This is a genomic window from Streptomyces cinereospinus (genome assembly GCF_042430725.1).
GTDB classification, from domain to species: Bacteria; Actinomycetota; Actinomycetes; order Streptomycetales; family Streptomycetaceae; genus Streptomyces; species Streptomyces cinereospinus.
On record NZ_JBHMCY010000033.1, the window covers coordinates 1 to 56,073 of the forward strand.

The 56,073-nt window shown below is 74.0% G+C and carries 53 protein-coding genes (1 of these 53 only partly in view); 23 read left to right on the plus strand and 30 right to left on the minus strand.

The annotated features are described in order from the left end of the window. Together ACFF45_RS18475 and ACFF45_RS18480 are read right to left on the minus strand one after the other, a co-directional pair. Positions 1-533: maltotransferase domain-containing protein (locus tag ACFF45_RS18475; RefSeq protein ID WP_381347291.1), on the minus strand; the 533-nt coding region annotated here is incomplete at its 3' end. 68 nt (positions 534-601) lie between these two features. Beyond that, on the minus strand, positions 602-898 hold the full coding sequence (locus ACFF45_RS18480) for a DUF5133 domain-containing protein (protein ID WP_381347293.1): 297 nt from the start codon (positions 896-898) through the stop codon (positions 602-604). Positions 899-1,197: 299 nt separating this feature from the next. On the opposite strand from ACFF45_RS18480, the gene ACFF45_RS18485 reads away from it, so the two are divergent. Continuing rightward, positions 1,198-1,710, plus strand: coding sequence for a pep a2 (locus tag ACFF45_RS18485; RefSeq protein WP_381347295.1), 513 nt, complete (start codon positions 1,198-1,200; stop codon positions 1,708-1,710). A gap of 41 nt (positions 1,711-1,751) precedes the next feature. Then, a complete protein-coding gene (gene glgX / locus ACFF45_RS18490) occupies positions 1,752-3,869 on the plus strand; it encodes a glycogen debranching protein GlgX (RefSeq protein ID WP_381347424.1) in 2,118 nt (705 codons plus the stop codon). A gap of 80 nt (positions 3,870-3,949) precedes the next feature. Here glgX and ACFF45_RS18495 read toward each other — a convergent pair whose 3' ends face one another. Continuing rightward, positions 3,950-4,756 carry a VOC family protein gene (locus ACFF45_RS18495; protein WP_381347426.1) on the minus strand — a complete coding sequence of 269 codons (807 nt, stop codon included), beginning with the start codon at positions 4,754-4,756 and terminating at the stop codon, positions 3,950-3,952. A 124-nt stretch (positions 4,757-4,880) separates the two neighbouring features. On the opposite strand from ACFF45_RS18495, the gene ACFF45_RS18500 reads away from it, so the two are divergent. Next, positions 4,881-5,024, plus strand: a complete 144-nt coding sequence (locus ACFF45_RS18500; RefSeq protein ID WP_381347297.1) for a hypothetical protein — start codon at positions 4,881-4,883, stop codon at positions 5,022-5,024. Beyond that, complete coding sequence (locus ACFF45_RS18505; protein ID WP_381347299.1) at positions 5,021-5,212, plus strand: hypothetical protein; 192 nt, start codon at positions 5,021-5,023, stop codon at positions 5,210-5,212. Before ACFF45_RS18500 ends, ACFF45_RS18505 begins: the two co-directional genes overlap by 4 nt. Here ACFF45_RS18505 and ACFF45_RS18510 read toward each other — a convergent pair. Next, complete coding sequence (locus ACFF45_RS18510; RefSeq protein WP_381347300.1) at positions 5,203-6,018, minus strand: SigB/SigF/SigG family RNA polymerase sigma factor; 816 nt, start codon at positions 6,016-6,018, stop codon at positions 5,203-5,205. The genes ACFF45_RS18505 and ACFF45_RS18510 overlap by 10 nt on opposite strands. 407 nt (positions 6,019-6,425) lie before the next feature. Here ACFF45_RS18510 and ACFF45_RS18515 point away from each other — a divergent pair, with 407 nt between their 5' ends. Beyond that, the gene (locus ACFF45_RS18515) at positions 6,426-6,947 is read left to right on the plus strand and encodes a hypothetical protein (RefSeq protein WP_381347302.1); all 522 of its coding nucleotides are present in this window, start codon (positions 6,426-6,428) and stop codon (positions 6,945-6,947) included. 6 nt (positions 6,948-6,953) lie between these two features. Here the strand turns inward: ACFF45_RS18515 and hemC are convergent, their stop codons facing one another. The 4 genes from hemC to ACFF45_RS18535 all read right to left on the minus strand — a co-directional run bounded on the left by hemC (position 6,954) and on the right by ACFF45_RS18535 (position 10,604). Then, the gene (hemC, locus tag ACFF45_RS18520) at positions 6,954-7,886 is read right to left on the minus strand and encodes a hydroxymethylbilane synthase (RefSeq protein ID WP_381347304.1); all 933 of its coding nucleotides are present in this window, start codon (positions 7,884-7,886) and stop codon (positions 6,954-6,956) included. A 50-nt stretch (positions 7,887-7,936) separates the two neighbouring features. Beyond that, entirely contained in the window at positions 7,937-8,713 is a 777-nt protein-coding gene (locus ACFF45_RS18525) for an NPP1 family protein (RefSeq protein WP_381347306.1), read from the minus strand. Between the two features lie 144 nt (positions 8,714-8,857). Continuing rightward, positions 8,858-9,841 carry an ATP-dependent DNA ligase gene (locus ACFF45_RS18530; RefSeq protein ID WP_381347308.1) on the minus strand — a complete coding sequence of 328 codons (984 nt, stop codon included), beginning with the start codon at positions 9,839-9,841 and terminating at the stop codon, positions 8,858-8,860. Positions 9,842-9,914: 73 nt separating this feature from the next. Then, entirely contained in the window at positions 9,915-10,604 is a 690-nt protein-coding gene (locus ACFF45_RS18535) for a response regulator (protein ID WP_381347310.1), read from the minus strand. Positions 10,605-10,948: 344 nt separating this feature from the next. Between ACFF45_RS18535 and ACFF45_RS18540 the strand changes: the two genes are divergently transcribed. Both ACFF45_RS18540 and ACFF45_RS18545 read left to right on the plus strand, forming a co-directional pair. Next, positions 10,949-11,473, plus strand: a complete 525-nt coding sequence (locus tag ACFF45_RS18540; RefSeq protein WP_381347312.1) for a MarR family winged helix-turn-helix transcriptional regulator — start codon at positions 10,949-10,951, stop codon at positions 11,471-11,473. A gap of 117 nt (positions 11,474-11,590) precedes the next feature. After that, positions 11,591-12,073, plus strand: a complete 483-nt coding sequence (locus ACFF45_RS18545; RefSeq protein ID WP_381347314.1) for a peroxiredoxin — start codon at positions 11,591-11,593, stop codon at positions 12,071-12,073. A gap of 68 nt (positions 12,074-12,141) precedes the next feature. Here the strand turns inward: ACFF45_RS18545 and ACFF45_RS18550 are convergent, their stop codons facing one another. Then, positions 12,142-12,972, minus strand: a complete 831-nt coding sequence (locus ACFF45_RS18550; protein ID WP_381347316.1) for an aldo/keto reductase — start codon at positions 12,970-12,972, stop codon at positions 12,142-12,144. Between the two features lie 282 nt (positions 12,973-13,254). Between ACFF45_RS18550 and ACFF45_RS18555 the strand changes: the two genes are divergently transcribed. Beyond that, positions 13,255-14,223 carry a TauD/TfdA dioxygenase family protein gene (locus tag ACFF45_RS18555; protein WP_381347318.1) on the plus strand — a complete coding sequence of 323 codons (969 nt, stop codon included), beginning with the start codon at positions 13,255-13,257 and terminating at the stop codon, positions 14,221-14,223. Positions 14,224-14,705: 482 nt separating this feature from the next. Here ACFF45_RS18555 and ACFF45_RS18560 read toward each other — a convergent pair whose 3' ends face one another. The 3 genes from ACFF45_RS18560 to ACFF45_RS18570 all read right to left on the minus strand — a co-directional run bounded on the left by ACFF45_RS18560 (position 14,706) and on the right by ACFF45_RS18570 (position 17,761). Further along, a complete protein-coding gene (locus ACFF45_RS18560; RefSeq protein WP_381347320.1) occupies positions 14,706-15,905 on the minus strand; it encodes a glycoside hydrolase family 64 protein in 1,200 nt (399 codons plus the stop codon). Between the two features lie 190 nt (positions 15,906-16,095). Further along, entirely contained in the window at positions 16,096-16,851 is a 756-nt protein-coding gene (locus tag ACFF45_RS18565) for a dienelactone hydrolase family protein (protein ID WP_381347322.1), read from the minus strand. A 289-nt stretch (positions 16,852-17,140) separates the two neighbouring features. Then, entirely contained in the window at positions 17,141-17,761 is a 621-nt protein-coding gene (locus ACFF45_RS18570) for an L-threonylcarbamoyladenylate synthase (protein WP_381347324.1), read from the minus strand. A gap of 459 nt (positions 17,762-18,220) precedes the next feature. On the opposite strand from ACFF45_RS18570, the gene ACFF45_RS18575 reads away from it, so the two are divergent. From ACFF45_RS18575 to ACFF45_RS18585, 3 genes are all read left to right on the plus strand, one after another. Next, on the plus strand, positions 18,221-19,078 hold the full coding sequence (locus ACFF45_RS18575; RefSeq protein ID WP_381347326.1) for an SDR family oxidoreductase: 858 nt from the start codon (positions 18,221-18,223) through the stop codon (positions 19,076-19,078). Positions 19,079-20,200: 1,122 nt separating this feature from the next. Beyond that, complete coding sequence (locus tag ACFF45_RS18580) at positions 20,201-21,724, plus strand: helix-turn-helix domain-containing protein (protein WP_381347328.1); 1,524 nt, start codon at positions 20,201-20,203, stop codon at positions 21,722-21,724. 504 nt (positions 21,725-22,228) lie between these two features. Beyond that, a complete protein-coding gene (locus ACFF45_RS18585) occupies positions 22,229-22,465 on the plus strand; it encodes a hypothetical protein (protein WP_381347330.1) in 237 nt (78 codons plus the stop codon). Positions 22,466-22,989: 524 nt separating this feature from the next. On the opposite strand, the gene ACFF45_RS18590 is transcribed toward ACFF45_RS18585, so the two are convergent. Then, on the minus strand, positions 22,990-25,506 hold the full coding sequence (locus ACFF45_RS18590; RefSeq protein WP_381347332.1) for a SpoIIE family protein phosphatase: 2,517 nt from the start codon (positions 25,504-25,506) through the stop codon (positions 22,990-22,992). Between the two features lie 203 nt (positions 25,507-25,709). After that, positions 25,710-26,378 (minus strand): lipoprotein, encoded by a 669-nt coding sequence (locus ACFF45_RS18595; RefSeq protein ID WP_381347334.1) that lies wholly within the window; start codon positions 26,376-26,378, stop codon positions 25,710-25,712. A 396-nt stretch (positions 26,379-26,774) separates the two neighbouring features. Between ACFF45_RS18595 and ACFF45_RS18600 the strand changes: the two genes are divergently transcribed. The 3 genes from ACFF45_RS18600 to ACFF45_RS18610 all read left to right on the plus strand — a co-directional run bounded on the left by ACFF45_RS18600 (position 26,775) and on the right by ACFF45_RS18610 (position 29,547). Further along, a complete protein-coding gene (locus ACFF45_RS18600) occupies positions 26,775-27,410 on the plus strand; it encodes a class I SAM-dependent methyltransferase (RefSeq protein WP_381347336.1) in 636 nt (211 codons plus the stop codon). A gap of 197 nt (positions 27,411-27,607) precedes the next feature. Then, positions 27,608-29,140: an FAD-dependent oxidoreductase gene (locus ACFF45_RS18605; RefSeq protein ID WP_381347337.1), complete on the plus strand. Its 1,533-nt coding sequence runs from the start codon at positions 27,608-27,610 to the stop codon at positions 29,138-29,140. Between the two features lie 233 nt (positions 29,141-29,373). Continuing rightward, positions 29,374-29,547 (plus strand): CsbD family protein, encoded by a 174-nt coding sequence (locus ACFF45_RS18610; RefSeq protein WP_381347339.1) that lies wholly within the window; start codon positions 29,374-29,376, stop codon positions 29,545-29,547. A gap of 216 nt (positions 29,548-29,763) precedes the next feature. Here ACFF45_RS18610 and ACFF45_RS18615 read toward each other — a convergent pair whose 3' ends face one another. Beyond that, entirely contained in the window at positions 29,764-31,320 is a 1,557-nt protein-coding gene (locus ACFF45_RS18615; RefSeq protein ID WP_381347341.1) for an APC family permease, read from the minus strand. Positions 31,321-31,569: 249 nt separating this feature from the next. Then, positions 31,570-33,846 carry a catalase gene (locus ACFF45_RS18620; RefSeq protein WP_381347343.1) on the minus strand — a complete coding sequence of 759 codons (2,277 nt, stop codon included), beginning with the start codon at positions 33,844-33,846 and terminating at the stop codon, positions 31,570-31,572. A gap of 151 nt (positions 33,847-33,997) precedes the next feature. On the opposite strand from ACFF45_RS18620, the gene ACFF45_RS18625 reads away from it, so the two are divergent. Beyond that, the gene (locus tag ACFF45_RS18625; RefSeq protein WP_381347345.1) at positions 33,998-35,149 is read left to right on the plus strand and encodes an FUSC family protein; all 1,152 of its coding nucleotides are present in this window, start codon (positions 33,998-34,000) and stop codon (positions 35,147-35,149) included. Between the two features lie 104 nt (positions 35,150-35,253). Here the strand turns inward: ACFF45_RS18625 and ACFF45_RS18630 are convergent, their stop codons facing one another. The 5 genes from ACFF45_RS18630 to ACFF45_RS18650 all read right to left on the minus strand — a co-directional run bounded on the left by ACFF45_RS18630 (position 35,254) and on the right by ACFF45_RS18650 (position 38,899). Beyond that, complete coding sequence (locus tag ACFF45_RS18630; protein ID WP_381347347.1) at positions 35,254-36,627, minus strand: carbohydrate-binding protein; 1,374 nt, start codon at positions 36,625-36,627, stop codon at positions 35,254-35,256. Positions 36,628-36,785: 158 nt separating this feature from the next. After that, positions 36,786-37,523: a metallophosphoesterase family protein gene (locus ACFF45_RS18635; protein WP_381347349.1), complete on the minus strand. Its 738-nt coding sequence runs from the start codon at positions 37,521-37,523 to the stop codon at positions 36,786-36,788. Further along, a complete protein-coding gene (locus ACFF45_RS18640) occupies positions 37,520-37,807 on the minus strand; it encodes a BON domain-containing protein (RefSeq protein ID WP_381347351.1) in 288 nt (95 codons plus the stop codon). Before ACFF45_RS18640 ends, ACFF45_RS18635 begins: the two co-directional genes overlap by 4 nt. Continuing rightward, positions 37,804-38,484, minus strand: coding sequence for a nucleotidyltransferase family protein (locus tag ACFF45_RS18645; RefSeq protein WP_381347353.1), 681 nt, complete (start codon positions 38,482-38,484; stop codon positions 37,804-37,806). Before ACFF45_RS18645 ends, ACFF45_RS18640 begins: the two co-directional genes overlap by 4 nt. A gap of 100 nt (positions 38,485-38,584) precedes the next feature. After that, on the minus strand, positions 38,585-38,899 hold the full coding sequence (locus tag ACFF45_RS18650) for a hypothetical protein (protein ID WP_381347355.1): 315 nt from the start codon (positions 38,897-38,899) through the stop codon (positions 38,585-38,587). A 452-nt stretch (positions 38,900-39,351) separates the two neighbouring features. On the opposite strand from ACFF45_RS18650, the gene ACFF45_RS18655 reads away from it, so the two are divergent. Further along, a complete protein-coding gene (locus ACFF45_RS18655) occupies positions 39,352-39,582 on the plus strand; it encodes a hypervirulence associated TUDOR domain-containing protein (protein ID WP_381347357.1) in 231 nt (76 codons plus the stop codon). Positions 39,583-39,642: 60 nt separating this feature from the next. Next, complete coding sequence (locus ACFF45_RS18660; RefSeq protein ID WP_381347427.1) at positions 39,643-39,921, plus strand: DUF3140 domain-containing protein; 279 nt, start codon at positions 39,643-39,645, stop codon at positions 39,919-39,921. On the opposite strand, the gene ACFF45_RS18665 is transcribed toward ACFF45_RS18660, so the two are convergent. Next, on the minus strand, positions 39,890-40,702 hold the full coding sequence (locus ACFF45_RS18665; RefSeq protein WP_381347358.1) for a hypothetical protein: 813 nt from the start codon (positions 40,700-40,702) through the stop codon (positions 39,890-39,892). The genes ACFF45_RS18660 and ACFF45_RS18665 overlap by 32 nt on opposite strands. A gap of 131 nt (positions 40,703-40,833) precedes the next feature. Here ACFF45_RS18665 and ACFF45_RS18670 point away from each other — a divergent pair, with 131 nt between their 5' ends. After that, on the plus strand, positions 40,834-41,859 hold the full coding sequence (locus ACFF45_RS18670; protein WP_381347360.1) for an alcohol dehydrogenase: 1,026 nt from the start codon (positions 40,834-40,836) through the stop codon (positions 41,857-41,859). 238 nt (positions 41,860-42,097) lie between these two features. Next, positions 42,098-43,774: a hypothetical protein gene (locus tag ACFF45_RS18675; RefSeq protein ID WP_381347362.1), complete on the plus strand. Its 1,677-nt coding sequence runs from the start codon at positions 42,098-42,100 to the stop codon at positions 43,772-43,774. Between the two features lie 105 nt (positions 43,775-43,879). On the opposite strand, the gene ACFF45_RS18680 is transcribed toward ACFF45_RS18675, so the two are convergent. Both ACFF45_RS18680 and ACFF45_RS18685 read right to left on the minus strand, forming a co-directional pair. Continuing rightward, positions 43,880-44,986, minus strand: coding sequence for an ABC transporter substrate-binding protein (locus ACFF45_RS18680; protein ID WP_381347364.1), 1,107 nt, complete (start codon positions 44,984-44,986; stop codon positions 43,880-43,882). A 290-nt stretch (positions 44,987-45,276) separates the two neighbouring features. Continuing rightward, positions 45,277-45,378, minus strand: a complete 102-nt coding sequence (locus tag ACFF45_RS18685) for a putative leader peptide (protein WP_381347366.1) — start codon at positions 45,376-45,378, stop codon at positions 45,277-45,279. A gap of 532 nt (positions 45,379-45,910) precedes the next feature. Here ACFF45_RS18685 and ACFF45_RS18690 point away from each other — a divergent pair. After that, positions 45,911-46,882, plus strand: coding sequence for an LLM class oxidoreductase (locus tag ACFF45_RS18690; RefSeq protein WP_381347368.1), 972 nt, complete (start codon positions 45,911-45,913; stop codon positions 46,880-46,882). A 56-nt stretch (positions 46,883-46,938) separates the two neighbouring features. Next, entirely contained in the window at positions 46,939-48,228 is a 1,290-nt protein-coding gene (locus ACFF45_RS18695) for a sulfite oxidase (RefSeq protein ID WP_381347370.1), read from the plus strand. Positions 48,229-48,313: 85 nt separating this feature from the next. On the opposite strand, the gene ACFF45_RS18700 is transcribed toward ACFF45_RS18695, so the two are convergent. From ACFF45_RS18700 to ACFF45_RS18710, 3 genes are all read right to left on the minus strand, one after another. Next, positions 48,314-49,441, minus strand: coding sequence for an AI-2E family transporter (locus ACFF45_RS18700; RefSeq protein WP_381347372.1), 1,128 nt, complete (start codon positions 49,439-49,441; stop codon positions 48,314-48,316). A gap of 79 nt (positions 49,442-49,520) precedes the next feature. Next, positions 49,521-50,159, minus strand: a complete 639-nt coding sequence (locus ACFF45_RS18705; RefSeq protein WP_381347374.1) for a helix-turn-helix transcriptional regulator — start codon at positions 50,157-50,159, stop codon at positions 49,521-49,523. Between the two features lie 387 nt (positions 50,160-50,546). Next, positions 50,547-51,578: a saccharopine dehydrogenase family protein gene (locus ACFF45_RS18710; protein ID WP_381347376.1), complete on the minus strand. Its 1,032-nt coding sequence runs from the start codon at positions 51,576-51,578 to the stop codon at positions 50,547-50,549. Positions 51,579-51,689: 111 nt separating this feature from the next. Between ACFF45_RS18710 and ACFF45_RS18715 the strand changes: the two genes are divergently transcribed. Beyond that, positions 51,690-52,673: a helix-turn-helix domain-containing protein gene (locus tag ACFF45_RS18715; protein ID WP_381347378.1), complete on the plus strand. Its 984-nt coding sequence runs from the start codon at positions 51,690-51,692 to the stop codon at positions 52,671-52,673. A gap of 208 nt (positions 52,674-52,881) precedes the next feature. Here ACFF45_RS18715 and ACFF45_RS18720 read toward each other — a convergent pair whose 3' ends face one another. After that, complete coding sequence (locus tag ACFF45_RS18720; protein WP_381347380.1) at positions 52,882-53,244, minus strand: ANTAR domain-containing protein; 363 nt, start codon at positions 53,242-53,244, stop codon at positions 52,882-52,884. 134 nt (positions 53,245-53,378) lie between these two features. On the opposite strand from ACFF45_RS18720, the gene ACFF45_RS18725 reads away from it, so the two are divergent. After that, positions 53,379-54,338: a helix-turn-helix transcriptional regulator gene (locus ACFF45_RS18725; protein WP_381347429.1), complete on the plus strand. Its 960-nt coding sequence runs from the start codon at positions 53,379-53,381 to the stop codon at positions 54,336-54,338. Positions 54,339-54,457: 119 nt separating this feature from the next. Here the strand turns inward: ACFF45_RS18725 and ACFF45_RS18730 are convergent, their stop codons facing one another. Together ACFF45_RS18730 and ACFF45_RS18735 are read right to left on the minus strand one after the other, a co-directional pair. After that, a complete protein-coding gene (locus ACFF45_RS18730) occupies positions 54,458-55,609 on the minus strand; it encodes a glutathione-independent formaldehyde dehydrogenase (RefSeq protein ID WP_381347382.1) in 1,152 nt (383 codons plus the stop codon). Between the two features lie 167 nt (positions 55,610-55,776). Continuing rightward, positions 55,777-56,073 carry the 3' portion of a flavin reductase family protein gene (locus ACFF45_RS18735; protein ID WP_381347384.1) on the minus strand. Its footprint extends 195 nt past the window's final position, so the window shows 297 of its 492 coding nt (coding positions 196-492); its start codon lies beyond the right edge, outside the window; it ends in the stop codon at positions 55,777-55,779.

The window sequence follows — 56,073 nt, forward strand, 5'->3', positions numbered from 1 at the left end:
GGGAACCGCCCGAGCACCGCGTCCACCTCCGGCGTCAGCGCCGCCGCGAGGCGGGTGGCGACCGGCAGCGTGTCGTCCCGCAGGGTCCGCGCGGCGTCCAGCACGACCGAGCGGGCCGCCCGCTCGGGGACGTCGGCGGCGGCCCGCTCGTACAGTGCGGCGCCCTCCTCCAGGACCAGGCCGGTGTCGAGGCCGGCGGGCACCTTGATGCCGGCGACGCGGCGCCAGGTGGTGACCGGGTCGCTCCACGCCTCGACGGAGTACGTCCACAGACCCACGGCGTCCGGTGTGACCTCGGCGCCCCAGCGGTCGGTGCCGGGGGCGAGTTCGCGCATCGGCGTCCAGGGACCGGGCCGGCCCTCGGGATCCCGCAGGACGACGTTGGCGGCGACCGCGTCATGGCCCTCGCGGAACACGGTGGCCGTGACCTGGAACGTCTCTCCGGGGACGGCCTTCGCCGGGCGCCTGCCGCGATCCACCGCCGGATGGACGTCCCGGACCGGAATGCGGCCGATGGCCTCAGTCGTACTCATGGGTCTCACCTCCGTCGTACTCGGAGCCGGGCCCCGCGGCCCGGCTCGGGATCCTGCACCTGCGGAAGTTAACGCCCCGCCCGGCTGTGCCGGCCCGCCGAAGCCTGACGGCGGGGGACGCGGTCCGGGCGCGGACGGCAGGTCTCGTGCCGCAGGCAGGGGGTCGGCGTGGTGCGCAGATAGCGCTCGGCCGCGCCGGCGGCCTCGCGTGCGCAGCGCTTGCCCATCAGCACGCAGAGGGTGTAACCGGAGTCCTCGAAGCCGGATCGCACCGCGCTGTCGGCGGGGGCGGCGAGCATCGCGCGTTCCCAGGCCCGGTACCGCCGCAGTTGCCGGGTGACTTCGGCTCTGGCGGGTAGCAGCATGGCGCCGTTCACCTTCCGGGCGCTCGATGGGCACGTTCCCGACGGTCGGGCCGGCGGCCACGCCCGCGAGGGGGCACGGATCCGTTACGGCGATCGAGGCCTTCACTCATGGTGCACGCGCGGCGACCCAGCGTCTTGTTGGACCTTCAATCACTTCACCCGTTCGCTCGTGTTGCACGAATGGACCAGCGCCCGCAGTGTTGAGGTGACTCAGAAGCGATCGTCACTCACGCTTCGTGTTCGGGGGCCCGGCCCGCTAGGGCGAGGGAGCGAGAGCCTCGCCGGTGAGGAGCCACACGATGAAGACCGCAGTGCCCTGCTACTACCACCTCGATGTGGAAGTCAGCCCGGAACGCGTCGGACAGGTCAGCCGCATCCTGGCGGCCCACCTGACCTACTGGGACCTCGAACCGCTGGTCAAGCCCGTCTGCCGCAGCGCCGAGCTGCTGCTGGAGGCCATCGACGAGCACGCGACGGACAAGCACACGTCGATCGAGATGTGGTGGAACGGCCAGCACCTGATCACCGCCGTCGGCGACAACGACCAGGACCTCCGCCCCGACCAGGACCTGCGGGCGTGCCTGGAGCACATCGCCGCCGTCAGCGACGGCTGGGGCTGCTGCGCCACCGACACCGGCAGCAAGGTCATCTGGTTCTCGCAGCGGGCCCGCGCCGGCCAGCGCGTCCCGCTGGTGCCCAAGGCCCCCGCGCCCAGCCTGCGCGAGGTGCTCCAGGTGCCCCGCACGACCCCGGTCACCACCCTTGCCACCCCGGCGGACCCGCCGGGCGGCGCCCTGGAGGACGCGCGGTGACGACGCAGCCGAAGAAGCCGGACCGGAAGGACGGGGTGCCCGTGTGGAGCGGGCACCCCTATCCCTTGGGCGCCTCGTACGACGGCACGGGCACCAACTTCGCGCTCTTCAGCGAGGTCGCCGAACGCGTCGAACTCGTCCTGGTCGACGACCGGGAGCGCCACCGCACCGTCCCCCTGACCGAGGTCGACGGCTTCGTCTGGCACGCCTATCTGCCCGGTGTGGGGCCCGGCCAGCGCTACGGCTACCGGGTGCACGGCCCCTGGCACCCGGCCGGCGGCCAGCGCTGCAACCCCGCCAAGCTGCTGCTCGACCCGTACGCCACCGCCGTGGACGGGCAGATCGACAACCATCCCTCGCTCTACGAGCGCTCGGCGTCCGGGCCCGACCCGGCCGACAGCGCCGGGCACACCATGCTGGGCGTGGTGACCGACCCGGCGTTCGACTGGGGCGACGACCGCCCGCTCAGGCGGCCGTACGCCGACACGGTGATCTACGAGGCGCACGTCCGCGGGCTCAGCCGCACCCACCCGGACGTGCCGCCCGGCCTGCGCGGCACCTACGCCGGACTCGCCCACCCGGCGGTCGTCGAGCACCTCGCCTCGCTGGGGGTCACCGCGGTGGAGCTGATGCCGGTGCACCAGTTCGTGCAGGACGGCCACCTCCAGGACCGTGGCCTGTCCAACTACTGGGGCTACAACACGATCGGCTTCTTCGCGCCGCACAACGCCTACGCCGCGCACGGCACCCGGGGGCAGCAGGTCGCCGAGTTCAAGTCGATGGTCAGGGCGCTGCACGCGGCCGGGCTCGAAGTCATCCTCGACGTGGTCTACAACCACACCGCCGAGGGCAACGAGAAGGGACCCACGCTCTCCTTCCGGGGCATCGACAACTCCTCGTACTACCGCCTGGTGGACGGCGACTGGCGGCACTACTACGACACCACCGGCACCGGCAACAGCCTGCTCATGCGGCACCCCTACGTACTCCAGCTGATCATGGACTCGCTGCGGTACTGGGTCACCGAGATGCACGTCGACGGCTTCCGCTTCGACCTGGCGGCCACGCTGGCGCGGCAGTTCCACGAGGTGGACCGGCTGTCGGCGTTCTTCGACCTGATCCAGCAGGACCCCGTCATCAGCAGGGTCAAGCTGATCGCCGAGCCGTGGGACGTGGGGGAGGGCGGCTACCAGGTGGGCAACTTCCCGCCGCTGTGGTCGGAGTGGAACGGCAAGTACCGGGACGCGGTACGGGACTTCTGGCGCGGTGAGGAACACACGCTCGGCGAGTTCGCGTCCCGGCTGACCGGCTCGTCCGACCTGTACCAGCACAGCCGGCGCCGGCCCCGGGCCAGCGTCAACTTCGTCACCGCGCACGACGGCTTCACCCTGCGCGACCTGGTCAGCTACAACGACAAGCACAACGAGGCCAACGGCGAGGGCAACGCCGACGGCGAGAGCGTCAACCGGTCCTGGAACTGCGGCGCCGAGGGCGACACCGCCGACCCGGCGGTGCTCGCGCTGCGCGCCCGCCAGCAGCGCAACTTCCTCGCCACCCTGCTGCTGTCCCAGGGCATCCCGATGCTGTGCCACGGCGACGAGCTCGGCCGCACCCAGGGCGGCAACAACAACGCCTACTGCCAGGACAACGAGGTCTCCTGGATCGACTGGCGGCTGACCGGCGACCAGCGCGACCTGCGCGACTTCACCCGGTACGTCATCGCGCTGCGCGCCACCCACCCGGTCCTGCGCCGCCGGCGCTTCTTCCGCGGCGAGACGGTCACGCACGCCGGGCAGCCGCTGCCCGACCTGGTGTGGCTGCAACCGGACGCGACCGAGATGTCCGAGGAGGACTGGGAGCGCTCCGACGCGCACTCCATGGGCGTCTTCCTCAACGGCGACGCCATCGCCGAACCCGACGCCCACGGCCGCCGCGTGACCGACGACTCCTTCCTGCTGCTCCTCAACAGTTACTGGCAACCGGTGGGCTTCCGGCTGCCGGACAGCGCCTACGGCGAACGGTGGACCACCCTCATCGACACCGCCGACCCGCAGGGCCCGCCGGACGAGACGGAGCACAAGGCCGGGACCGGCCTCACGGTCGAGGCGCGCAGCCTGGTGCTGCTGTCACGGCCGTCGCGGAACGCGCCCCCCGGGTAGCACGACGCGGCACGGACGCGCGAACGGCGGTGAGGGATCCTCACCGCCGTCGCGCGCCGGCCTCCCGGCCGGGGCGGGTCCTACGGCTCGCGGCTCGTGGTCACCGTGAACTGCGCCCCGTCGTTGTCGCGCAGCACCGCCTCGCCGGCGTCCTGGCGCAGCACGCTGCCGCCGTGGTGTTCCGCCGCCCGGGCGCAGGCCGCCACGTCGGCGACCGCGAAGTGGATCTGCCAGTGCGGCCGGATGGTGGGGTCGGGGGCCGACCCCAGGGCGCCGGACTCGATCCGGGCCACCACGTCGCCTCCGCTGCGCAGGACCACCTCTTCGGCTTCGTAGGTGACCTCGCAGCAGCCGGGGCCCGCCGAGGCCCACTGGAGCACCTCCCCGTAGAAGATCGCGGCGTCGAAGGCGTCCCGGGTGTGCAGCCGGATGAAGGCCGGCGCGGCGCGGCGCCAGGTCTCCCAGTCGGTGAGCAGCTCCCCCTCCCAGATGCCGAAGGTGGCCCCGTCGCGGTCGGCGAGCAGCGCGGCCCGGCCGGGCGGCAGCGAGATCGGGCCGACCGCCGCCGTGCCGCCGCGCTCCTGCGCCCGGCCCGCCGCCTCGTCCGCGCTGCGCACGGCGAAGTACGGCGTCCAGGCGACCGCCATGTGCCACATGGCGGCGACCGCGGCGATGCCGGCGACCGGCGCGCCGTCCGCCAGGGCGATCCGGAAGTGGTCGCCGAGTTTGGCCTTGCGCCACTCCCAGCCCAGTACGGCGGTGTAGAACGCCTCGGTGGCCCGCAGGTCGCGGCTGGTCAGGCTCACCCAGCAGGGCGTGCCGAAGGCGGTGCGGGTGGAGGCGAGGTCCGTCGGCCCGGTCGTGGGTGTCGTGTCGTGTTGCTGCATGGCAGTCGTCCTGGTCTCGTCGACCGGCAGCCACCGGTTCGACACCAGTGTCCAACCGGAACCGGTCATGGCGCCTGCCGAGTACCCCGGTGGCACGCGTCAGTCGCGGTGGCAGGATGCAAGGGTGGCACGGGTACCGCATGATCCGGCGGGCGACACGGACCGGCTGCGGGCGCTGGAGGACGAGACCGCCCGGCTCAAGGAGGCTGTCAGCGCGCATGCCGTGGTCGACCGGGCCATCGGCATGGTGGTGGCGCTGGGGGGGTGACACCCGCCCAGGGGTGGGCGGTGCTGGAAGAGGTCTCCCAGCACACCGACCTCACGGTGCGCGCGGTCGCGGAGCCGATCCTGCTCCGGGGCCGCGACCGGCGGCTGCCCCCGGAGATCCGTGCCGAACCGGAGGGCGCCCCGGACCGGTACGGTCCGAGGCGGATCCCCGGGACAGCTCAGGACTGAGGAGCACCGCCGTCCTCCGGCGGGCCGGCGACCAGTTCCTCCCGCAGCCGGGCGAAGCAGGCGCTCAGCAGCCGGGAGACGTGCATCTGCGAGATGCCCAGCTGCTGCGCGATGCAGCTCTGCGTCATGCCCCGGAAGAAGCGCAGGTAGAGGATGGTCCGCTCGCGCTCGGGCAGGGCCTGCAGACAGGGGGCGACGGCCACCCGGTCGACCACCACGTCGTAGCGCGGGTCGAGCCCGCCGATCGCGTCCGCCAGGGCGTACCCGTCGGTCCCGGGCATCTCGGCCTCCAGGGACAGCGCGGTGAAGCACTCCAGAGCCTCCATCCCGGTGCGCACCTCGCTCTCGGTCAGCTCCGCGTACGCGGCGATCTCGGCGACGGTGGGCGGCCGCCCGGGGGTCGTCTGCGCGAGCTCCTTCGCCGCGCGCCGCACCCGGTTGCGCAGGTCCTGGACCCGCCGCGGGACGTGCAGCGTCCACATGTGGTCGCGGAAGTGCCGCTTGATCTCGCCGGTGACCGTCGGCACGGCGTACGCCTCGAAGGCGCGGCCGCGTGCGGGGTCGTAGTGGTCCACGGCCTTGACCAGGCCGAGGGCGGCCACCTGGTAGAGGTCCTCCAGGGCTTCGCCGCGGCCCCGGAACCGTACGGCGATGCGCTCGGCCATGGGCAGCCAGACCCGTACCAGCTCGTCGCGCAGGGCTTTGCGCTCGGGGCCGTCGGGCAGCCGCCGCAGGCGTGCGAAGTCCGCGGCCGTGTCGGGGGCGTCGTCGTGGGGGTGCTGCTTCGTTCTGCTGGCGGTACGCATGATGCGCGCCTCCCTCAGCAGGCGCCGGGTGGACAGACCCCGCGGGCCGGGTGGCGCGCCTGGACGGCTCGGGAGGAGTCGTGCGGGGACGGCGGGCCGGTACCCACGGACGTGCCTCCTGTCCGAAGCACTGAAAAAGGATTTCCCTGTGTAAAAGCATACAAAACACTTCTCGGGTCGGCCGCAGCTCTCCCCGGGGGTCGGGACCTTCCGTCGTCGCCTCCGGCGCGGCCGGCCCCGGACGTGATGTGCGGCACGCCCGTGTCCGGGCCGGCGGGGATTCTCCCTGCGCACGGCTTGATCACCGATCAAGTCCCGGAAATCCCTGGCCACAGCCCATTCCGCCCATTTGACAGTGCGCTGAGCCCACGGATAGGAAGCAGCTTCGAGAGGGCGAGAGGTGGAGCGTGTACGAGCCGAACGTGGTCGGGGACTGGCAGGAGTACGACGAGCATGCCGGTCTGCGGGTCCGCGTCCACCGTCTTGAGCGGGCCGAGCCGCCGCGCGGACGCGACGACGCCGCCGAGGGGCTGGCGTACTTCCGGCTCCGGGTGACCGTCGAGAACCGCGGCGACCGCCGCTTCGGCATCCACCTGGAGGACGGCCAGATCGACGTGCGCATCGGCCCCGACGGGGAGGGCGCGTTCCTGGACTGGCGCAACTCGCAGTTCATCGAGGGCTACGACGTCTATCCGCTGCGCCGGGCCACCGCCGTGCTGTACGCGGCGGGGCCGGAGGCGGCCCTGGCGCAGGTGGACGTCCAGATCCAGCTGCGGGTGGACGACGACTGGGCCGAGCGCCGGCTGTGGGCGGGCGGCATCGGACTGCACGAGGGCACGCCCTGCGCGCCCGCCGGACCGGGCCGGGAGAGCCTGGCCCACCAGGTGAGCAACTTCCTGCGCGACCAGGCGGAGGAGGGCACCGCCTGACGCCGGTCAGTGCGGGATGCCGTCGATGATCTCCCGGGCGCCCTGCCGCAGCAGCGCCACGGCGACCGAGGTGCCCAGGGTGGCCGCGTCGAGCCGCCCCGCCCACTCGTGGGCGTTCAGGCGGGTCTTGCCGTCGGGGGTGAACACGCAGGCCCGCAGGGAGAGCTCGCCGTGATCGACGCGCGCGAACCCGGCGATCGGGCTGTTGCAGTGCCCCTGGAGTACGTGCAGGAACATCCGCTCCGCGGTCGCCTCCCGGTGCGTGTCCGGGTCGCCCAGGGCGCTGACGGCGTCGATGAGGTCGGTGTCGCCCTCGCGGCACTGCAGGGCGAGGATGCCCGCGCCGATCGGCGGCATCATCACCTCGGGGGAGAGGACCTCGCTGATCACGTCCTCGCGGCCGATCCGCTCCAGCCCGGAGACGGCGAGCAGCAGCGCGTCCGCCTCGCCGGCGGCGAGCTTGGCCAGCCGCCGGTTGGCGTTGCCGCGGAACGGTACGCACTCCAGGTGCGGACGGGTGGCGGCCAGCTGGGCGGCCCGGCGCACCGAGGAGGTGCCGATCCGGGTGCCGGCCGGGAGCTCGTCCAGGGTCAGGCCGTCCGGGTGCACCAGCGCGTCGCGGATGTCGTCCCGCTCCAGGAACGCCGCGAACACCGTGCCCGCCGGGAGCGGCCGGTCGGCGGGCACGTCCTTGACGCAGTGCACCGCGAGGTCGGCCGCGCCGGCCAGCAGGGCCGCGTCCACCTCCTTGGTGAACGCGCCCTTGCCCTCGACCTGGGAGAGGTCGCCCAGCCACTTGTCGCCGGTGGTCCTCACCGGCACGACCTCGGTTCTCACCCCGGGGTAGCGGGCGGCCAACTCCCCCCGCACCCGCGCCACTTGGGCGAGTGCCATGGGGGAGTCACGGGAGACGACGCGGATCAGTTCGGGGACCGGCATGCGGACACGATAGACCGTCGCCGGCCCCCGAGGGGCGACCCGGACGCCGGTCAGGCGTTGGGGTCGAAGGGGATGCCCGACGGCTTCGCCGAGGCCAGGTGCGAGGCGAAGCTGCTGTCCTTCAGGCCGAAGTTGGCGCTGCCGAAGTTGTACGACGTCAGCCTGTCCCGTATGCCCGCCGGGTAGCCGTTCCAGCCGACCAGCGGCGGGTACTGCCAGGTCCCCTTGTGGTTCTCCGGCGGCTCGTCGTTGGCGGTGGCGGCCCGGAAGCAGTGGGTGCTGATGCCGTCCTTGTGGTAGACGACCTTCGCGTGCGTGCCGTCGAAGCGGATCGCCGAGGCGTTGTGCACGGTGAACGAACCGTGGTTGGACGTCGAGACGTACCTGACCTGGTTGTCCTGCACCCACACCACGACGTGCTCCCAGTCGTGGCGGTGCCCGCCGATGCTGCTGCCCGGCACGGCCTGGTCCTTCTCGAAGTACAGGCCGTACAGGAAGCCGCACCAGCCGTTGTTGCACTTGTAGCGCGAGTAGCTGTTGGTGTTGTCCAGGTCCGAGGCGTCCCGGCAGCTGCCGTTGAGCGCCCCGGTCGGGTTCAGGCCGCCGTTGACGGTGCCGTCGGCGCCGATGGCGGCCGACGAGTAGCAGCCGTCCGTGTCGTAGTCGAAGGCCGGCTGGTAGGTCCGCTCCAGGCTGTCGGCGTTCGCGGGCAGCGCGGGCGGCGGGGCGGCGAAGGCGGTGGCGGGGAAGGCGACGACGAGTGCGACGGCACCACCGAGACCGGTGAGCCATCTCCTGCGGCGTGTGGCGGACTTCTGCGACGACACTGCGTCCTCCTCGTGGTCCGGCGCGGCCGGACGGCTGTGGGGGGAAAGGGCGGTTCAGCTTCGCGGAGGATCATCGTCCGCGCCAAGAGGTCACAGGCGTCCCACTGGTGAAGTGCAGTTCAAATCTTGTGTATTGACGATTCGTCAGGCCGGCTGGTCGGGCAGGTCGGCCGCGGACTCGTCGGGCGTCAGGTCCGGCCGCAGCCGCAGCCAGGACGGCTGGCGCAGCAGCCCGGCCCGAGTACGGGTGCTGTAGCGGACCTCGCCGACCAGCCGGGGCAGCACCCAGCGCGCGCCCGGTGCCGGCGGCGCCGGGTCGAAGGGGCAGACGTCACTGGCGTACTCCCGCAGCAGGGCGGCGAGTTCGGTCCGTTCGGCCTCGCTCCAGCCGGTGCCCACGCTGCCGACGTAGCGCAGCCGCCCGGCGGCGTCGCGCTGGCCGACCAGCACCGCCCCGGGCAGCCCGGTCAGCCGGCCCTTGCCGGGCTGCCAGCCGCCCACGACGACGTCCTCGCCGCGCATGTTGCGGATCTTGATCCAGGCCCGGGAGCGCACGCCCGGCTCGTACACCGAGTCCAGCCGCTTGCAGACCAGGCCCTCCAGACCGTGCTCGCGGGTGGCTTGCAGGGCCTGCGCGCCGTGCCCCACCAGCGCACCCGGCGTGGACCAGAACGGTCCGGCCAGGCCCAGTTCCTCCAGCCGGGCGCGCCGGCGTGCGTAGGAGCGCCCGGTCAGGGAGCGTCCGGCCAGGTGCATCACGTCGAACAGCACCAGGTGCACCGGCACCTCCGCGGCCCGGCGCGCCGCCCGCGCCGGCGCGTGCGCCAGCCCCATGCGGGACTGGAGCAACTGGAAGTCGGCGCGCCCCTGTTCGTCCAGGGCCAGCACCTCCCCGTCCAGCACCGCGGGGGTGCCGCCGAGGGCGTCGCCGAGGGGCAGCAGTTCGGGGTAGGCGGCGGTGATCTCCTCACCGGACCTGGCGCGCAGCACCAGGCTTCCGTCGCCGGGGAGGTACACGACCGCGCGCTGGCCGTCCTGCTTGGTCTCGTACGCCCACCGCGCGTCCTGGGCGGCGGGCGGCAGCGTGCCGGGCGTGGCGAGCATGGGGGCGATCAGCGGCAGGGTCACGGCTTGAGGTGTCGACGGGGCGGGGCGGCGCCACGCGCCCCGCCCGAAGGTTTCCCCTGAACGGAGGGCGGGGTCAGCGTGTCCCGGACGGCGGCGGCACGGCCCGTACCAGTCCCGACTGATAGGCCACCACCACGAGTTGGGCGCGGTCCCGGACACCCAGTTTGGCCATCGTCCGGCGCAGGTGGGCGCGCACGTCCGGCGGGCTGACGAGCAGCCTCTCCGCGATCTCCGCGTCCGAGCGGCCTTCGGCCACCCGGCCCAGCACTTCGCGCTCCGCGGCGGTCAGCCCGGCGAGGTCCTCCGGAGCGGCGAGCCGGGCGCCTTCGGCGGGGGCGGCCAGGAAGCGCGTGACCAGGGCGCGGGTGGTGAGCGGGGAGAGCAGCGACCGGCCGGCCGCCACGGTCCGGATGCCGTCGAGCAGCGCGTCGGCGGTGGCCTCCTCGCAGAGGAACCCGCTCGCCCCGGCCCGCAGCGCCTCGGCGACGTCCTCGTCGATCTCGGAGGTGGTCAGCAGCAGCACGCGGGTCGCGGACAGGTCCGGGTCGGCGCAGACGGCGGTCGTGGCGGCCAGGCCGTCGCCGGCGGGCAGGCGGCTGCCCAGCAGGACGAGGTCGGGCCGGTGGGCGCGGGCGAGCTCGATCGTCCCGGTGCCGTCGGTGGCCTCGCCCACCACCTCCATGTCGTCGCAGGAGTCGATCAGGATCCGGAAGGCGGCCCGCAGCAGGGCCTGGTCGTCGGCGAGCAGCACGCGGATGGTCATACGTCCCATGGTGGGCGATGGATACCGGGAAAGGCGGGTGCGGCGCGGCCGGCCATATCTTTACTTGAGTCAGGCAAGCGCGCAGGGGTTACTGGGCCGGGGCACGGAAGAGAGAGGGTGGTCGCATGCCTCCGTCACCCCCGGCCGGGAGACCGGCCCTCGCCCGCTGGACCGGACAGGGCGCCGAGGCCGCCGCCGTCGCCCGCGGGCTTGCCCGGCCTGGTTGCTGCGCGGCGAGCGCGGGGCGGAACGGGTCGGAAGGGCGGCGGGCCCCGGGCCGGGAACGGATGCGGGCGGCCGGGCAGTTTAGTTGAGTTAGGCAACGAGATGGTAAAGTGGGTGGCATGCCCACACCGCCGCTCCCCCCGGGCCCCGTGTCCCCCGAGATCGTCGAGATCGAGCGGGCCCTGACCCGGATCACCTACCTCAGCACCCGCGCCCGGCAGCACGACCGTCTGATGTCCCTGGCGGACGTGCCGCTGGACCGCGCCGCCGTGGCGCTGCTGCGGCAGGTCGCGGACTCGGAGCCGCTGCGCCCCGGGGAGCTGGCCAACCGGCTGGGGGTGGAGGCCTCGCACGTCACCCGTACGGTGCAGCAGTTGCAGCGGGCCGGGTACGTCACCCGCGTCCCCGACCCCGACGACCGGCGCGCCCAGCGCATCGAGCTCACCGGGACCGGGCGCCAGGCCATCGGGCGGATCCGGGAGGCCGGGGCGCGCGGCATGCAGCTGGCCCTGGCCGCGTGGTCGCCGGAGGAACTGGGGCGGCTGGCGGAGCTGTTCCACCGGATGGTCGACGACTTCCTCGCGGTGGCGGCCGAGGACGACCTGGAGCAGCACGCCGCCGCCCAGGCGACCCCCTCCTCCTGAGCCCGGGGCGCCGGCCGGGGTGCCGCCCCCGCGCTGCCGCCGAGCAGACACCGCCGGGGCGCCGCCCCCGCACTACCGCCGAGTAGGATCACGCGGCAGGCGACCCGAGGAGGAACCGTGCCCCCGTCCCAGCCGCGCGTCGGCGACACGATCGAGGACTTCGCACTGCCGGACGAGACGGGCACGCCCCGCCGGCTGACCGACCTGCTCGCCGACGGGCCGGTCGTGCTCTTCTTCTACCCGGCCGCCCTCACCCCCGGCTGCACCGCTGAGGCCTGCCACTTCCGCGACCTGGCTGCGGAGTTCGCCGCGGTCGGCGCACGGCCCGTCGGCATCAGCGGTGACCCGGTCGGGCGGCAGGCCGAGTTCGCCGGGCGGCACACCCTCGGCATGCCCCTGCTGTCCGACGCGGACGGCACGGTCCGCGCCCGGCTCGGTGTGCAGCGCGGCTTCCAGCTGGCCCCCACCAGGCGGGTCACCTTCGTCATCGCCCAGGACCGCACCGTCCTGGAGGTCGTCCGCAGCGAACTGCGCATGAACACCCACGCCGACCGGGCCCTGGCCGCGTTGCGCGCCCGACGCGCTGCCGGGAGCGGCTGACTGACGCGGCAGCGTCCGGCGCGGCACCGGCCGCGTGCGGCCGTACGGCAGGGCCCGCCGCACCCCTGTCAGAACTCCTCGTGCACCTCGGGGTCCCCGCCGGTGCGCTGGGGAACGCGGCCGGCGACGGACTGCATCTGCTCGGGGGTCAGCGTGAAACCGAAGACGTCGAGGTTTTGCCGCTGCCGCTCGGCGTCCGCCGACTTGGGAATGGGCAGCGCGCCCCGCTGGATGTGCCAGCGCAGCACGACCTGGGCGGGCGTCACGCCGAGGGCCTCCGCGACGGTCACCACGACCGGGTCCCGGAGCAGGTCGGTGCCCCGGCCCAGCGGGGACCAGCTCTCGGTGACGATGCCCTTCTCGGCGTGGAACGCGCGCAGTTCCTCCTGCGGGAGGTACGGGTGCAGCTCGATCTGGTTCACGGCGGGCAGCACCCCGGTCTCCTTCTCCAGCCGCTCGATGTGCTCGACCGTGAAGTTGGAGACCCCGATGGACCGGACGAGACCCCGCTCGCGCAGCTCGATCATGGCCCGCCAGGACTCGACGTACTTGTCCACACGGGGCAGCGGCCAGTGGATCAGGTACAGGTCGACCCGCTCCAGCCCCAGCCGGCGCCGGGACTCCTCGAAAGAGGCGAGCGTCTCGGCGTGGCCGTGGTGCCGGCCCGGGAGCTTGGTGGTCACCACGACGTCCTCGCGCGGGACACGGCTGCGGGCGAGGGCGCGGCCCATGCCCGTCTCGTTGCGGTAGTTCACCGCCGTGTCGATCAGGCGGTAGCCCAGGTCCAGGGCGGTCAGCACCGCCCGCTCGGCGCGGGCGTCGTCCAGCGGCCAGGTGCCCAGGCCGAGGGCGGGGAGCGTCGTGCCGTCGTTGAGCGTGTGCGCCGGAATGCCGTCCACGGTCCCTCTTCCGCTCGACTGTGCCGTACCGACAGTATGGGCGGCCCCGGCCGGGCCCGCCGCCGCGGACCGGCCGGGGAGTGACGGACCGGACCCGCGTGCGCGGCGCGCCGGCCGCGGCCCGCGCCGGGGCGCCGGTGCGCGGGCGAGGCACTGTCGCCACGGCGGCGGATCGCTGACACGATCTTCCATGGCGCCTCGGGGACCCCGCCTCGGCGGGGGTCCAGGGGGCCGATCGCGGAGCCGGGCACGGAGTCGGCCAGGACGACCATCGGAGGGCGCATGACGACGGACGGGGCCAGGGTGGGGGAGCGGGTCGAGGGCCTCGAGGTGCGGCCCGTCGCCGGGTACGCCGGCGCCGAGATCACCGGCGTCGACCTGGCCGGCCACCTGGGCGACGCCCAGGTGGCCGCGATCCGGGCGGCCCTGCTGCGCTGGAAGGTGGTGTTCTTCCGGGACCAGCGGCTGGACCACGCCGCGCACGTGGCGTTCGCGCGGCGGTTCGGCGAACCGGTGGTGCCCGGCCGGCGGGGGAGCGCCTCGCCGGCCGGCTTCCCGGAGATCGAGACGACCGCCGACCGGCTGGAACTGGGCGGGCGGTTCGGCATGGAACACGAGGAGTGGCTGCGCCGGCGCCGGCACACCCCGCTGCGCGGCTGGCACTGCGACCACGGCGCGCGCGTCGACCCGCCGGCCGCCACCGTCCTGCGCGCGGAGACCGTACCCCCGTACGGCGGCGACACGACCTGGTCGAACCTGGCGGCGGCCTACGCCGGACTGTCGGCGCCCGTACGGCGGTTCGTGGACGGCCTGCGCGCCGAGCACCGGCTCGGCGTGGGCTACCAGCCCCGGCCCGGCGACGACGCCTACCTCCGCCACCTGCTGGACCATCAGGTCGCCTCGGTCCACCCGCTGGTGCGGGTCCACCCGGAGACGGGCGAGCGGGTGCTGTTCGTCAACGGCTACTACGTCGAGCAGATCACCGGCGTCTCCCGCGCCGAGAGCCGGCTGCTGCTGGAGATGCTGCTGGAGCAGGCCGTACGCCCGGAGTACACGGTCCGCTTCCGCTGGGAGCCGGGCAGCGTGGCCTTCTGGGACAACCGCGCCACCATCCATCTGGCCCCGGGGGACAGCGCCCACCTCGGCCATCCCCGGATCATGCACCGGGTGATGCTGGCGGGTGACGTCCCGGTCGGCGTCGACGGCAGCTCCTCCGAACCGCTCACCGGCACCGAGCCGGGACGCTGGTGAGGCACCGTCCCGAGGGCTCGTCTCCCGACTCCGCGAGTTCGTCGTACCGGGCGGCCGGCCCCGCCACCACTTGAGCAGGCCGAAGGAGCAGTGCGCGGCTGCGCTCGCGGGCCGCGCCGTCGGGGGTGCGGGGCCGTCCGCCGGTGCTGCCCTTCCTCGTGCGGTGGGCCTCTTGGTCCCTCGCGGCGGAAGAGGGCGGTGACGGGGGCGAGAACCATGCACCACCGCACGCCGGGCCGGCCCGGCGTCGAGGTCCAGCCCCCACTGCCTGGGCGCCGCGATGTACGGCGCCATGGGAAACCCCGGCCACGACGTTTCCCTGCGCATCATCCACAAGGCGCTGGACGCGGGCATCGACTTCGCCGACACCGACGACGCCTGCGCACGCGGCGAGTCCGAGGAGACGTGACCGGGGGCGCAGCCGGTGCGTGCCGCGGTCCCGCACGCGCGTCGTGCGCGTACGGGACCGGGGAGCACCGGAGTCAGCTGAGCGGATCCAGGGTCAGGTAGGCCTGCTGCGGATCGCCGTCGTGGACCAGCGACTCGTGGTGGCCGACGTCGTCGAAGGCGAAGGCGTACGCCTTGCCGTCGGCCATCCGGTCGTGGATGACCCGGGCGTAGTGGTTGGTCACCCCGTCCTGGTAGAAGTTCGCCGACGAGGTGTCCGGCTGGTTCGCGTTGCTGAGCAGGGTCGAGCGGTTGAAGCCCGCGCAGAGCGTGCGCGAGATGGGGCCGCGCACCTGGTCGTTGGGGGCGTCGAGCAGCCGGTGGCAGCCGAAGACGCTGCTCGCGTCGGGCTTCTGGAAGCTGGTGACGACCGCGCCGGAGCTGTTGGTGAAGTTCATCACGCCGCCGGAGACCCGCCCGAAGTACCTCGTGTTCGGCTGATCGGCGAACGGGGCGACGGTGAGCGTCGTCGTGGCGTACCGCTGCCAGACCCGGTCGATGTAGTCGTTCATCACCGTCGCCGGAAGGGCTCCGGTCTCCACCGCGTACAGCGGCGACAGCGCCCGCAGGACGGTGCCGTCCGACCGGGTATGGACCAGCCCGCCCCAGCCGCCCGGCTGGGCGCGCAGCGCGTCGAACACCGCGTTGTAGCCGCCCGCCTTCAGCCGGCCGGTGGTGCTGACCTGGCCGTCGGCACGCTGCACCCCGACCGAGTAGGGCGCGGAGAACATGTCGACCTGTGTGCTGTTGAGCCACAGGCCGGCGTCGTTGAGCGTGTACTCGGACCAGTTGAAGAGGATGTTCCGGTTCGGGTCGCTCGGGTTCTGCACGGCCGGCTGCACCAGACCGCCCGTGGCGAGGCGGAAGTCGAGCTTCTGGCCGTAGGAGAAGTAGATCCGTCCGGACAGCTTGGGGATCCGGATGGTCCTGGACTGCCCGGCGGCCGGGCCGGGGATCGACGCGTCCGGCGCCGGGGTCGGCGGGTTGCCACCGGCCGGCCAGGCGTGGAAGGTGCCGTCGGCGTCGGCCCAGCCCTGCTGACCGGTTGTCAGCGAGGTGCCGAGCGTGTAGACGTACACCGGCTCGCCGCGGCCGGAGTTGTTGGTGATCTGCAGGGGAATCGTCTCGGGCACCGCGGCGTCCGCGGCCGGTGCCGATCCGACGGTGAACAGGGCGCCGAGCAGGGTGGCCGCCGCGGCCGCCGTGAGGAGCCGGTGTGTGAGGCTGGCTAGCACTCTCCACCTCCGTGCGATGTGGGGGGAATTGGTCCGTACCTGTTGTGAGAGCGCTCTCAGCGTCACGCCAAGGTGCGTGCATGTCAATAAGTTCAACAAGGAACGACGAAGGAAAAGGCGGTGCCGCCGGTCGGGGCACCGCCGTCGGGTCGTCGGGGAGGCGGAACGGGACGCCGGTTCGGCGCGCCGGTCAGAAGGTGCGGTCCAGGAGATCCAGCAGCGCCGCCCAGTGCCGCCGGTCGCCCTCCGCGTGGTACGACGCGGTGTCGGCCTGGGTGAATCCGTGCGGCGCGTCCGGGTAGACCTCGCAGCGGTGCCGCACCCCGGCCGCCGTCAGTGCCTCCTCCAGCCGCCGCGCCTGCTCCGGCGGGAGCGACGGGTCGTGGTCGGCGTGCCCGAAGTACAGCTCCGCGCTGACCCGGTCCGCCACCAGGTGCGGGCTGTCGGGCGTGTCGGTCGCCAGGTGCGCGCCGTGGAAACCGGCCGCCGCCGCGACCCGGTCCGGATACGTCCCGGCGGTGAGCAGCGCCAGCCGCGCGCCGAAGCAGTAGCCGGTCACCGCGACCGGGCCGTCCGCCGCCTCCGGGCGCTGCGCCAGCCACCGCAGGTATGCGCCGGCGTCGCGCATCGCGCGTTCCGGCGTCAAGTCCCGCATCATCGGAAGGATCTGCCCGAAGAGACCCTCGCGTGAGGCGTCGTCGATGAACTCGGGCAACTCGGCGACCGGCGCGCGCCCGTGGCGGTGGAAGAGGTTCGGCACCAGGACCGTGTATCCCGCCCCGGCCAGCCGGTCGGCCATCGCCTTCAGCTGCGGCCGCAGCCCGAAGGCGTCCATGAGGAGCAGGACCGCCGGACGCGGGCCGCCGTCGTCGGGGTGGGTCAGATAGGCGTCGGCGGTGCCGTCCTCGGTGGGGATGTCGACGTCCGTTCCCTGTACGGCTGTCATGGCGGGCTGCCTTTCTGCGCGGTCTGCGGCGAGGGGCCCCTCGGCTCGACGGGCCCGGCGGCGGTCATCGTGACACGCGCGGGTAAGAGCCGGGCCGGCCGCCCTCACCCGCGGCGGGACGGCGGGGCCGAGTGCCGTGTCCGGCGGAGGCGGGGCGGGGGCGGCTGCGGTGACTGCCGTGGGTGGGCGTGGGGGCTGCTGTCGTGTCCGCGACGAGTGGGGGCGGGGCTGTTGTCGTGCGTGCGCGGGTGGGAGCGGAGGAGGCCGGCGTGCCCGCCGTCGAGCCGGGCTACTCGAACCGTGCGGTGTCGCCCGCCCCGCGACGTACGATCTCGGCCTCGCCCCCGGAGAAGTCGACCACCGTCGTCGGTTCCGTCCCGCAGTCCCCGGAGTCGACGACCCCGTCCAGGACGTGGTCCAGCCGGTCCTTGATCTCCCAGCCCTGCGTCAGCGGCTCCTCCTCGTCGGGCAGGAGCAGCGTGCTGGACAGCAGCGGCTCGCCGATCTCGGCGAGCAGGGCCTGGGTGACGACGTGGTCGGGGATGCGCACGCCGACCGTCTTCTTCCTGGGGTGCTGCAGCATGCGCGGCACCTCCTTCGTCGCGGGCAGGATGAACGTGTAGCTGCCCGGCGTGGACGCCTTGACCGCGCGGAACACGTCCTTGTCCACCTGCACGAACTGGCCGAGCTGCGCGAAGTCCTGGCAGACCAGGGTGAAGTGGTGCCGGTCGTCCAGCCGGCGGATGGACCGGATCCGGTCGATGCCGTCCTTGCTGCCCAGCCGGCAGCCGAGCGCGTAGCAGGAGTCGGTGGGGTACGCGATGAGCGCCCCCGACCGGACACTGTCGGCCACCTGGGCGATGGTGCGCGGCTGGGGGTTGTCGGGGTGCACGTCGTAGTACTTCGCCATCTGCCGAGCTTATGCCGGGCGGGCCGGTTGCCGATGGAGCCGGCCGGGGGCTCTGCGGCAGATAAGTACATTGAGGTGCCTATGTCTCCATACCCATCCCGCTCCTCGTGTCCGTCCCGGCGCATCCTCGCAGAACGCGGGAAACGCCCGCCGCTCGGCCTCGGAGGGCGTGTTCCGGCTGCACCGCGACACCGGAGCGTCACCGGACACGACGAATGGCCCGCCCGGCCGGCGTGGGTTCGCGCCGCCCGCTCACCGGTCAGTCGATATATGTGATCACACTGTGAGACGTGCGCCAAGGGGTTCGTGCGAGCGATGGGGCCGGTGAGCTGGGGTGATCCGGCCGAGCACCCTCACTCGGCCTCAGGTCGCCGGAACGAAAGGTTCCCAAGCGGGCCGGGCCAGTGTTATATCAAATACACATAGCTTGACCTGTACCGATCTCCTGGGGAGCTCGTCGTGATCCTCGTAACCGCAGCAAGTGGCCGCACCGGCCGGAGCCTGATTCGCGCGTTGACCCGTGAGGGCAAGGAGGTCCGGGCCGCGGACATCGCCCCGTCGGTCCATGAGACCCGTGACCTCGGCGCGTCCGAGACCGTCGTGGCCGACCTCCTGGAGCCGGCCGAGCTCCGCAAGGCGATGGAGGGGGTGGAGTCGGTCGTCCACATCGGTCCGCTGTTCCACCACCGCGAGGCCGACATCGGCCGCGCCGTCGTCGCGGAGGCACGGCGGCACGACGTACAGCACTTCGTGCAGTTCTCCGTGGTCCACCCGCAGATCGAGCAGCTGCTGAACCACCAGGCCAAGCTCGCGGTCGAGCGCGCCGTGATCGAGTCACCGATCCCGTTCACGATCCTGCAGCCGATGCACTACCTGCAGAACATCGACGTCGCCGGCACCGTCGCGTCCGGCGTCTACGCCAAGCCGCACTCGGCCGACTCCCGCCTCGCGCACGTCGACCTCGAAGACGTCACCGAGGTCGCGGCGCGTGTGGTCGGCGACCCGCACCACCACTACGCGACGTACGAGCTGTCGGGCAGCGACTACGTCACGGGCCACGAGATCGCCGAGGTCCTTGCCGAGCTGTCGGGCCGGCCGGTCGTCGCAGAGGTCCAGGCGCTCAGCGACCTCGTGAGTCCCGAGCGCCAGCGACTGGCGGAGGCCGAGTTCCCCTACGACATCATGTACCGCCTCTTCGGGCATTACAGCCGCTACGGCATCACGGGCAACCCCAACGTGCTGACCTGGCTGCTCGGCCGCCGGCCGACCACGCTGCGCGAGTACGTCCAGCGCGAGCTCGACGCCGCGAAGGCCTGACCTCGATCCCGGCGTCACCTCGGTGACCGGCCGCCCGGGACCGGGCCCCACGGCGACGACGGCGGCTGGAAGACCGGTGACCCGTCCGCGCGCGGGAGCCGCCACCGCCGACGCAGTCGCCGAGAGGAAGCCGCCACCGAGGCCGCCACGTGCCGGGCCGCCGGATCCGGGACCGGGGCGACCGCGGCCAGGCGTTGGCCGGCGCCTCCGCCCTGTGGCGGCGCCTCTGCCCCGACCACCCGGCCCGGTGACCTTCACCGCCCGGGTGGCTGGTTGTGCCTTCCCGCAAGGCGGCTGAGGACGTGCCGTTTCCCGGAATGGGTGTGCGGGTGGAGCGGATGAGGGACTCCTGCACGCCCCGGTGGGGGAGGAGATGCCGACGGCTGGAGCGGGCCGGGCGCGCGCGTGCGCGGCACCCACCGACGCATCGTGGAAGAGCGGCCGCCGGGCTCTCACCATGTCAGGGGGCCCGGCTGTGGGTCCGCCCGTACTACTGCGACCGGAAGAGCTGTTCCCGCAAGACGTTCGTCGAGCAGGGGTCGTGTCCCTGCTCGCGATGCAGCCGGTCGTCCGGCGGCCGCGTCGGTGGTGCTGGGCAGCGCGGGCGCTGTCCGGGCGCTCGGCAGGGCAGAGCTGGTCATGCTTTCCCCGGGCAGGCAGCGGCGGGGGAAGGCGCTGCCTGCGTCGTGCAGTTCGACGAGCGCGGCAGCGACCGGCCGCGTGAGCGCGACGGGGACAGGGTCACCCTGCACCTCCCGTGTCGAACTGCCCGTGGCCGCCCGTTCCCCGCCCGCCCCGCCGGCCTGTCCGTAGCAAGGCTTGCGGGCACCAGCGCACCGAGTTCTTTTGGCTCCGACAGTCGTTCGACGCTCAGGCCGGTGGTGGGCTGATACACGGACGTGGCCTGCGAGGAGAGGCCGTCCCGGGTGGGGGTGAGCCTTCGACTGCCGGTTCGAGGGCGGTACCCGAACTCGTCCGTACCGTGGAGCCGACTCACGTGCGTACGGACACCGGCCCGCTCCGCGAGAAAGCGGAGGCCCACCGGGGCGCACCGTGAGGTAAGGTCCCCGACCGATGTGCCCGGCGCGGGCGCGCAGCGAGGTCAAGGGGCAGGGAGACGAGGTGGCCGGCCGACAGGGCGAGGACCGTCGCACGGACGGGGCCGACGGCACGCACGCCACATGGGCGCGGGAACTGCTCGACCATCTGCGGCCGTCCGGACGCGACGTCCGCAAGGTCGTGGCCTGGCTCGCCGGGGCCGCGGACGCCGACGTGGCGCTCCAGGACGGCGCGGGCACCCTGCTCGCCGGCACCCGCACGCCCCTCGACGAGGCCCTGGTCGCCGACGTCACCGCCGGCCGGATCGCCTCCGCCGCGCTGCAGGACCACGGACGCCACCTGCGGCTGGTCCGGGTCGACCTCCCGCACGCCGCGACCGCGGGCGTCCTGGCCGTCTCCCGTCCCGACCCCTTCGACCGGCGCACCGCCGACATCGTCACCCACACCGCCGGCGTCCTCGAACTGCTGCTGCGCGCCCGGGAGAGCGCCGCGGCCGGGCACCGGCTGCGCCGCGCCACCGCGGACCTGCGGCTGGCCATCCTGCAACTGCTGATGGTCGAGGACACCGTCTCCGCCCGCCGGGTCGCCGCCGGGCTCTGGCCGGGCCTGCTCGACACGGACACGGCCTGCGTCTACGTCGCCGAGAGCCACCCCGAGGACCGTGACCGGCTCGCCGAGGAGTGCCTCACCGCCACCTCCGAGCAGGCCCTCGTCGTGCGCTGCCCGGCCGTCGACGCGCAGGTGATCGTCGTGACGCCCGGCGAGGCCGCCGCCGCGGCACTGCGGGCGCTGGTCGGCGGCCGCCCCGGCACCTACCTCGGCGGCAGCGCCCGGCAGAGTCTCGCCCAGACCGCCACCGCCTACGGCCAGGCCGTCAGCGCCCTGGCCGTGGCGCACGTCCGCCCCGACCAGACGGCGGTGTACGCCGAACGCACCCACCCCGAACGCCTCATGGACCCGGCCGTGCTCCGCGTCTGGGCGGCCCGCGTCCTGCGTCCCCTGGACGCGCTGCCGCACCACACCCGAGCCGAACTCCTCGCCACCACCCGCCTGGGGCTGGAGTTCACCGCGGTCAACGCGGCCGCCGTGCTCGGCGTCAGCCGCAACACCGTGCGCGCCCGGATGGAACGCGTCGAGGGACTGCTCGGCACCGACCTGTCCGACCTCACCGCCCGGGCCGTCGTCCACCTGGCCCTGAACACCCAGGAGGGCCTCGCCCAGCAGCCCGGCGGCCACGGCGGCGCGGACGCCTGGCTGGCCGACCTGCTGGCCGGTCCCGCCCTGCGCACCTGGGCCGGTGACCTCCTGCGCCGCCTGGACCGGGACACCCGCAGCCTGCGCCGCACCCTGCGCACCTGGATCGCGGCCGGCGGCAACGCCGAACGGGCCGCGCACCTGCTGGGCGTGCACCCGCAGACCGTGCGCGAGCACGTGCGCAGCGCAGAACCCGTCCTCGAACGCCGGCTGCTGGCCGGAGGCAGCGACCTCTACGAGGTCGTGCTCGCCCACCTGGCGCTCGGCGACCTCGGCCAGCCCGCCCTGCACGGGGCGAATCCGGGCCATCCGGACGCACCTGTGCACGGGTGAGTCCTCCCGGCGTCCGAACGGGCATGGCTACGGTTCACAACTGCCCGGCCCGGCACGTAGGTTCGAGCCAGCCGCCGCAGGGGCACGACCGGAACGGGGGACCGGTCGCGCCCCGGGCGGCATCCGGCGTCACCCCCGCAGCCGTACCGGCACTTCCTGCCGGCCGCGAACGCGGGTGCCGGGAGAGGCCGGGCAGGACGGGACCCGGAGCCCCGGCGGCGAGGCACGCGCAGCACAGTACAACCGGCGGCGACCGGTCTTCTGTGAAGCGGGGCAACTTGGCTTCGAATCCGCCCGCTTCCCGCCCGTTTCCGGTGATGGTTGTCTGAATCACCCTCCCCGAGTGCGGTCCGGCGTTCCCGGCGGTCGAGTTCGACGTCCGTCCGCGTGCTCGACGCGTCTCGCCGGTCCCCCTGTGTGCCCGGCGGTCCGAGGGGTACCCGTGCCGGGCTGAGGGGTCCGCGTCCGAGGGACCCCGCCGAACCGGTGGAGGAGGAGGCCCGGATGACCAGTGGCACGGAGACCGGCGGCGTGACCGGCACGCCGGACAAGGACTACAACCTGATCTGGTACGTGGAGGCGTGTCTGAGCAACGCGCTGCGCCTGGAGCAGTACATCCAGGACGCCGAGCGCGAGAAGGACACGGAGGTCGCGGACCTGTTCCGCAAGGCCCAGGCGGACAGCCGCAAGGGCGCCGAACTGGGCAAGGCCCTCCTGCGCTCCCGGCTCGACGGCGCCTGATCCGGCCTGCCGGCCGGCCGGGGCCCGGACACCGACGCCCGACGCCGGTGTCCGGGCCCTCGTACGTGCCGGGGCCGCCGCCCCGGCCCCCCACGGCGCCCTGCGGCAGCGGCTGCTCGGCCCGGATCACCGTGCCGCCGGGCAGGTAGCGGGTGCCCCGGCGTACGGCCGGCCGGGCGACCGGGAACAGGTCGCGCCCGCCCTCGCCGGTCATCGCCGCGCACCGCGGACGCGGGGCGGTGCTGCCGCCGTCGAACACCTCGCAGACCAGGCTGCGGTCGCGCGGCACCCGCACCCGGATCGGCGCGCCGGCGTACCGGACCGGACGCTCGGCGTGCGGTGCTGCGGGGGACGGGCGGGCCGGGTCCGGTTCCGGCCCGAGGGGCGGACACCATGTGCCCTGTCCGCCCGCCCCGGCCGGACGAGGCGTGGCTGGTCACGCCGCGTGGCGCGGCGGACAGGTGCCGGCGGTACGGCGGTGCGCCCTCGGCGGTGCGGCGAAGGGGCGTGCGGCCGTACGGCGCTCAGTCCGGGTGACCGGTCCGGCGGGCGGCGAGCAGCAGCGCGATGTCGTCGGGCCGGTCGGCGGTGTGCCGCGCCACCGCCGTGAGCCGGTCCGCGACGGCGACCAGGGAACGGCCGCCCGGCCGGCCCACCGACGCACCCGCCTTGGCCAGCGCCACCCGCAGCGCGCCGATCCCCACGTCGATGTCGTCCCCCGTGCGCTCCACCAGTCCGTCCGTGTAGAGCGCGAGCACGGCACCCGGCGCCATCTCCAGCCCGGTCACCGGGTACCGGGCGACCGGGTCCACCCCCAGCACCACACCGCCTGGGATGTCCACCACCTCGGTGCGGCCCTCCGGACGGCGCAGCAGCGGCGGCGGATGCCCCGCCCGGGCCGTCCGGGCCCGGCCGGTGACGGGGTCGAGACGGACGTAGCAGCAGGACGCGAACTGGCCGGGGTCGAGGTCGATGAGCAGATGGTTGATGCCGCTCAGCACCTCGTCGGGCGGCCGGTCGTCGAGCGCGAACGCGCGCACCGCGCTGCGCAGCTGCCCCATGGTCGCCGCGGCCTGCACCCCGTGCCCCTGCACGTCGCCGATCACCAGCGCGAGCCCGTCGCCGGCCTCCACGACGTCGTACCAGTCGCCTCCCACGTCCATGCCCTGGGTGCCCGGCAGGTACCGGCCCGCCGTCTCCACCCGCGGGTGGAGCGGCAGTCGCCGGGGGAGCAGGGCGCGTTGCAGCCCGCGCGCGAGCGCGGCCTCGGTCTCGTAGCGCTGGGCCTTCTCCATGGCGTGCGCGATCAGCCCGGCGAGCGCGGTGAGCACCGTGCGCTCCTCGGTGCTGAAGCTGCGGGACCGGTCGAAGCCGAGGATGCAGGAGCCGACCGGCCGCCCCGAGGCGATCAGCGGCAGGAAGGCGCGCGCCCCCTCGGTGGTGTCCAGGGCGATGCCCGGGTAGGCGTCCGCCAGCTGCTGCATCGAGTCGAAGAACAGCGGCCGGCCGGTGGTCAGCGTCTCCACGCCGGGCAGCCGGGCGTCGAGGCCGACACCCTCGAAGGGCGTCAGGAACCCCGCCGGGAAGCCGGTCTCCCAGGCCAGGTACAGGTGCCGTTCCTGAAGCAGGTAGAGGGCGAGGCGGCGGCCGCCGAACGCGGGCAGCAGCTCCTGCATGACCACGGCGGAGACCTGACGGGCGGTGGTCGCCTCGGTCAGCGCGATGGCCAGCACGATCGGCCGGTGCACCAGGGAGGGCGCGGCCACCTCGGCGCAGCCGCCGGGGCCGTCCGGCCGCCCGGCCGGGACCGGGGCCTGCGCACCGCGGTGCGCGGGGGCGACGGTGCAGGTCAGGAACTCGGGGCCGGGGTGGACGGAGACGGCCAGCCAGTCACCGTCGTACGGCTCGAACCGCTCGGCGCCGGTCCGGGGCGCGCCCGGCGACGGCCGTCTGACGTGGAAGTGCACGGCTCCGGGGGACAGCAGCGCCGCCCGCAGATGGTCCTCGAACGCCGACCTGCCCAGCCAGGGCACCCCCTCCCACAGCGTGCGCCCGAGGAACCGGGCCCGCGGCTCGCCCAGCAGTTCGGCGACGCGCGGATTGGCGTACACGATCAGCCCGAGCCGGTCCAGGCAGAGCACGCCCTGCGGCAGCTGGTCGGCGGCCGCGTCGGCCACCGAGTCCGCGTCCAGCACGACGCCGGCGACCCGCTGCTCCGGTCCGGCCGCGGCGGTGTCCGGGCCGCACAGCTCCACCAGCCGGCGCGCGCCCCCGGTGGTCCGCAGGGGCAGCGGCCCGGACGGCTGCTTGCCCCCGGCCGTCTCCCGCAGCAGGTCCACGAGGCGTTCCCGGTCCTCCGCGGCCACGGCCCGGACCAGGGCGTCGGCACCCCAGGGACGGTCCCCGGCGGTGAGCCGGAGCAGCCGCCGCGCGCTGTCGTCGGCCGTGACGACGTCGGTCGTGGGCTGCCAGGAGATCCGGCCGATCCGGGCCGTTCCGGGGCGGGTGCCGGGCGGTCGCACGCACAGCGGTTCGTCGTCCCAGACGAGCGGTACCCCCGCCGCCTCCAGCCGCCGCGCGGCGGCTCCCAGCTCCTCGGCGATCTCGACGACCCGGTCCCGCTCGGTCAGTACCTCGGTGATGTCGGAGGCGGCGGGCAGCAGCACCGTCAGCACGCCGCAGGGGCCCGACGCCCCCCGCACCGGCACGTTGATCGTCCCCATCGGGAACGGCAGCCCGGCCGCGAACTGCGGATAGCGGCGCATGCTCTCCGTGGTGTTCGGCAGCACCACGTTCACGCCGAGCCGGTAGGCGTCGGCGACCGGGAACCGGCGGTCCACGTGCAGCCGCCACCAGGGCCGGTACAGCTGCCCGGGCAGCCCCACGAGGACGGCGAGCCGCAGCACGCCGGGGGCGCCGGAGGGCAGGTAGACACCCGAGGCGTGGCCACCGGCGGCGCGGACCGCCGCGGCCGCGGCGTCGGCCAGCAGCGTGGCCGGCCCGCCGGGCGTCCCGTCACGGCCCTCGGCGCTCCCAGTCATCGGCCCTACCTCGTCCATGCGCGCCGTGGCGCGGGAGGCTGAGCAGAACGCGCCACGACAGAGCAAGAATGCGCCACGACAAGAATGCGCCCCGACGCCCCGTGTCCGCACCCGGGGCGGCCGCGGTGCGGAGCAGGGCCCGCCCCGGGAGGACGTCCGGCGGGTCCTGTCCGCCGAACGGCCGGCCCGGTGGCCCGGGCGTCTCAGGAAGCGCGCAGGGTCCGCTTCGCCAGCTCGTACGCCGGGAGCATCGCCTCGTGCTCCGCGGTGTCCAGCCCGCCCAGGTGCAGCACGACCGGGCCGTCGGGCGTGGTGACGGCGAGCGCGCGCTCGGTCTTCGTCCCGTCCAGCAGCTCGCTGGTGAACAGGTAGCGGACCTCGGTGCCGGTGAGTCCGCCGGCCCGGAACGACCCGTACCGCTCCGCGCTGACGCCCTTCTCGGCGGCGAGGAACTCCTCCAGGACGGCACGCGCGTCGGAGGTTGCCGGCTCGCCGGTCCACACCCGCAAAAAGCCGATGTGCCCGGCGGGCTTGGCGTCCACCTCGCAGGCGGCGGTCACCGGCCCCTGCCGCAGGATCAGGTCGGCGACCTCGTCCGGTACGTCCTGCCCGCCGCCGGCGACGGACTCCGCCTCCCACTTCGCGGCGAGGTCGAAGGTGACGGGCAGCTCGCAGGCCGAGCCCGCGGCCCCGACGCTGCCGCCGCTCACGACGCCCCCGGCCGCCGCCGCCGTCCGCGCCGCGCCGTCCCCGGCCGAGGCGCTCGCCGTCGCCCCGGTGTCCGGCTCCGCCGCCCCGCACCCCGTCACCAGCCCTGCCACCAGCGCCACGAGGACCAGTCCCCGCCCCGTGTCCCCCGCCCCGACCCGCACGCCCGTGTCCCCTCTCGGTTGAGGCGGGCACTGTATCCCGGCCGCCGGCCCGGGCGGCGGGCAGGCCGTGCCGGAGCGGGTGGGAGCCGCCCCCCCCCGCCTGAAGCACCCGTACTGGGAGGCAGGACCGGCCGAACCGCACGGCGTGCGGGAGCAGCGGGAGGGGCGGGAGGAGCCGGCGCACCTGGGCGCGCGGTCCCGCCGGCCGCGGGACGGCCTCCGGCAGCCGCCGCGCGTGGAGGCGGGGCGGCCGAACGGCCGCGCGCGGCGCCCGCCGCGCGGCGCGGAACCCGTCGTTTGCCGTATCGGCAAACGCGTTTGCCCCCCGGCCCCCGGCCGGGCCAGGCTCGGTCGCAGGGCCGCCGAACCCGGCCCGCCAGCCCCCGAGGAGACGCCATGACCGAACTCCCCGCCCCCACCGAAGCCGCCGGCTTCTGGGAGGCCCGCTACCGCGACAGCGACCGCGTCTGGAGCGGCCGCCCCAACGCCCTGCTCGTCGACGAGGTGACCGGCCTGACGCCCGGCACCGCCCTCGACCTGGGCTGCGGGGAGGGCGCCGACGCGGTCTGGCTGGCGTCCCAGGGCTGGCGGGTCACCGGCGTCGACATCTCGCCCACCGCCCTGGAACGCGCCGCCCGGCACGCCGCCGACGCCCAGGTGGACGACCGGACCGCCTGGGAGCGGCACGAACTCGGCCGCACCTTCCCCGAGGGCACCTTCGACCTGGTGAACGCCCAGTACTTGCAGTCCCCGGTCCACCTGGACCAGCAGACGGTGCTGCGACGCGCCGCCGCGGCGGTCGCCGAGCACGGCACGCTGCTGATCGTGATGCACGCCGGCTGGCCGTCCTGGCAGACACGACCGCCGTTCGAGGCCGTGTTCCCCACGCTGGACAGCGTGCCGGCCGCGCTGGCGCTGCCCGAGGACGGCTGGGCTGTGCGGACCGCGCGGACGGTACGCCGCACGAGCGTCTCGCCGGACGGCGAGGAGGGCTTCCGGGAGGACCACGTGTGGCGCATCCGGCGCCGGTGAACCCGCGTCCGGGGTGGCGCCCCACCGCACGCGGGCGGCTCCCGCTTCACGAGGGCGGCCCTCACCTGGGCGGGCGGCCCGCGCCCCTCACGCGGGGCGGCCGCCACCCAGGCGGATGGCCCCACCCGTGCGGACAGGCCCCGTCCTCCCGCCGACGGCCCCGTGTGGTCGGCGCCCGCACCGGGAACTCGGCGGCCATGACCGAGCAGGCAGCACTCCACACGTCGTACTGGCTCGACACCCTTCCGCCCGCCGCCCCGGCACCCCCGCCGTCCGGTGACGTCGAGGTCGACGTCGCCGTCGTCGGCGCCGGGATCGCCGGGCTGAGCACGGCCTGGGAACTGACCCGGCGCGGGCACGGGGTGGCGGTGCTGGAGGCCGACCGGATCGCCGCCGGCGTCACCGGGCACACCACCGCCAAGATCAGCGCCCAGCACACCCTGATCTACGACCGGCTGCGCCGCACCCGCGGCACCGAGGGGGCCCGCCTGTACGCGCGCTCGCAGACGGAGGCGATCCACCACGCCGCCGAGACCGTCGACGAACTGGGCATCGCGTGCGACTGGGAGGACACCGCCGCCTACGCCTTCGCCCAGGGCCGCCGCCGGATCCCCGAGCTGCGGGCCGAGGCCGAGGCGGCCAAGGAGGCGGGACTGACCGCCGAGTTCGTCACGGACACCGACCTGCCGTTCCCGGTCGCGGGCGCGGTGCGGGTCGCCGACCAGGCCCAGTTCCATCCGCGCAAGTACCTGCTGGCGCTGGCCGACGCGATCCGCGAGCGGGGCGGACAGCTGTACGAGGGGACGCGCGTCGTCGGCCTCACCGAGGGCGAACCGTGCGTGCTGACCACGGAGGAGGGCACCCGGGTGACCGCGCGGGCGGTCGTGGTCGCCACGCACTACCCGGTCTTCGACCGCGCCCTGCTCTTCACCCGCCTCTCACCCCGCCGGGAACTGGTGATCGCCGCTCCCGTCGACGCGGCCAAGGCCCCCGAGGGCATGTACATCACCCCCGAGCACCACACCCGCTCGGTGCGCACGGCGCCGTACACGAACGGCAAGCGGCTGCTCATCCTGACCGGCGAGCACTTCACCCCCGGCAGCGGCCAGGACACCGAGGAGCGGTTCGCGACCCTCACCGGCTGGGCCGAACGCCACTTCGGCACGCTGCGCCTCAGCCACCGGTGGGCCACCCAGGACAACGACTCCACCGACCACGTCCCGCTCGTCGGCCCGCTGCACCCCGCCGCCCGGCACGTCTACGTCGCCACCGGCTTCGGCGGCTGGGGCATGAGCGGCGGCATCATGGCCGGGCGGCTGCTCTGCGACCAGATCACCGGGCGTGAGGTGCCGCCGTGGAGCGAGCTGTACGACCCGCGCCGCATCGCACCCGTGCTGCGCGAGGGCGGGCAGTTCATCCGGCACCAGGCCACGGTCGCCCGGCACTTCGTCGGCGACCGGCTGCCGGGCCTGACCCGGCCGGGCCTGGACGACCTCGCCCCGGGGGACGGCGCGGTCCTGCACGTCGGCGGCAGGCGCTGCGCGGTGCACCGGGACGCGGACGGAGGGCTGCACGCCGTGTCCGCGCGCTGCACCCACATGGGCTGCCTCGTGGCGTTCGACCGGGCCGAACAGGCCTGGGAGTGCCCCTGTCACGGCTCCCGCTTCGCCCCCGACGGCCAGGTGCTGCAAGGACCGGCGGTCAAACCCCTGGAACACCGCGACATCTGAGCCCTCCGGCGCGCCGCCTGCCCCACCGCCCCTCCCCGGTGCCGCGACCAGCCCGGCCAGGCCGTCCCCGGTCGGCCGAGGTCCCGCCGACGAGCCGGCCCGGGCGCCTGCCCGACGGTGACCGGCGGGTGCGTGGTGCACCGCGCGGAGTGAACGCCGCACGTTTGACCCGGGCCGATCGGATCACCCGAGGGGGGAGAGCGAACGCCGTCAACGGCTTGGAGTGAACGATCGTGGCGCGAGAGAAGAAGGCCAAGGCGAAGATGGAGCAGGCCAAGGGCAAGGCCAAGGAGGCCGCCGGCCGCGCGGCCGGCAACGAGCGCATGACCGCCGAGGGCCGGATGGAGCAGTCCAAGGGCGACGCCCGTCAGGCCAAGGAGAAGACCAAGGACACGTTCCGGCACTGACGGCCCCCACGGGTCACGAGCGGGTTCCCCGAACTCTCCGGGGAACCCGCTCGTCGTGCGTGCGACGCCCGCGCCCGGCGTGGAGACGCCGGCCGCAGGCCGTCCGCCGTCCTTCGACCCGATACCGGGGCGCCTCCCCGCGTGGCTGCCGGTGGCACGACGGCGTCCCCGCCCCCCGCCGCCCGCGCCGGGCGGGGGGCGGGGACGCCGGTCCGCTCAGTCCTCGGCGACCAGGGCGGGCGTCGACGACGTCAGCACCTCACCGCGGAAGAACGCCGGGCTGCGCCACTGCATCACGGCCATGATCACCAGGCCCAGGGCCAGCAGCCCCACGCCGATCACGAAGACCGAGCCCATGCCCAGCACGGACGAGCCGCTGCCGTAGGCCGGGTCCCACATGTCGATCAGCGTCTTGACGAACACCGCCGCCAGCAGCAGCCCGCCGACCGCCGGGAACAGCCCCTTGAACAGCAGGTCGCGGCCGGAGCGCAGCAGCTGCGCCCGGAAGTACCAGGCGCAGGCGAAGGCCGTCAGCGCGTAGTAGAAGCAGATCATCAGGCCGAGCGCGTAGATGGTGTCGACCAGCACGTGCTCGCTGACCAGGGTCATCACCGTGTAGAAGACACCGGTCGCGACGCCCGCCATCACCGTGGCCCGCCCCGGCGTCCTGAAGCGCGGGTGCACCCGGGCGTAGGAGGCGGGGAGCGCCTCGTACGCCGACATCGCCAGCACCGTGCGGGCCACCGGGATGAAGGTGGTCTGCAGGCTGGCCGCGGCCGACGCGAGCACGGCGACGAAGAGCAGGACGCCCAGCGTCGGGCCCATCACCGGGCCGGCCAGCGCGGCGAAGACGTTGTCGGAGGTCTCCGGGTTGGCGAGGCCGAGCCCTTCGTCGCCGGAGCCGACGACCATCTGCGCCGCGACGCCGGTGGCCAGGTACGAGCCGACCAGCACGACCATGGCGATCAGGGCCGCGCGGCCGGGGGTGCGGCTGCTGCCGCTGGTCTCCTCGTTGGCGGTCAGGCAGGTGTCCCAGCCCCAGTACATGAAGATCGACAGTGACAGGCCGGCGGTGAACGCGGCGAACGACTGCACGGCGAACGGATTCAGCCACGACCAGGAGAACTCCGCCGAGGTCGGGAAGCCGGTACCGCCCGCCTTGCCGAAGGCCATCGCCACGAACACGGCGAGCACCAGCAGCTGCAACCCCACCAGCGCGTACTGCACGCCCTTGGTCGCGGTCATCCCGCGGTAGCTGATCACCGTCGCGATCGCGATCAGGGCGAGGCAGGTGATGATGTGGACGGCCTTGTTCCCGTCCAGCGCGGCGACGGACTCACTGCCCGTGACCTCGCCCGCCAGCAGCCAGAAGTAGGAGGTGGCCACGCCGGCCAGGTTCGACAGCACGATGATCGTGGCGATCACCAGCCCCCAGCCGCACATCCAGCCCACGCGCGGCCCGAACGCCTTCACCGTCCAGGTGAACGAGGTGCCGCAGTCCGGCATCGCCTTGTTCAGCTCGCGGTAGGCGAAGGCGACCAGCAGCATCGGCAGGAAGCCGGCGAGGAAGACGGCGGGCATCTGCACGCCGACCTCGCCCGCGGTGGAGCCCAGTGTCGAGGTGAGGCAGTACACCGGGGCCACGGTGGACACACCGATGACCGCGCTGCCCAGCAGGCCGACGGAGTTCCCGCTCAGGCCCTTGGCGCGCATCCCCTCGGCGGGGGCCGCGCCCGTGTCTCCGGCCTCGGGCCGTGTGTCCAGCTGCGTCATGAACAGGACGTTAATTCCTGCGGTTTCCGTGCTGGCTCCCTGTGACGTCGGCCTGGTCCACGGCGGAATATCCGGTCAATCATCGGTGTGAAGCCCTTCTTTCCTGGGATTGAAAGGCTATCTGTCGGAACTGCGCTTGACTTCCAAAGTCGACTTCGAGGCGTCCGCTATTCGGTAATCGCAGCGAGGCCCGATGCGGCGGGTTCCGGGCTTTCCCTGTGATCCGCGCCACATCGGGCCTCGTCCGGTTCACACGCGTGCGCCGAACCGCTCCCACACGCGGTGGCTCTTCAGCAACCCGCTGATCTCCTCCAGCACTTCGGTGCCGGTCTCACCGGTCACCACGCCGGGCGCGTCGGCGGGGACGCCCGCCGCCTCCAGCGCGGGCCGCGCGCCCGCCCAGCCGCCGATCGCCTTGCCGTGCCGGAACGCCTCGCCCAGCATCAGCAGCACCCGCGGATCCGTGGGCCCCGCGCCGTTCGGCCCGCCGTTGCCCGCCTTGGCGTCCCGGGCGCCGTAGGCGTCGCGGCCCGGGCCCGGCACGCCCGCCAGCAGCAGGGCGTCGAACTCGATCGAGCGGGCCGTGGCGAAGGTCCGCTGGACGGTGATCGGCTCGCCCTCCGGGTCCAGCCTGCCGCCGGACGGGGCGATCACCAGCGGCACCATCCCGGCCGCCAGCACGGCCTGCCGCACCTCGCGCACCCCGTCGAGGTCGCCCGACCCGTCGGTGACGATGCCGACGATCCGGCCGTTCAGCGGCCAGGTGCGGCCGACCTGCGACAGCGCCGGGGACGGCTCGACCGCCTCGACCGGCACCGTCGGCTCGGGGGCCGGCAGCCCCAGCCCGGCGGCGACCGGCTCGCACAGCTCGGGGTCGATGTTGGCCAGTACCTGCAGACCCCGCTCCTTGACGGCCTGCTCGTAGCACTTGCCCAGCTCGAAGGTGTACGCGGCGACGATGTGCTCCCGCTCCACCGGGCTCATGCTCCGCCAGAACCGGCGCGGCTGGCTGAAGTGGTCCGCGAACGACGCCGGCGCCTCCCGCACCTTGCGCGCCTCGGGCACCGTCACCGGCGTCTCGACGTACCCGCCGGTGTCCGCGCCCGCCAGGAAGGGGCAGCCGCCGTCCAGCGAGTTCGGCCGGTAGGGCGCCGCCCCGCTGTGCACGGCCGTCTGGTGCATGCCGTCGCGCAGCATGTCGTTGACGGGCGCGTGCGGGCGGTTCACCGGGATCTGCGCGAAGTTCGGCCCGCCCAGCCGGGTGATCTGCGTGTCCAGGTACGAGAACAGCCGTCCGGCCAGCAGCGGGTCGTCGGTGATGTCGATGCCCGGCACCAGATGCCCGGGGTGGAAGGCCACCTGCTCGGTCTCGGCGAAGAAGTTGACCGGATTGGCGTTCAGCGTCAGCAGTCCGATCGGCTGCACCGGCGCCAGCTCCTCCGGCACGATGTTCGTCGGGTCGAGCAGGTCGATGCCCTCGAACGTCTGCTCGGGTGTGTCCGGGAACGTCTGGATGCCCAGCTCCCACTGCGGGTACGCCCCCGCCTCGATGGCGTCGGCCAGGTCGCGCCGGTGGAAGTCGGGGTCGACACCGCCCGCGATCTGGGCCTCCTCCCACACCAGGGAGTGCACGCCCAGCTTCGGCTTCCAGTGGAACTTCACCAGCGTGGTCGCGCCCTCGGCGTTCACCAGCCGGAAGGTGTGCACGCCGAAGCCCTCCATCATGCGGTACGACCGCGGGATGCCCCGGTCGGACATGTTCCACAGCGTGTGGTGGGTGGCCTCGGTGTGCAGGGTGACGAAGTCCCAGAACGTGTCGTGGGCGCTCTGCGCCTGCGGGATCTCCCGGTCGGGGTGCGGCTTGCCCGCGTGGATGACGTCCGGGAACTTGATCGCGTCCTGGATGAAGAAGACCGGGATGTTGTTGCCGACCAGGTCGAAGACGCCCTCGCTGGTGTAGAACTTCGTCGCGAACCCGCGGGTGTCGCGGACCGTGTCGGCCGAGCCGCGCGAACCGAGCACCGTGGAGAACCGCACGAAGACCGGCGTCTCCACGTCCTTGCCCAGGAAGGCCGCCTTGGTGACGCTCGCCGCGCTGCCGTAGCCCTGGAAGACGCCGTGGGCGGCGGCGCCGCGCGCGTGCACCACCCGCTCGGGGATGCGCTCGTGGTCGAAGTGGGTGATCTTCTCCCGCAGGTGGTGGTCCTGGAGCAGGACGGGCCCGCGGGCGCCCGCCTTGAGGGAGTGGTCCGTGTCGTACAGCCGGCTGCCCTGCGCGGTGGTCAGGTAGGGGTCGCGCTGGGCCCGCGTCCCGGGGTCGGCCCCGGTCGGGACGCCGGTCGGGCTCACGGTCGCGGGAGCGGCCTGGTCGGGCTTGGGCGGGAGCGGTCCCCGGGGCTCGGTGGGCTCGTGGACGGTCGGCGGCTCGGCCCCGGGCCGGCCCGGCACTCCCTCCGCCGGCCCGTCGTCGCCCAGGGCGGCGGCGGCCTTCTCGGCCACGGCCTTGATGGGGTTCTTGTCACTCATGACACTCCCAGGAAGAAAGATCGAGGACGGACACGTGCCGGTCAGGGCCGCAGCGACACCGCACGCGGGGCCCTGGGTACCCGGCGCCACCGAAGCGAACCGTCCGCATTTCGTCCGGTTGCCGAGCCCGGCCTGTGGCACCTGAGGGCGTATGCGATGTACACGAACGACGGTGCGCACGGGGCGGCGCCGCTACGGCGCCGCCGTGGACGCGGTACGGCGGGCGTGCTCCGCCCCGGGGCGGGAGCGCGACCTGGCGGTGCAGGCGGTGAAGGCGGCGCTGGCCGCCTGGCTGGCCTGGGCGGTGGCCGGCTGGTGGCTGGAGGCGCCCATGGCGTTCGTGGCGCCCTGGGTGGCGGTCGTCCTGGTGGAGTCGACCGTGTACCGGTCGGTCGCGCACGGGCTCCAGCAGCTGGCGGCCATCGCGTTCGGCACCGTGGCGGCCACGGCCGGGGTGCTGGCCCTGGGGAACGCGATGGCCGCGATGGCCCTGGTGCTGCCGGTGGCCGTGCTGCTGGGCAACTGGCGGCAGCTGGGCAGCCAGGGCGTCTACGCCGCCACCGGCGCGCTGTTCGTCCTCACCGACCCCCATGTCGGCGTCGGCGCCTCGGCGGCCCGGATCGCCGAGGCCGTCTTCGGGGCCCTGGTGGGCATCGCGGTCAACGCGCTGGTCCGCCCGCCGGTGTACCTGCGCGACACCCGGGCCGCCCTGGAGGACGCGGCGGACGAGGCCCACGACATCCTGCTCCGGGTCGCCGAAGGACTCCGGGAGGGCGCCTGGGACGGCGGCCGCGCCGAGGGCCGGCACGAACGGGCGCTGCGCCTGAGCCGGCTGGTCGACCAGGCCCGCTCCGCACTGGGCCGGAGCCGGGAGAGCCTGCGCGTCAACCCGCTCGGCTGGCGCTCCCGGTCCGCACCCGGCCAGGCGTACGACGACGCCGTCGCCGTCCTCGACTACGTGGCCGTCCACACCGCGGGCGTCACCCGCACCGTCCGGGAGGCCGCCGAGGACGAGCGCGACACCGCCCGGCCCGCCCCGCGGATCGCCGGACCGTACGCGGACTTCCTGCAACGCGCCGCGGAGGCGGTCCGGCTGTACGCCCGCACCCGCTTCGGCGACGGCTCGGAGGAGGAACTGCGGCGGACCGTCGAAGAACTCGACCGGACCCTGAACTCCCTGCGGGAGCGACTGCCGCAGGCGGTACCGCAGGACGCCGAGGCGCTGGCCGTCCACGGGGCGCTGCTGGCGCAGGCGAGCCGCCTGGCCGACCAGTTGCCCCGGGACGCCCGGCCCCGGGAATGACGCCCCGCCACGGGGCGTTCCGCCCGCCCGGGCGGGGCGCGGCCCGGGGCGGCACCGGACGCGGCGCGCCGCCGGGTCCGGTGCCGCCGCCTCCCGCGGGACCGTCACAGGCGCTGCCACAGCGCCGGCGTGGCGGCCGGCGCCCAGGCACTCTGCGCCTGGTGCGACTGCAGGCACTGGTACCGCACGCCGTCGTGGTGGACCGTGGCCCCGGCCTGGTACACCCGTCCGGCCGACCACGCCCCGGCCTCGCCGCCGTCCTGCTCAGGCGCCCCGGCGCCGGTGGACGCCGTCCTCAGCGTCAGTCCGAAGTCGGCGAGGACGGGGTTGACCGGCTGGTAGAACGTCGTGCCGCCGTTCCTGCAGTCCCCCGAGCCGCCGGAGGTCACGCCCTGTGCCTGGGCTCCCGAGACGTACGGACCGCCGGAGTCGCCCGGTTCCGCGCACACCGTCGTCCGGGTGAGCCCGTGGACGACGCCCTCGGCGTAGCCGACGCTCGTCCCGTGCTGCTGGATCGTGCCGCAGTGCCAGCCGGTGGTGGAGCCGGAGCGGCACACCGACGCCCCGACCAGCGCCTCGACCGAGCCGCCGACCTGTGCGATCTCGCCGCCCTCGGCCTTGACCCCGGCGGTGGCGGTCCAGTCGCCGTTGACGGCGACCCACGCCATGTCCTTGCCCGGGAACGTGGAGGCCTGGAAGGTGCCCTGGTCGGCACGGTTGTGGCCGGTGGTGCGGTCGCCCTGGTCGCCGCAGTGGCCCGCGGTGGCGAAGCCCTGCCGCTCGCCCCTGGTGACCGAGAAGCCGACCGAGCAGCGAGCCGCGCCGTTGACGTAGTAGGCGTCACCGCCGACGAGGTCGGCCAGCAGCCGCGGCCGCTGCGCCGAGGTCCGCACCACCACCCGCTCGGCGTCGAGTCCGGCGGCCGTGAGGAGGGCGGTCGCGGCGGTCCGGCTCGCTGCCTCGACCACGACCCGGTTCCTCGGCACGTCGACGTACCACAACGGCGTGTCGCGCGTGCTCACCCGGGCCGCGGCCCGGTCCAGCGCGCCCTTCACGGCCGTGAGGCCGGCCAGTGACGCCTTGACGACCGCGGCCTTGGCGCCCTGCCCCTGGATGGTGGCCACGTCCGCCCTGCTGGTGGTCGCGACGGTGAGCGTGCCCGAGGTGGCACCGCTCACCCAGGCCCCGGCGAACCGCTCACCCAGCGCGAGGCGGAGGCGGCCCGCACGGGTGCCCGCCTCCGCCTCGTTCACCAGCCGCGTCGCCGCCTGCTGTCCGGTCAGGCCGAGATCGCGTGCCAGCGCCCGCAGCACCTGCGCCGACGGCCTGTCGGCCCCGAGCGTCTGCGTCGCCGAGGGCAGCGGCCCCGCCGCGGGCGGCGGCTCGGCCGCGGCGGCCGCGCCGATCCCGCTCAGTACCAGCGTGCCGACCGCGATCAGGGCCGTACGGCGCCCGACCGCGGCATGTCTGTGCACCATGCGCATGGTCTCCTTCCCGTCAGGTACGGCGGGGAGCCGTCCCGAAGCCCTAGGGCTTGCCGGGAAGGGACCGCGCGATGTGCGTCACGCGGGTGTTTCGCGCTTTGGGTACCCGAAGGAGCGCCAAGTGCAGTACGCCGGGGCACCGGCCCGCGCGTCTACGACGTCCGCGCGCTCACCGGCACGTGGTAGACGTGGAACGCCCGGCCGATCACCGGCTGCGCCACGTTGCGCACGCGGACGCCGCCGGTCGTCATGCCGTGCTCGGAGCCGGCGTGCGCGTGCCCGTGCACCGCGAGGTCGGCGCCCGCGGTGTCGATCGCCTCGGCCAGCAGGTAGCTGCCGAGGAACGGATAGATCTCCAGCGGCTCGCCGGCCAGCGTCTCCGGCACGGGGGAGAAGTGCGTCAGCGCGATCCGCACGTCGCAGTCCTCGCCGGCCAGCTGCTCCAGCGCCGTCCGCAGCCCGTCGGCGCACCGGCGTGAGTAGCGTACGAACTCCTTCATCAGCGGCTCGCCGAACTCGCCCGCGTTCCGCCCGACGAAACCGCCCCCGAACCCCTTGGTGCCGGCCACCCCGATACGGTTGCCGTCGGCGGTGACGACCGTGGCCTGCCCCTCCAGCACATGGGCCCCGGCGTCCTGAAGGATGGCCGTGACCTCCTGCGGACGGTCGTCGTGGTGGTCGTGGTTGCCCAGCACGGCGACCACCGGCACGCCCAGGTCCGTGATCTCCTGGGCCACCACCCGCGCCTCGTCGGGGGTGCCGTGCCGGGTGAGGTCCCCGGCCAGCAGCAGCACGTCGGCACACTCGGGCAGCGTTTCGAACGCCGGGCGCAGCACGCCCTGGCTGTCGGGACCCATGTGGATGTCCCCGACGGCGGCGATCCGGATCATGCCAGTTCCTCCGCGTGATCGGGCGAGGACGGGTCGGACACCACGAGGTCGTAGTGGACCGGCAGCCCGGCCAGCTCCGCCTCGGCCGCACGGCGCACCTCGTCACGGCACTCGACGGACGGCACGGTGCCGGTGAGCAGCACCGCCTCGCCGCGCACCTCGATCCGCACGCCCAGCTCGCCGAGGTCACCGGCGGCGAGCCGGTCGCGCAGGTGGGCGACGCGGTACTCCAGATGCTCGGGGGCCGGAGCGCCGGGCGCGCGCTCCGCGTCGGGGCCGGTCATGGCTGCTCCTCCCGGGTCGTGATCACGTTCAGGCGGTCGAGCAGGAAGAGGAAGGCGGCGGCCATGGGCTCGTCCCCGACCTCCCCCCGGATCCGGTCCCAGTCGACCTTCTCGCGCAGCGCGCGGGCGATCGGCAGCACCGCGCCGAAGTCGCAGTGGTGCTCGGAGAAGGCGGCGAGCAGGCTGGCCAGCAGGTCGGTCGGCGCCAGCACCGGCATCCGCACGGAGTCCACCGGGATCTCCTGCGCCCGGTCGAGCATGCCCGTCGAGACGGGGCGGTGCGCCAGCTCGAAGATGATGTCGATGTCCTGCCCGAAGCACGTCGACTTCAGCAGCCAGTCCTCCGGCGGCGTGTGCACCGGCAGCCCGGCGTCGCGCAGCGTGGCCGCGACCGCGTCGGCGTCCTCCGGCCGGATACAGAAATCGGCGTCGTGCTGCAGGTTCTCGCTCGCTCCGTGCGCGTAGGCGGCCACACTGCCCGCCAGCGCGAAGTCGTGCCCGCCCCGCTTGAGCAGCGTGCCCACCTGCTTGGCCGCCTCCAGGATCGCCTGGTTGCGGTCCCGGGGCAGGTCGCGCGCCGCCTCGGGGTCGGCCCGCTCCCCGGGCGGCTGGGCCGCCAGCCGCAGCCCGGGGCCCGGGATGTGGGCCGGCGTCGCGTCGTCGCCGTTCTGCATCATGCCGATCACTCCCTCCGCGCAGCCCTGTGTACCCGCCCCGGACGGTTCGACACGGCCCCGTGCGGGCGTCCGGCCGCAGCACGCCGGGACGGCGGACGCGTCACGCCGCTTCCCCGGGCGCGCCCCGCCGGCGCAGGCGGCGGACGGCCCGGGGCTTCGGCCCGTGCGGCGGCGCCGCGGCCGCGGGCGTGCACCAGGGCCGGGTGCAGCGGCGCCGGGGTGTCCGGTGCCAGCGCCGCACGCGGTCCGGGCGCAGGAGGTGGCGCACCACGTGGGCCGGGCCGAACGGCACGTATGCGATGCCCTGGTGCTCCCACCGGTCGGCGACGCCGCGTGAGACGCGGGTCCGCGGGGCCTCGCCGGTCAGGCCGGTCGGGTGCGCGGTGGAGCGGGCGCTCCACCGCCGCCGTGCCACGTCCAGGACGCAGGCCGGCAGGGGTGATCGTGTACGCGTGCGGCTCCAGGGACAGCTCCTCGCGCATGCCGCGCCGCGCGACGTCGTACAGGTCGGGGGCGTTGCGGCCGGCCGAGTCGGTGTGCCGGGAGAGCCCCTCGTTCACCGAGGAGCCCCACGGTCCCGGCCCGGAGCGGACCTCGTCGGCCCGGTGGCTGACGACGAGCGGCTGGTCGGCGGTGGCCACGGCGATGTTCACGCCGAAGCCGCACTGCTGGAAGGCGGGGGCGTCCAGTCCCGGGGCCGCAGCGTACCGTCCGTCCGAAGCCGCCCCCCGGTCCGGGACCGGGGGGCGCGCCGTGGCCGCGAGCCCACCGGGATGCGGGGGGCCGCCGCCTCGCGCAGCGTGGAAGCAGACAGGCACACGCACGGCGCCGGGCGTCCCCGGCGCCCACCGGCACGAGGAGAGGCACATGGCGAAGGACAGGAAGCGGGACGAGAACCTCAAGAAGGGTGACGAGGTCGCCTGGAGCAGCCATGGCAGCGAGGCGGAGGGGAAGGTGGAACGGAAGATCACCGAGCGGACCGAGGCCGCCGGCCGGACCGTGGACGCCTCGTCCGAGGAGCCGCAGTACGAGGTGCGCAGCGACAAGTCCGGGAAGTCGGCGGTGCACAAGCCGTCGGCTCTGCGGAAGAAGAAGTGACGCGGCGTGCGCGACGAGGAGAAACGCGAGACGTGGGACGCCTTCCAGGAGCTGGTCAACATGAAGCCGGCCGTGCTCGGCGACTGGCTCGACACCGACGCCTCCCGTGAGGCGGGGCAGCACGACGGCGGCGGCGAGTCCACCGGACACGCCTCCGGCCGCCACATCCTCGCCATCCTGCGCAGCAAGAAGGGCGACCTGTCGGACGACGACTACCAGCACATGCGCAAGGTGGTCGGCTACATCCGCCGCCACCTGGCCCAGCGCCCCTCGGGGGACGTCCGCGACTCCCGCTGGCGCCACTCGCTCATGAACTGGGGCCACGACCCGCTCGGCTGAGCGGGCCGCGGCCGTCCGTCCCCTTCCGGGCACGTGTCACCGTCCGGCGCGCGTGCGGACTCCCGCGCGCGCCGGGGACGAGCGGGCGCGCGTCCGGTGACATGCACCCGCTGGCGCGCCCCGGCGGCGTGCGCCCGTATGCTCCGGGGCCCGCGGAACGGACGCGCGCCCTCGCGCCCTGGGCAGCAGCGGGTGAGGCCAGGGACGCCTTCTGCCCGCCGAAGCCGTACGAGGCGCTGAACGCGGCCCCGACCGGTGCGTCACGGGGCGCCTTGGCGACGACGTGCAGGGCGATGCCCGGGTCCGGGTCCTCGTGAGGGACGGTGGGCGGGAGGACCTGCCGCTGGAGCGTCAGCACGGTGACGGCCGCCTCGACCGCCCCGGCGGCGCCCAGGGCGTGGCCGACGGCGCCCATCAGCGAGGCGACCGGCGGGAGAGCGGGGAACACCGAACGCAGCTCCCTGGCCCCGGCGAGGTCGTTCGGGCGGGTGCGGGTGCGGGTGCGGGTGCGGGTGCCGGTGCCGTGCGCGTTGGCGTGGCCGATGACGCCGGGTGCCAGGTCCGCGCCGGCGAGCGCGCCGCTCAGGACGGCGGCGGCACCCCGGCCGTCCGGCTCGGGCGCGGCGTAGTGGCGGGCGTCGCAGCCGGCGGGGGAGGCGGGCGCCGGCAGCTGTTGCCGGTCCGGCCGGGCGGTGGTGGGATGGTGGTGCTCGCGTCCGGCCGCGACGGGAGGTGACCCGAGGCGACGACCGAGCTCCCCCCCAGGCACGGCCTCAGGCACGGCCGCCGGCTCCATCGCGGTGGTCGTGGCGGGCCCGGAGGTTGGCCCCCTCGCCCCCGACTTCGCCCGCGCGGTCGATCGGCAGTCGCACGCTGCCCGGAGGGCCGCCGCCGCTGATCCCGGAGAGACAGATGGACACCTATCGAGCCGCGCAGGTCGCCGCCGCGAGCGGGCCGTTCGAGGTCGTCGCGCGCGAGGTGCCACGGCCGGGCCCCGGGCACGTGCGGCTGGCCGTGGAGGCCTGCGGCATCTGCCACAGCGACGGCTTCTTCGTCAGCGGTGGCATGCCCGGCGTGACGTTCCCGCTGGTTCCGGGCCACGAGGTCGCCGGGCGCGTCGAGGAACTCGGCGAGGGGGCGCAGGCCGGCGGCTGGAGCGTGGGGGACCGGGTGGCCGTGGGCTGGTTCGGCGGCAGCTGCGGCCGCTGCACACCGTGCCGGCAGGGCGACTTCATCGTCTGCGACACCCTGAAGGTGCCCGGTTGGGCCTACGACGGGGGCTTCGCCGAGACCATGGTCGTCCCGGTCGACGCCCTGGCCCGCATCCCCGACGCGCTGTCGGCGACCGACGCCGGCCCCCTGGCCTGCGCGGGCGTCACGGCCTTCGACGGACTGCGGCGCAGCGCCGCCCGGCCCGGCGACCTGGTGGCCGTGCTGGGCATCGGTGGTCTCGGTCACCTCGGGGTGCAGTACGCGGCGGCCATGGGCTTCGAGACGGCGGCCATCGCCCGCGGACCCGAGAAGGCCGACTTCGCCGGGCAACTCGGCGCCCACCACTACATCGACAGCACGGGAACGACTCCGGTCGCGGAAGCCCTGCGGTCCCTGGGCGGGGCCAGGGCCGTCCTGGCCACCGCGGGCAGCTCCGACGCCATCGCGGCGACGGCCGACGGCCTGACGCACCGGGGCGAACTCGTGGTCATCGGGGCGTCCCCCGAACCCCTGGACATCCGCCCGATCCAGCTGATCATGCGCGGCCGGACCGTGCGCGGCCACCCGTCCGGCACGGCGCAGGACATCCAGGACACCATGGCGTTCAGCGCGCTGCACGGCATCCGCCCCATGGTGGAGGCCGTGCCGCTGAGCGAGGTGGGCGCGGCCTACCGGAAGATGCTCTCCGGCGCCGCTCGCTTCCGCATGGTGCTCACCACCGGCTGACCGGTGCGGCAGTGCGCGGAGGCGCGCCGGACGGCGGCCGGGAACCGGCCGCCCGTCGTGGGCGTAGGCACCTCGTCGTGGGCGTAGGCACCTCGTCGTGGGCGTAGGCACCTCGCCGCTGCCACTAGCACACCCCAATGACCGACCCGTACTCCTGGGTGTCCGGCAGGTGGCCACTCCGTATACTCCGCCGGAGCACTGCACCTCCGCACACCCGGCCAGAGAGTCCGCCTGTCACATGAAGAACGCCCTGCCGCCGCTGTCGCCCAACTACGCGACGCAAAGGAACCGCGCCTACCAGGAAAGCGTGGAGGTGCATGGCAAGTGGCCGGTCGAATTCCAGTTCCGTCCGGCCCAGGGCGACCACCGGCGCCTGCTGGTGGTGTTCTCCTCCGTGGGCAGCAAGTACGGATTCGGCAACGCGCTGGAGAGCGTCAAGTGCAACATCCTCAGGATCCGTGACCATTTCGACGGCGGGGCCTCCTACTACGTGGCCCGGAACATGGACTTCAGCGTCACGGACTCCATACAGGCCCTCATAGAGGACCACATGCGGCGGCTGCGCGTGACCCGGGACGAGGTGACCCTCCTGGGCGCCTCCAAGGGCGGCAGCGCCGCGCTCTACTACGGTCTGAAGTACGACTACAAGAACATCGTGGCGTCGACGCCCCAGTACTTCCTCGGCAGTTACTCGAAGGGGCACGGCCAGCTCGGGGACGCCGTCCTCGGCGAGGGGCAGCCCGACGAGAACGTGGCGGTGATGGACGCGGTCATGAAGGACCTGCTCGACAAGGACACCGACCTCAAACGGAACGTCTACCTGGTCTCGTCACCCGGGGACTACCAGTACGAGCAGGAAGTCAGGCACTACCTCCCCGCACTGCGGGAGTACGAGAACTTCAACTTCCTGTTCGTGGAGTCCCCCACGGTGCGCCGGCACGACGAGGTCGTCCGGCAGGCGCTGCCGTCGATCCTGAGCATCGTCTACTCCCTGACGGAGGGTGCCGCGCCCCGCTGGGGAGAGGTCCGGATCGGCACCGACCCCGAGGACCCGCAGGAGGCCTCCGCGTACCTCGCCGAGCTGCGCACCCGCGACACCGTCCTGGCCACGCTGAACCGTGCCGAGTTCGCGGACGGGAGCCTGCGGCTGAAGGGGCACGCCTTCCTGCCCGGCGTGGCCCCCGACGGCCCGACCGCGGAGACCAAGCGGCTCGTCCTGGAGAAGGACGGCCGGAGCTGGGTGTACCCGCTGGAGACGACCAACGAGATCAGGCTCTACCGGGACTACTTCGAGGAGTACTTCTGCGAGTACGCCACGGGCGGGTTCGCCGCCCAGGGCGAGCTGACCTTCACCGATCTCCCGCAGGGCACCTACGACGTGTCCGTCTGCGTCTCCAGCGAGGACGAGGGGATCGAGCGGCGGACCCGGCTGGTCGCGCCGAACGCGGTCGACCGGCGTCGGGCCTGCGGTGACTCGGAGCTGCTGTTCCGCGGCGGCAAGGGCGGCCTCAAGCTGGTCAAGAGGAGCATCGTCGGGGTCGACTCCGACGGCGTGTGCTTCTCCGTCACGAAGGCGGAGGAGCGCGACCGGACGATCCACGCGGAGGGCGTCTTCTTCCTGCCCGGCCGGAACGCCGACCGCGACGGGCACGCCGCCTACTACCTGGTGCTCCAGGGCAGGACGGGATGCCACTCCTTCCCGCTGGGGGTGAAGAAGAACCCCGGCGCCGTACGGCCCCGCAAGCACCCCGGTGACCTCGGCACCTACGACTTCGGGTACTTCAGCACCGGGGCCCCGGGCGTCGACGTCTCCGGCGTACCGGCCGGGAAGTACGCCCTGCTCGTCTCGATGAGCGCCGGTGGTGCCCTGTTCACCAAGAAGGCCGGGAAGGTCAACCTGAAGAAGGCCCGCTGACCCCGGCGGCGGGCCGGACGGCGGCGGGGCGTCGCGGGCCGGGCGGACCAAAGGCCGCCGGCGCGGACTCCCGCGGGATGCGCACCCGCCTCCGATCCGGGGCCGTCACTCGGTGCCGAGACCGGCGTCGTCCACTTCCTCCTCGCCCTCGGCCCTGAGGACCTTGTTGAGCGGCGCGAGGTCGTAGATGCCCTTCAGGTCGGGCTGCTCCAGCAGGCCGGCCTTGACGGCGTGCTCCGCCTGGGCGTCGAGGGTGGAGGCCAGCGGGTCGTCGAGGAAGGTGATGGACTCCCAGGCCGGGTCGATGACCTCGGCGGGCAGCGGCTTGCCCGACAGCTTCTCCAGCGCCTTGTTGGCGGAGGCCTTCGCCTGCTCCGGATTGGCGTTGATCCACTGGTTGGTCCTCACCGAGCCGCGCAGCACGGCCTCGACGACGTCCGGGTGCTCCGTCAGGAAGCTCTGCGACACGATGATGTTGGTGATCACGAACTTCTTGTCCGGCCACAGGTCGGCTTCGTCCAGCAGGACCTTCGCGCCCTCGGACACCAGCTTGGACGCGGTCGGCTCGGGAACCCAGGCGCCGTCCACGGAACCCGACGCGTAGGCGTCCGGGGTGACCTTGTTGTCCGTACGGACCACGGAGACGTCGCCCTTGCCGCTCTCGGCGTCGACCTTCCACCCCCGCTCGGCGATCCAGTTGAGGAACGCGATGTCCTGGGTGTTGCCGAGCTGGGGCGTGGCGATCTTCTTGCCCTTGAGGTCGTCCAGCGTCTTGATCTTGTCGGGGTTGACGACCAGCCGCACGCCGCCGGAGGCGGAACCGCTGACGATGCGCAGGTTCTCGCCGTTGGACTTGGTGTAGCCGTTGATGGCGGGGGAGGGGCCGATCCAGCCGATGTCGATCGAGCCGGCGTTCAGCGCCTCGATCTCGGAAGGCCCGGCGTTGAAGGTCGAGGCCTTGATCGTGGTGCCGCCGAGCTCCTTCTGCAGGATGCCCTGCTGGACGCCCACCAGCGCGGTGGCGTGCGTGAGGTTGGGGAAGTAGCCGATCCGCACTTCGTCGGCGGAGAGCTTGGGGGCGTCCGCCGCGACCTCCGCCTGCTGCTCGTCGTCGGTGGACTCGGCACCGTAGCCGCAGGCGGTCAGCAGGAGCGGGAGTGCCGCCAGGGCGGCCAGGGTGCGCAGGGTGGTGAGCGGTCTTGCGGCAGACACGGAGGTGTCCTCTCAGGGATGGGATCGATCAGGAGTCGGTCGGTGGGACGCGGAAGGTGCCGGACGCCGGGCCTTCGGGGTCGCACCGCACGCCGCCCACGGGTCTCGGCGACGGGAACGCGGTCGCCGGTCCGGGTGCGGATCCGGCTTCGGGTGCGACCGAGTGCGGTGGCGGGAAGGCGCGGACGGCGCTGCCGTCCTGAGCGTGGCCTGTGGACCAGGCGTGGCGCGTGGACGAGGCGTAGTGCGCGGACGACTCGAAGTGGTGGACGAATCGGGCCGAGCAGGGATCAGACGAGTCGACAGATGGCGCTGGACATGCGGCCGAGGTCGATGTGACGACGCGAGGTCAGCAGGGGGAGTGACTGGTCCGCGCGGTTGCCCGTCCGCATGGCCACCCCTCCGTTCCCCAGCATTCCTACTTGGTTGCTAGGGATCGTGGCAGAAGGCGCCATCCAGCCCAAGGGATTGTTCATATGATGGACAAAATGATCTCGCCATGCGGGATCTGGACTTCCCTGCTGCTTGACGGGCGCCGCGATGTGCTGCTCAAGTACTCCCCATGGCTGCCCAGCTGCGCTTGGTCTCGCGCGACTACATCGACTTCGGCCGGGTGTGGTCCGCCGCGTGTCACGGCTGACCCGGCGGCGGACCGTCTGACCGGCCGCCCGATCCCCCGGCGACCCCGCCGCCGGCCGCGTCCGGCCGTCGCGAGCTGCCCCGCCCCCGGCTTCGGCCCCCGCACGACGTCATCGCGCCCGTGCCGCACCGGCCCGTTGACGGGCCGTCACTCCCACTGCCGTGCGACGCGGCCGCCCGGCCCGCCCGGGACCGCCCGGCAACCGGCCCGGGACCGCCCGGCAACCGACCCGGGACGTGCGCCGGACGGTCGCACCCCCCTGCCTCCGCACAGGACACGAGGTCATGCCCCGCGAACTCCACCTCTCCGTCGCACTCGACGGGACGAGCCACCGCCCCACCGACCCCGCCCACCGGGCCGACCTGATCGGCCTGGCCGAACAGGGCGCCCTGGACTTCGTCACGGTCGGGACCGCGCCCGACGCCGGCCCCGGCCCGTACGGCACGGTGGCCGCGCTCACCCGCGCCACGTCCCTGAGCAGCAGGATCGGCCTGGTGCCGACCGTGACGACCACCGGCACCCAGCCGCACGACACCTTCTCCGCGCTGGCCGCCCTCGACGCCGTCAGCGAAGGCCGGGCCGGCTGGCTGGTCGACGTCGCCGACACCGCGCCCGAGGCCGAGGCGGACGTGTGGGCCGAGGCGGTCGCCGCCACCGGCACCACCGCCCGGCTGTGGGACGGCCGGACGGGGGACGCGGACACGGGGGGCACCACCGACCGGGCTCTCGGCACCGGTGCCGTCGTGCCCCGCGCGCCGCAGGGCCGGCCGCCCGTCGCCGTCGCCCTCGACGTGCACGACTCGGACGGGCCGTGGGAACTGGCCGCGTACCATGCCGACGTGGTGCTCCTGGACGCCGAGCAGCCGGCCGTCGTCCGGCTCGCCCGCGCGGCCCTGCTCGGCCGGGCGGCGGAGGCCGGACGCGATCCCGACGCGCTGCGCGTGCTGGTCCGCGTCGCGGTCGACCTCGGCGGCACCGGGGCGCCGCCGCCCGCCGACACCCTGCGCTTCAGCGGCGCCGCCGCGGACCTCGGCCGTCTGCTCGCGGAGTGGCACGGCGCCGGCGGCGCCGACGGCTTCCACCTCCTGACGGCCTCGGCCTTGGCCGATCTGCGCGCCGTGGTCGGCGACCTCGTACCGGCGCTGCGCCGGCACGGCCTGTTCCGTGCCCGCTACACCGGCCGCACCCTGCGCGACCACATCGGCCTGCCCCGACCCGCCCGCCGCTCCGTCCGGGACCCGGAGTCCGCGGTGTGACGCGGGGCCCCCGCTCCACCGCACGCATCCACCCGCCGCTCGTGACGAGGACCGCCATGCCCGCATCCGCCGTACCGCCGCCCCACCCCCGGACGCTCCTGGACGAAACCGCCTACGACCGTCACAGACTGCGCCAGTGGCTCGCGGGGGACGCCAGGGCGGACGGGGTCAGCCGCCGCCGTCTGCTCACCCTGCTCGCCGCCACCGCCGCCGCGACCGCGCTCCCCGCGCCGCGCCCGGCCCGTGCCGCCGGCACGCCGATCGTGAAACCGCTCCCGCCGGAGTGGTTCGTCCCACGCGGCACGAACGCCGAGACCCGCTGGGAGGCCCTGCGCGCAACCGGGTACCACACCCCCAACGAGCTGTTCTTCGTGCGCAACCACACCGCCACCCCCGTGCTGGAGGCCCGGGACTGGCGGCTGCGGCTGTGGGGCAGCGGGCTGCGCGGCGCACCCGGCGCGGACCGGCCGGTGGAGTTCGGCTACGACGACCTGCGCGCCCTGCCCGCCGTCACCCGGACCGCGTTCGTCGAGTGCGCCGGGAACGGCCGCAGCTATTACACGACCCAGCAGGGCGAGACCGTCACCGGCACCCCGTGGACACTGGGCGCGGTCGGCGTCGCCCGCTGGCGCGGGGTCCTCCTGGCCGACGTCCTGCGCAGGGCCGGGCTGTCGGCCCACGCCGTGGACGTCCAACCGCGTGGCCTGGACGCCGAGTACGTCAGCGGCGGCGAGAGCCTCGGCCGGGTACGCCGTCCGCTGCCCCGGGCCAAGGCCCTGCACGACGTGCTGCTCGCCTACGAGATGAACGGCGAGCCGCTCCCGTACGACCACGGGTTCCCGGTGCGGGTCCTGGTGCCCTCCTGGGTGGGGATCGCCTCGATCAAGTGGGTCGGTGACATCGAGGTGTCCGCCCAGCCGCTGTTCTCACCCTGGAACACCACCTTCTACCGGCTGTTCGGCCCGGCCCACCCCGAGCAGGGCAGTGCGCCGCTGACCCGGCAGACGGTCAAGAGCGCCTTCGAGCTGGCGAGCGGCGCCGCCTTCCCGGCGGGGCGGGAGCAGGTGCTGCGCGGCCGGTCCTGGTCGGGTGCGGCCGGGATCGCCCGGGTCGACGTCAGCACCGACGGCGGGACGACCTGGCGGCGGGCCCGCCTGCACGACGGTCCCCGTCCGGGCGCCTGGAGCCGCTGGTCGGTCACCTGGACACCCGGGACGCCGGGCGCCACCCAACTGCTGGCCCGGGCCACCGACACGTCCGGCCGCAGCCAGCCGGACGTCGCCGAGCCCAACACGCAGGGCTACCTCTTCGACGCGGTCGTGCGGCATCCGGTCACCGTGGTCTGACGCGAGCGGGGCGGGACCAGGAGGCCGTCCGGATCCGGTCCTCGGCAGTCCCCGCCCGGTCCCGCCGGTCTCCCGGGCGCGTCCGCTACGGCGCGCCGGCGTGCGCTCCGAGCCCTTCCCCGGCGTCCGGGCGCCGCGGCAGCGCCCGGTGCACCGACCACACCACGGCGACCAGCGGTACGGCCACCACCGCGCCGATCACCCCCGCCGCGACCGCGCCGCCCACGACCGACAGCGCGACCACCACCGGGTGCAGCCGCACCGCCCAGCTCATCACGAGGGGATGCAGGACATGCCCCTCGATCTGCCCGATGACGACGATCAGGGCGACGACCACCAGCGCGATCAGCGGCCCCTTCGACGCCAGCGCGACGACGGCCGCGACCGCGAGGGCGATCGGCGAGCCGATCAGCGGGACGAAGGCGGCGAAGAACTCCAGCAGCGCCAGCGGCACGGCGAGCGGCACGCCGAGGGCGAACAGGGCGAGGCCCACCAGCACGGCGTTGGTCACGGCGACGAGCAGGATGCCGTGGGTGTAACCGGTGAAGGTCCGCCAGGCGGCCCCGCCGGCCACCGCGACACGGCCCCGGGCCGCGGCGGGGAGCTGCGCGCACACCCACCGCCACTGCCGGTCGCCGGAGTGCGTGAAGAACACGGCGCAGAACAGCGCCAGGGCGAGGACGGTCAGCACGTCGAGCAGCCGGCTGGCACCGCTGAGCGCCGTACTGATGACCGTGGAGCGGTGGCTCGACAGCACCTGGCCGATCCGGGACTGCACGTCCTCGAAGACGTCCGGGGCGATCCGGAACGGCGGTTCCTCCAGGTGGCGCTCGATCCGGTCGACCCCCGACACGAACTCCCTCTCCAGACCGGTCCGCCGGCCCGCCACGGTCTCACCCACCAGGGTCAGCACCCCCAGGACGACGATCACGCCGCCGACGAACGTGGCCGCGACGGCGACCGGCCGTGGCACGGCACGGGCGAGCAGGTCGGCCACGGGCCGCAGCACGGCGGTGACGACCAGACCGAGGAAGACGGCGACGGCGATGCGGTGGAAGTCCCCCAGGACGGAGAAGGCGGCCCGGACCACGAGGCCGACGGCGAGGATCCGCCAGGCGTACGCGGCCGCGGTCCGCAGCACGCGCGGCACGGGCGGCTCCGCGCCGCAGGGCCGTCCGGGCGGCGGCACGGGCGGATCGGGGGGCGTGGACATCTCATGCTGGTACCACGCGTGGCCCGCGGCGCCCCGCGTCCCGTGCCGGATTCCCCCGAAGGCACGTGCCGGCTGCCCCTCACTTGGTGTAGTTGTAGACCGTCGCGCGGGACACCCCGAGCAGGTCGGCGATGGTCTGCGCGGCGTCGCGGGAGCCGAAGTAGCCGTCCCGGTGCAGCTGTCGGACCAGCGCCTTCTTGTCCGTGCGGCTCAGCGACCGGGGGGTGCCGGCGCGTTCCGCCGCCAGGGCCTCCACCGTCCGGCGCAGTTCGCGCGCGGTGCGGTCACGCAGCGTCTCCAGCGGCTGGTCGCGGGTCTCGGTGTCGGTGGCGACCAGGTTGGCCAGGGTGAGGGTGACCGGGGAGAGCACGGAGACGTCGAGGTTCAGGCACAGGGCGGCGATGTAGTCGCCCGCGGCGTTCTTGATGCCGATGGAGGTGCTCTTGGCGGGGCGGCCGTCGGGGAACTGGTTGGGGTAGTTCTGGATGACGCTGGGGTACTGCGGGTCGGCGATGCGGGCCAGGCCGAGCTCGGTGGCGGAGTCCCCGACCTGGCGGCCGGAGAGGTTGTTCTCGATGGTCCGGATCGCGTGCTGCGGGTCGCGCAGGTCGTGCAGGACCACCTCGCACAGCCCGGGGAACATCCGGCCCAGCGCGACGGCGATCTTCTCGGCCTCGCGGACGAGGTGCTCGTCCGAGGCGTCCGCGTCGTGCTCCATGGCGTGTCCTTCGGGGCGGCGTGGGGGTCGGTCGTCGGAGTACTCCCTGTGGCAGGCACGGTACCTTCGTCCAACCTGGCTGTCTACATCTGTATTTTATGTCCAAGTGTCCTGAGGGAACGGGTGACGGGGACGGGTGACACGCGCGCGCCCGGTGCGTGGGGCCGAGTCCTCGGCTCCCTCGCTCACCGTGCTTCGCGGCTTGCGGCGCCCGGTGCGGCGGACCGGGCCCTGGGCCGCCTCCGCCCGCCGTCCGCGCCCGCTCGCCCTCGCGACCCCGGTGCACTGCTCCGGCCCGAGCGCACCTGCCGCACCCACCCGGTCACGGGCACCCGGCCGGTCCCCGCGGCACGCGCCCCGCCGCCCGGCGGAGCGCGGTGCTGCCCGCTACGGGCGCAGGCCGACGGAGACGTGCGAGGACAGGGCGCGGAGGAAGTCGGCCGCGTCGAAGATCTCGCCGGCGGAGACGACACCGACCGCGTGGGTCCGTCCCGTGAGGACGCGGTCGACCGCCTCCACCACGAGCGGCGCGGTGACGGCGTAGATGTCCCGGCCCGTCGCCAGGGCCCGCCGCTCACTGCCCCCGGAGCGCACGACGGCGTCCACGGCGAAGGTCTGCGCGGACCGCCCGTGCTCGTCGGCCGGGGCCGGTGTCGGCGTGTCCGGGGCCACCACGTCCCGTGCCGCCTCGACCGTCATGTAGGTGCGCACCTCGGGCACGGACAGATGGCTGGGCACGGTGACGATGTCGGCCATGGAGAACTCTCCGATGACGGTCCTGGGCCCCATCGGCTCGGGGAAGGTCCACTCCAGGGTCGGCGGGGCGTCGTCGCGGTACTCCAGCCGCCCGTTGGCGTGACGGACGCGCTGTCCGTTCCGCCGCTCACGGGAGACCACGCCCGCGGCGCGCGTCCCGGGGGTGGGGTGCCAGCTGTCCAGCCCGTACGCGACGTGCACCTCGTCGGCCGCCGTCCAGTCGCCCATCGCCGCGGTGACCAGCAGGTCGCCGAGCCCGCCGAAGAAGGCCATCGCCGGCACGACCACCGCCTTCTCGGCACGGGCTCGGTCGGCGAAGTGCGCGAACGTGTCGGCGTTGGCCTCGATCTCGGCCGCCACGTCCACGTAGGGGATCCCGGCGCGCAGGGCCGCCTCGATCACGGGGGCGGCCGTCACGGCGAAGGGCCCGGCGCAGTTGACCACGGCCGCCGCACCGGCCAGCGCGCGGTCGAGCGAGGCCGGTTCGTCCACCGGGGCCGGGCGGGTCTCCAGCCCCGGCCCGGCGGCGGCCAGCGCCTCCAGCTTGGCGGCGTCGCGCCCGCTGAGCACCGGAACGAAGCCCCGGTCCCGCAGCTGTGCCACCACGAAGCGCCCGGTGTGCCCGTACGCGCCGAACACCGCCACCTTCAGCCCCGATCCCATGGGTTCCGCCTTCCACTCGAACGATCTTCCGTGTGCCGTCAGAAGCCATCCTGACGCGGAAGATCACCCCGCACGAGTGTCCGGAACGACATGCCCCGTACAATTCCGGACGTGACCACTGTCGCCCTGGCCGTCACCGACGGAATGCTGCATTTCGAACTGTCCCTGGCCTGCGAGGTGTTCGGCTCCGCCCCGGTGGGCGTGCCGGGCCCCTGGTACGACCTCGTCGTCTGCGGGCCGGGCGCCGTGCGCGCCGGCCGGTTCCGGCTGGTGCCCGACGACGGGCTCGGCCGGCTTCCGCGCGCCGACACCGTGATCGTCCCCGGCTGGGCCGACGTCGACGAGGATCCGCCCGCCGCACTGGTCGACGCGGTACGCGCGGCGCACGAGGCGGGCGCGCGCGTGGCCTCCCTGTGCACCGGCGCCTTCGTGCTGGCCGCCGCCGGGCTGCTGGACGGGCGCCGCGCGACCACGCACTGGGCGCACACCGAGGTCCTGGCCGACCGCTACCCCCGGGTCCAGGTGGACCCGGACGTCCTCTACGTCGACAACGGCAGCGTGCTCACCTCCGCCGGCAAGGCCGCCGCCATGGACCTGTGCCTGCACCTGGTCCGCCTCGACCACGGTTCGTCCGTCGCCAACGCCGCCGCCCGCCGCCTGGTCGTGCCGCCGCACCGGGACGGCGGCCAGGCGCAGTACATCACCACCCCGGTGCCCGCCCCGGGCAACCACCCGCTCGCCGGCCTGCTCCCCTGGGCGACCGAGCGGCTGGACCAGCCGCTGACCGTCGAGGACCTGGCCCGCCGGGCCCGGATGAGCTCGCGCCACCTGGGCCGCCACTTCCGGTCGGTGACCGGGACGACCCCGCTCCAGTGGCTGCTGACCCAGCGGATCCGGCGCGCGCAGGAGTTGCTGGAGACCACCGACGACAGCGTCGACGCCATCGCCGAGGCCACCGGCATGGGCACCGCCACGACGCTGCGCCGGCACTTCAACCGCACGGTGGGCGTACCGCCGGACACCTACCGCCGCACCTTCCGCTCACGCACCCGACCCGGCGCGAACGGCGACGGGTGGCAGCACCCGCGTCCCTGATCCGTCCGCCCGGCGTCCCGGGCGGCGGCGTCCGCGACGGTGCCGGGCCCGAAGGAGCGCGACGCGAGCCGGGGCCGGGGCAGGACCGTGCGAACGGTCCTGCCCCGGCCCCACTCGGCGGCGCCTCGGGCGCGTGGCCCGCAGGGCGGGCCGACGCCGGCGGGGCGGACGGTGGCGAGCAGGCCGGTCGGACCCGTGCGTCCCGCGCTCACCCGGGGTGCTCCTGCCGTGGCCCCGTGGCCTCCTCCCCGCCCCGCTCGCCCCCGGGGCCGCCGTCCAGGCGGCGCACGTGCTCCACGGCGCGCGGCAGCGCCCGGCGGACGACTTCCGGCAGCTGCCGGGTGGACGGCCACCGCACCAGGCAGCGCGCCACTTCGCGCAGCTTGACGTTGGTGTGCTGGGAGATGTGTCTGAGCACTTCCCAGCCCTGCTCGGGGCGGAGCCCGCCGACGGTCATGACCACGCCGATCGCCTGGTCGATGAGCGCGTGCGAGTGCACGGCCCGGCGGAGCTGCTCCACTTCCTGCTGGAGGACCGCGAGCCGCTCCGCCTGCCCGTCGTTGTCGATCATGTTCCGAAGCCTCCGCGCGGTCGGCCGCCCGCGACAGCCGGCAGGCGAAGAGTTCCGGCCGCCGCAGTCCAGAAAGCGAAAACCGGGTGCTCGGCGAAGACATGCCGGAGCGGTCCAGGGGCATGCGCAGCCGCATGGAGACGCTGACCTTCGACAGCGACGACCTGTCGGTGACCGAGGACTTCCTCAGTCGCGCCTACGCGAGGATGCGTATCGGCAGCAACACCCCCGGGTCCAGCCGCGCCCGGATCCACCGCGCGGGCATCCCCTCGGTGAGCGTCGACCAACTCGTGCTGGACTTCGAGATGAGCTACTCGGTGACGCCGCTCGGCAAGATCTGCCTGTGCGTCGTCCACGAGGGAACGGTGCGGGACCACACCTTCCAGGGGGTCGAGGACGCGTTCGGCCCCGGCGACGTGGTGCTCTTCGCGCCCCCCGACCTGCCGTACGCCGGCCGGATCTGCAACGCGCGCTACAGCATCGTCATGCTCGACCCCGCCCTGCTGGCGCAGGTGGCCGGCCCGCTCCCGGCCCCGGGCGACCGACCGGTCCGGCTCACCGGACACCGGCCGCACTCGCCGGCCGCCGCCCGGCAGCTGGGCCGCGCCATCGGCTACCTGACCGAGCACGTGCTCGCCGACCCGGCCGTCGCGGACCAGCGGCTGGTGGCCTCCACGGCCGCGCAGCACCTCGCGGCGAGCGTGCTGTCCGCCTTCCCCAACACGGCGCTGGCCGACGAGAGGGACGGTGACCGGGGCGACGGCCATCCACTGGTGCTGCGCCGCGCCCTCGCCTACATCGACGACCACGCCGACCAGCCGGTCACCGTCGCGGAGATCGCCGCCGCGGCGCATGTCACCGTACGGGCCCTGCAGTACGCCTTCCGGCGCCATCTGGACACCACCCCGGTGGCCCATCTGCGCCGGGTACGGCTGGCGCAGGCGCACCGGGACCTGGTGGCCGCCGACCGGGACGGAGGGGTCACGGTCACCGAGATCGCCGCCCGCTGGGGCTTCCACCACCCGGGCCGCTTCGCCTCGCTCTACCGCGCCGCCTACCGGCGCCCACCGCACCGGACCCTGTCCGGGGACTGACCGGCACCGTCGCCCCGGGGACGCGGCGCGTCGACCGGCTCCGCGCGGCGCCGGGCCGGGGCCGTACGGGCCGGAGCGGTTGCGGGCCCGGGCGTCCGTGCGCGCCCGGGCCCGGGAACTCACGCGGCGAGGGCGTGGCCGGGGTGGAGAACCACCTTGGTGTAGCCCTCGACACGCTGGTCGAACTTCTCGTACGCCTGCGGGGCCTGGTCCAGCGGCAGCTCGTGGGAGACCACGAAACTGGGCTTGGCGCGCCCGGCCATGATCAGGTCGCGCAGCTGGCGGTTGTACCGCTTGACGTTGCACTGACCGGTGCCCACCTTCTGCCCCTTCTCGAACATCCTGCCGATCGAGACCAGAAGCTGACCGTGCTTGGCGTGCTCGTCGGGCCCGCCCGGGTCGGACGGCACGTACAGGCCCGGTACCCCGAGCCGGCCGGTCGCCCGGACCGTCTCGACGAGCTCGTTGAGGACGATGGCCGGTTCCTCGTGGCTGGCGTCGTGCGCCTGGGCCTGGTACCCCACGGCGTCCACGCCCTTGTCCGTGCCCTCTCCGGCCATCTGTTCCTTGATCTGCTGGGCCGGTTCGCCCTGGGTGAAGTCGATGGGGATCGCCCCGATCTCCTCCGCCTTGGCGAGACGCTCGGGCACCCGGTCCACCGAGAACACCTTCGACGCGCCGCGCAGCAGCGCCGAGTAGGCGGCCATCAGGCCGACCGGTCCGGCGCCGTAGACGGCCACGGTCTCGCCCGGTGTGACCTGGGCCAGCTCGCAGCCGTGGTAGCCGGTCGGGAAGATGTCGGCGAGCAGGATGAAGTCGGTCTCGAACTCCTCTCCCGGTGGCAGCTTCAGACAGTTGAAGTCGGCGAACGGGACCCGCAGCCGCTCCGCCTGTCCGCCCTTGTACGGGCCCATGGCCACGTATCCGTAGGCGCCACCGGCGAAGCCCGGGTTGACCGTCAGGCAGAATCCCGTCTCGCCGGCCAGGCAGTTCTTGCAGAAGCCGCACGCGACGTTGAAGGGCATCACCACGCGGTCGCCCTCGGACAGGGAGGTCACGCCGCCGCCGACCTCCTCGATGACGCCGAGGTTCTCGTGCCCGAACACGATGCCCGGCTCGGCCGCCGTGCGGCCTTCGTACATGTGCAGGTCGGAGCCGCAGATCGCGGACGACGTGACCCGGACGAGCACGTCGTTGGGGTGCTGGATCTGCGGGTCGTCGACGTCCCTCACCGCGACGCTGAAGGGCTTCTCGTAGACAACGGCTTTCACCTCTGTCACCTCCCGTGGAGCGCTGGAAGGCGGTAGCGAGGACGGGCCGCCGCCGGGGCGCACACGAGGGCGCGGCCCTGGTTACGCGCCATGTCCATGGGCTCGCCTCACCGCCGTCACTTCCAGCAAACGCCTGTGGTTCAGGCCGTGCAACCCGCCCCGGCGGCTCACTCCGCGGGATGGCCGGGTTCGATGCCGCAGACGTCGCCGAGCCGCAGCAACGGCCGCCCGGAGCCCTCCCGCGCGCCCCACTCGACGGGGTCGAGGACGAACCCGGCGTGGTCGCCGCCGCCGACGTGCCCCACGATCCGGCCGACGAACCAGGCCTCGGCGTCCTCCAGGACGACGGCGCCTCCGTGCCCGTGGCGCCGGCGGACGTCCCGGAACTTGTCGACCCCGTCGTCCCCGGTCCGCCCGCCGAAGAGCTCGGCCAGCCCCAGCTGCTCCCGGGACAGCAGATGGAC

Bases quoted from the DNA above. Each gene is read 5' to 3' on its own strand.
- ACFF45_RS18480 (WP_381347293.1), bottom strand. From the start codon at position 898: ATGCTGCTACCCGCCAGAGCCGAAGTCACCCGGCAACTGCGGCGGTAC.
- ACFF45_RS18485 (WP_381347295.1), top strand. From the start codon at position 1,198: ATGAAGACCGCAGTGCCCTGCTACTACCACCTCGATGTGGAAGTCAGC.
- ACFF45_RS18495 (WP_381347426.1), bottom strand. From the start codon at position 4,756: ATGCAGCAACACGACACGACACCCACGACCGGGCCGACGGACCTCGCC.
- ACFF45_RS18510 (WP_381347300.1), bottom strand. From the start codon at position 6,018: ATGCGTACCGCCAGCAGAACGAAGCAGCACCCCCACGACGACGCCCCC.
- hemC (WP_381347304.1), bottom strand. From the start codon at position 7,886: ATGCCGGTCCCCGAACTGATCCGCGTCGTCTCCCGTGACTCCCCCATG.
- ACFF45_RS18535 (WP_381347310.1), bottom strand. From the start codon at position 10,604: ATGACCATCCGCGTGCTGCTCGCCGACGACCAGGCCCTGCTGCGGGCC.
- ACFF45_RS18540 (WP_381347312.1), top strand. From the start codon at position 10,949: ATGCCCACACCGCCGCTCCCCCCGGGCCCCGTGTCCCCCGAGATCGTC.
- ACFF45_RS18555 (WP_381347318.1), top strand. From the start codon at position 13,255: ATGACGACGGACGGGGCCAGGGTGGGGGAGCGGGTCGAGGGCCTCGAG.
- ACFF45_RS18565 (WP_381347322.1), bottom strand. From the start codon at position 16,851: ATGACAGCCGTACAGGGAACGGACGTCGACATCCCCACCGAGGACGGC.
- ACFF45_RS18570 (WP_381347324.1), bottom strand. From the start codon at position 17,761: ATGGCGAAGTACTACGACGTGCACCCCGACAACCCCCAGCCGCGCACC.
- ACFF45_RS18585 (WP_381347330.1), top strand. From the start codon at position 22,229: ATGACCAGTGGCACGGAGACCGGCGGCGTGACCGGCACGCCGGACAAG.
- ACFF45_RS18590 (WP_381347332.1), bottom strand. From the start codon at position 25,506: ATGACTGGGAGCGCCGAGGGCCGTGACGGGACGCCCGGCGGGCCGGCC.
- ACFF45_RS18600 (WP_381347336.1), top strand. From the start codon at position 26,775: ATGACCGAACTCCCCGCCCCCACCGAAGCCGCCGGCTTCTGGGAGGCC.
- ACFF45_RS18605 (WP_381347337.1), top strand. From the start codon at position 27,608: ATGACCGAGCAGGCAGCACTCCACACGTCGTACTGGCTCGACACCCTT.
- ACFF45_RS18615 (WP_381347341.1), bottom strand. From the start codon at position 31,320: ATGACGCAGCTGGACACACGGCCCGAGGCCGGAGACACGGGCGCGGCC.
- ACFF45_RS18620 (WP_381347343.1), bottom strand. From the start codon at position 33,846: ATGAGTGACAAGAACCCCATCAAGGCCGTGGCCGAGAAGGCCGCCGCC.
- ACFF45_RS18625 (WP_381347345.1), top strand. From the start codon at position 33,998: ATGCGATGTACACGAACGACGGTGCGCACGGGGCGGCGCCGCTACGGC.
- ACFF45_RS18630 (WP_381347347.1), bottom strand. From the start codon at position 36,627: ATGGTGCACAGACATGCCGCGGTCGGGCGCCGTACGGCCCTGATCGCG.
- ACFF45_RS18635 (WP_381347349.1), bottom strand. From the start codon at position 37,523: ATGATCCGGATCGCCGCCGTCGGGGACATCCACATGGGTCCCGACAGC.
- ACFF45_RS18640 (WP_381347351.1), bottom strand. From the start codon at position 37,807: ATGACCGGCCCCGACGCGGAGCGCGCGCCCGGCGCTCCGGCCCCCGAG.
- ACFF45_RS18645 (WP_381347353.1), bottom strand. From the start codon at position 38,484: ATGATGCAGAACGGCGACGACGCGACGCCGGCCCACATCCCGGGCCCC.
- ACFF45_RS18655 (WP_381347357.1), top strand. From the start codon at position 39,352: ATGGCGAAGGACAGGAAGCGGGACGAGAACCTCAAGAAGGGTGACGAG.
- ACFF45_RS18660 (WP_381347427.1), top strand. From the start codon at position 39,643: ATGAAGCCGGCCGTGCTCGGCGACTGGCTCGACACCGACGCCTCCCGT.
- ACFF45_RS18670 (WP_381347360.1), top strand. From the start codon at position 40,834: ATGGACACCTATCGAGCCGCGCAGGTCGCCGCCGCGAGCGGGCCGTTC.
- ACFF45_RS18675 (WP_381347362.1), top strand. From the start codon at position 42,098: ATGAAGAACGCCCTGCCGCCGCTGTCGCCCAACTACGCGACGCAAAGG.
- ACFF45_RS18685 (WP_381347366.1), bottom strand. From the start codon at position 45,378: ATGCGGACGGGCAACCGCGCGGACCAGTCACTCCCCCTGCTGACCTCG.
- ACFF45_RS18690 (WP_381347368.1), top strand. From the start codon at position 45,911: ATGCCCCGCGAACTCCACCTCTCCGTCGCACTCGACGGGACGAGCCAC.
- ACFF45_RS18695 (WP_381347370.1), top strand. From the start codon at position 46,939: ATGCCCGCATCCGCCGTACCGCCGCCCCACCCCCGGACGCTCCTGGAC.
- ACFF45_RS18700 (WP_381347372.1), bottom strand. From the start codon at position 49,441: ATGTCCACGCCCCCCGATCCGCCCGTGCCGCCGCCCGGACGGCCCTGC.
- ACFF45_RS18705 (WP_381347374.1), bottom strand. From the start codon at position 50,159: ATGGAGCACGACGCGGACGCCTCGGACGAGCACCTCGTCCGCGAGGCC.
- ACFF45_RS18710 (WP_381347376.1), bottom strand. From the start codon at position 51,578: ATGGGATCGGGGCTGAAGGTGGCGGTGTTCGGCGCGTACGGGCACACC.
- ACFF45_RS18720 (WP_381347380.1), bottom strand. From the start codon at position 53,244: ATGATCGACAACGACGGGCAGGCGGAGCGGCTCGCGGTCCTCCAGCAG.
- ACFF45_RS18725 (WP_381347429.1), top strand. From the start codon at position 53,379: ATGGAGACGCTGACCTTCGACAGCGACGACCTGTCGGTGACCGAGGAC.